Below are 57,671 nucleotides of genomic sequence, written 5' to 3'. Positions count from 1 at the left end.
TAAGTCATCGCGAAAGGAACCGAGGTAATGGGTTTTCATCCCGAATTCGGGCGGATGCTGTGGACGATCGGCACCGAACACTACTAATTCCAGCGATTCACTCCATCCTGCCTGTGCCAAACTCTGGAGAGCAGGCTGCAACAGATGAAAGCCTTTACGCCGATCACTCGTTGCTGCCATCGCCCCAAACAGCGCTAGATGCTTGTCTTGGGGCAGACCCAAGGCTTCACGGGCAAGGGTGCGACTGATCGGTCGGTACCGGGTGATATCTAAACCGTTGGGAATCACTTCAATCCGCGAGCTGCGAAACAGTGAACTCGATCGCGCACAGTCTGCCAGCCATTGGCTCAACGCCACGATTGTCAAGTCGATCGATTGCCAACTACGGGCTTTGCGCTGCCAGATTGAGCGCGATAAGTCCCGCGCTTTGGAACTCTGCAACTGTGGGCAACTGCCGCACGATTGCGTGTAGCGATCGCAGGACAAGCCCCCTGTTGAATCACTTACACCCGTATAGTGACAGCCGCCAGTGAACGCCCACATATCATGCAGCGACCAGACGATCGGACGATTGAATCGGGCGATCGATTCAATCTGAATAAATGCATCGTTAATCCAGTGCAAATTCACCAAATCTGGATTGATCCGATTCACACGAGCAGCGACGGTTTCTGGTAGCCATTGCACCGAAAAGGTCGTGGGCTGGCGCTGGCGATAGCGTTTTAAGGGCAGTGCATCAAAGGTCAACCTCGCTTTCGCAATGCCTTGTTCAAGCTGCGTTCGAGGCGCGACGATCGACTTGTCCCCGCTCGTCTTTGCCTGTACGAGCATCTGAGACGCTACCCCAATCTGGTGCAGCCCCTGATGCAGTCGATACGCCGCTCTTGCCGCACCGCCTTCGACATCATAACTACTTGCCAGTAAAATCTTCACGCTCCCTCCATGATTGTGGCGACTTCCTGAATCGCTCGTGCTGCTGCTTATCTCGGTTATTGCTGCTTGCCCAACGAAAATCTGAGCGGATTCGGGATAATTTTCAGCGTTTGATAAGTGCGAGTACTAAAAATGGCTCCCCGCATGATGATGCTAGTGGCAGTGGCGATCGCGGCCCCCTCTAGCCCAAAGTTTGGAATCAATAGCGCGTTCAGCACCACATTTAAACCCGCCGTTACCCCTGTGCCGATCGCGGTTTCTCGCTCTCGTCCTGTCATCAGTAGGAGCAATCCAGATAGCTCAAGCGGTGAACTGATTAAGTAACCGAGGCAAAGAATCGTCAGCGCGGCTTGCCCTTGAAGAAATTCTGAACCAAAAATTAGTAAGAACCAATGTCCAAGTACAATCAGCGAGGTTGAGATTGCACCGCAGGCAAGAAACAGCATTCGAGCACCGCTGTGTGCCACCTGTTCCACTTGTGATAGATTTCGCAGTGCATAAGCTTGCGCGATCGCAGGCCCGGTTGCAGCAGAAACGGCTGCCAAGCTGAACTGGATCAACTGCGCTCCTCGCCCAACCACCGTGTAAATTCCTGCCGCACTGGTTCCTTTCATCGCGCCTAGCATCAGCACATCGATTTGCTGATTGATCGTAAACATGGCAACGATTGCTAAAAACGGCAAGCTGCCCTGAAACCAAGCGTTAGTGTGATAGACCGGGGAAGCTTGCTTTGTCTCAACAGGCAATGCGGCATGAAGCTGCTGTGAGCCAATCCAATAGGCCACGCCAACCGTAAGAACATAGATGCCCATGACGGAATACACCGTGATGAACGGGCGGTGAAAGACAAACAGCAGTCCGAGCAAAACTAGGAATAGAATCGGCTTGATCAACAACTCCGGGAAGTCGCTTTTGACGACCTGATTGAGTCCCCGCATACTGCCTTGCCGGAGTGCTGTTAATGTTCCCAAGGGCAGAGAAAACAGACAAAGCCAGAACACCACCAGCGTTTCAAAACTGGCGCGGTTGAGCCACCAAGCAGTGACAGCACCGATCGCGCCAATTGTAATCGACAGCAGCAGCACCATCTCGTTCGCTCGTCGCAGCAATCCCTTGAGTGCTCCCCAGTCTGAGTTCGCGTGATAAACCGCAACCTCACGCACAAGATATTCGGGTAAGCCTAAACAGGCGGGCACTCCGAGAAAGCCGACCCAGGTAATTGCATAAATATAGTCTCCATAGCCAGAAGCCCCCAAAGCTCTCGCTAGACAGACATTCGTGATGAAGGCGATGCCGAGCGAAATGACTTTTACAGCGAACGATCCAGCCGCTCGTTTTGCGATTGAATTACGAAGCGCGATCGTTTTAACTTTTCTCAAGCCTTTGATCAGTGAGCTTTGATTCAGCACTCGTGCATCCCCATATCAGTGTCGTCAGTCAATCTGTTTTGTGTGCAACCCAGACGCTCAATCCAAGCTGCTTTAGAATTTCTTTCAATCAACGCCCCGCTCTTACCGGAGTCGCGGGTTGGCTTGCACGATTGGTTTGTTCAAGCATTGCCTGGCTCAGTTGGTGGAGCTGAGCTTTTCGATGCTGCATCTGCGGTGTTGGCGGTAAACCAACCGTTGCGAGGATCTTCTCCCAGCGATAAACCCAATCGTGCTTCTGCAAGGCGTGAGCCGCATTGTTGACGTGAATTTGATTGAGGCGATCGGGCTGAGCCTCAAGCTCCGCTAGGAACTGGGCGATATCTGGCGCATGAAACGGCATCGGAATCACTGCATCCGGCCAATCAAAAAGCTGCTGGAATTCCTTGCTCTGGGGCGCACAGCCGATCATAATTGTTCCTGCTGCCGCGCCTTCATAAAAGCGGTAGCCAATTTCCTGAGCAGATGAGGATTTATCTGGCTCATCGGCACAGGCATAGTTCGTAATGAAATAGCGACTTCGTTTCAGCAGATTGGCGTACATGCTGCGATGCTCCTGCGGCACCATGGTTCTTAGGTTCGAGCCAGTATCGTAGTAGTAAAAGAAGTTTGCGCTTTGGCTGAGTTCGAGCAGTGCTGCATGAGTAATCTCCGATCGCCGTCCTAATGAGGCGAGATCAATACTGCGCTTTGGTAGACCCAGGGACGGGGAGAATTTTAGGGTATCGAGTCCGAAGGGCATCCAAGTGCAAGGACGGCGAGTATAGTAGCTCATCGGCTCAACGCTGTTTGTCGATCCCATCAAGATGGCATCAAACTGCTTCAGGGGTTCTAATAGATGACGGCGCTTGTGCAGCCATTCATCGTTAGGCCAGGATTCGGTGATGAAGCAAATCGCAGTCTTACATCTGCTGCGCCAGTTTTTTAGAGACTTTAGCGCTTGCAGTTCAAAGATGTTTCTAAGTACGACAAAGAATAAATCGTAATCTTGCTCAAGGGTCTGAACTGCGTTGAATGCAGGCGTGATCCACTGCGATAACCGTCGCGATCGCGTAATTTTGTACGCTGCCGTGTACATCCGGCGAGAGCGATCGGGAGCACGATCATAAGTGAGTAAGTCTGCTTGATCAAAGTCGCTAATGAGATCTTCAATCTCATAAATCATGGCATCGGTGACGCGATCGCGCACATTCCGTGCGGACAACAAACAGACGCGAGACTGTTGTTCAGAGGCGGGGTGGGACAGTTTGTTTTCTACAACAAAGTTCACTGTATTTATCCTATGCTTTAAAGTTGACAGCATTTCTAGATTTGCCCACAGCCGTTGGTGACTGCTCACGCTCAGCTAATAGGCACCCGTCTTTTGCAGGACAACACTAATAGTTTGTAAGATGATTTTTAAATCCAGCCAAAGCGACCAATCTTTGATGTAAACCATGTCTAATTGCAGCACATCATCAAAATTATCGACATCCGATCGCCCTGAAACCTGCCACATTCCGGTAATTCCAGGTAAAACCGCATGGCGAATGAAGCAGTGTTCTGAAAACTTTTCTACATCCCGCACAGGCAGCGGTCGCGGCCCCACAAAGCTCATCTCGCCAAGCAACACGTTAAAGATCTGCGGGAGTTCGTCTAGGCTATAGCGGCGCAAAAACTTACCAATGTGGGTGACACGCGGATCGTCTTTGATTTTGAAGAGAACGCCATCGCGGGTTTCGTTCTGGCTCTCTAGCTGCTTCTGTAGCTCAGGTGCATTCACGACCATCGTGCGGAACTTCCAGACGCGGAAGGGACGGTTGTGCAAGCCGATGCGAGTCTGACGAAAGAAAATCGGGCCTGGGGAATCCAGCTTGATCAGCAGCGCAATCACCAGATAAACGGGGAAAGTCAGGGCGAGAAACACAACCGAGGCAAGAAAATCAAAGCAGCGCTTCACCTGAAACTCAACGCCAGCGATCGCAGGTGGCGCAAATGTCGAGCAATAAAAGTCAGGCAATTGCCAAACCCGTGAATCAGAGCAACTTTCATCCCGACCCAGTAGCACACAAACATGAAGCGTTATTCCCGCGTTCCGTAGATCCCAGTAGAGCAGCATCAGCTCTCGCGCAGGCAACTGTGAACATAAATAGACTTCAGATACTCCCATCCGCGCCAACCTACGAATGGTTGCTTCTCGCTGCTCATCGCTTAACTGCTGCGAATCATTCCAGCCTGCCACAGTGTAGTAGGATTTCTGCCCCAAAAGCGGCACAATCCGCTTTGCTTGCTCTGGCTGACAGAAGATGAACACCGTGTGCCGCCCCGCTCCGGCTTGGCGCACGCATTGGATTAAAACGCTGGTTAAGCATCGCCCTAAAACCAGGAACACTGTGCCCAAAAGCGCAAACCAAGCGAAGGGAAGCAGTAAACGGGCATCTACCGAATCGGTGAATAGGGTAGTTACTCCGATCGCGCCATCGACCAGCATTAGCGTTCTGCCTAGCTTGCCAAAGTCCCGCCAGCCGTTGCCTTCGCAATAAAGCCCCACAACTGCAAACACCCCGACCGTCAAAATGGCGGTGGGTGTAAACGAGATGATGCGCTCTTCAACTCGCAAGGAGACGCTGAGATCTGTGCCGCTGACTTGCGCGATTCGCCAAGCGACATACAAGAGCACAAAGTCAAGTGCCATCAAGACCGAAAAGCGAAGCCAATTCATTACGCTTCTTTGATGAATCTGAAGCGAGGCGGGAGAGCGCAAGTCCCTGACTCGTTGCTCAGGTAGAGGGGGCAGAGTGCGGAGGCGCGACTCTGGTGGACGAGAAACTTGAGAGGTCATAAGTGTCTGAATCGTGCAGGAATGAGGAGCAAGAACGGGGTTATAACGCCGGGGCTGTGCTGCTAAGCAGCGAAACAACCCTTCAACAACGATTGACAGCCTTCTCCGAAGCAGCCAGCCCAGCCAGACTAAATTCAGGCAGTCTCCTGCATCAAGCATCAACTCAACATTCAGTCTGTTCAAACATCCGTATTCCTATGTAACAGTGTTTAGGAGGTAGGTGCTTGAACGCTGGATTGATGCTTGTATCATTACTGAAGACTTTGTATCAGCTTTGCCTCTCGTTGCCTGGACTGCATCTTAGTACAGCGAAGACAAAGTAGCCAAGCACACGCTAGGGTGACTTCACTTAAACTTTACGCAGTCATCCGTGATATGAGGGAGTGATTAGATAAATTTACGGAAGTCGATACGGTATTCCGCTCAAAATTCAAATCGTTTTGAACATCCTTGAGGAGGTAGCCCCTGAATAGAGCTGGAGGTAGGGTACTGCTCCTTTAGCGCAGGATGAGCCAATCCGACTTGGCGTACTGAATGTCATAGCGCTTCAAACCCTCTCCAGATGAGCAATTACCGACTTTTTAATGGCTTAAACTGTCGAAACTGTAGAGGTAGACCGATCGTTAACTCAGGGTGTTACGGCTTCAAGCGATAAGAAACGCCATATTTTTTGAGCCAGTTCTTCTATAGATTGCACTATTTTACTAACTTTAAAGAAACGGTGAAATTGCGGATATTTGCTTGATTCAGGCTGAGAAAATCATCTAGATTGCGTCCATCTAGCAACGTTATCAGCAAAACGAGAATTGATTACATGAAAGTACTGGTTACTGGCTCTAGTGGCTTGATTGGTTCGGAAGCAGTGGAATATTACGATCGCGCTGGTCATCAGGTCATCGGCGTAGACAACAACATGAGAGCCAAGTTCTTCGGCGCTCAGGGTGACACCCTCTGGAACCTCAAGCGACTGCAAGGTAATACTGCTCAGTTTCAACATTACAGCATCGACATTCGCGATCGCGATCGCTTATTTGAATTGTTCCAAGAACATACATTTGACTTGATTATTCACTGTGCGGCTCAGCCCTCACACGATAAAGCTTGCCAGATCCCCCTCTTGGACTTTGAAGTGAATGCGCTTGGAACGGTCAATCTGCTCGAAGCCACTCGCCAGTTCTCCCCAGAAGCGGTGTTCATTCACATGAGTACCAACAAAGTGTATGGCGATTCCCCCAATGAGATTCCCCGCGCAGAGCTTGAAAAGCGGTACGACTACGCTAACGCAGAGGATTATCACGGTGTGGCTGAAACCTGCCGCATCGATCGTACCCTGCACTCCCTGTTTGGTGCATCGAAGACGGCAGCCGACGTGGTAGCACAGGAATACGGACAGTATTTTGGCATGAAGGTTGGCGTGTTCCGAGGCGGCTGCTTAACGGGTCCGTCGCACTCAGGAGTTGAACTGCATGGATTTCTGTCGTATTTGGTGAAAGTTGCACTGACGGGCGGCACCTACAAAGTCTTTGGCTATAAAGGTAAGCAAGTCCGCGATAATATTCACAGTTACGATGTTATCCAAGCCTTTGAAGCTTTTCGCAATGATCCGAAACCGGGCGAGGTTTATAACTTGGGCGGCGGACGCGACAATAGCGTTTCGATCCTCGAAGCCTTTGACTGGGTGGAGTCGATCAGCGGTCGGAAAGTGAACTGGGTCTATGTGGATCAAAATCGTATTGGCGATCACATTTGCTACATCTCTGACCTGCGGAAAATGAAGTCGCATTTCCCCAACTGGACAATCACGCGCAGCTTGCCGAGCATCTTCGAGGAGATGGTTGCCGCAGAGTCTGATCGCTTAGCAGCACTGGTGTAGCCTTACACCGAAAAATCGTAATGATAAACAATTGGATGCTCCAGCTTCCAGAATTTCATTGCTAGAAAGCGGCAGAGTCGCTACAGGCTGGATCTGAATATCACACACGAAAGCTTGTCTAACTACATTTAGGGTTGCATTGATTTAGTCTTAGTCAGCGTGTCAGTTGACGGGGAATTTATGACAAAAGATTTGCTCAGGACAGACCTCGCGATCGCTGCGTCGCCCCGAAACATCTATTTAACCCTTTTTCGAGTTTGAGCGATGCGTTGAATTTGCATTGCAGTGACTCATGCTTCTTGCTAGGCTTCGTTGATCAAATTAAAACGCTACGGAACTTGAGGCGCTTGGTTATGTTAGAAACACAGGCAATGTACCCCATTGCAAATCGAGGGCGAAACGGGGATCAGGAGCGGTTCCTGCTGTTTGAACTCGATACTCGCGGACATCACCCTGGCTATATTCAGCATCTCGTCAGGTACTGGTGTCAGCACAATCTGCCTGGACAGCTAGACGTGCTAGTTTCGCCAAAGTTTATCCAGCAGCATCACAACATTGTCAAGCTGGCTGAATCCTCCTCAACAGTCCGATTTATATCGATTACCGAGGCTGAAGAAGCGGCGCTATTCAACAGCTTTGATTTAGCACATTCCTTTCGCGGTCGGATTGTTCGAGCATTTCAGGAGTGGCGCTTGTTACGTCAGTATGCACTCTCGCTAGGGACGACGCATATCTTTGTGATGTATTTGGATACAGTTTTACTGCGCTTGGCGCTGAAGGTGACCTTGCCTTGTCCGGTGAGTGCGATCTACTTTCGACCGATTCTGCACTATGGGACGTTTCCAAACTACGTTCCTGAAGGCAAAGAGAGTGCTTGGCAGTGGCGCGATCGCGTCTGCCTAGCTCGGTTTTTACTTTACCCGAATCTGCAAACCCTATTCTGCCTCGATCCGTTTGCGGTGGAGTATATCAATCAGGTCTATGGCACCACTAAGGCTGTGTATCTGCCTGATCCAGTTCAGCGATATACCTATGCTGAGAGTGAGTATGAGCAACTAAAAACGCGCCTAGGCATTCAACCGAATCGAACGGTATTTTTGCTGTTCGGAGCGCTAAGCAGCCGCAAAGGGTTAAGTCAAGTGCTTGACGCGATCGCGCTATTACCCCCCGCCTTGTGTCAGCGAATGACCCTGTTGTTAGTGGGGCCAATGGAAGAACCCCAACAGCTTGAAGCGCGAATTGCTGAATTATCTACAACCAAGCCGATTCAGATCATCACCGAGCATCGATTTGTGCCAGATGAAGCCATTCATCCCTATTTTCAAATTTCTGATGTCGTCTTAGTGCCTTACCAACGACATGTTGGTATGAGCGCGATCGTTGTCCGAGCGGCAGCGGCACAAAAGCCCGTGCTTGCCTCAGATTTCGGCTTAGTGGGAGAGCTGACTCGACGCTATCAGCTAGGACTCACGGTTGACTCAACGCAGCCAGATGAAATTGCCAAGGGAATGACTCGCTATCTGCTGGAAATTCCTAGCGAGTTATGTGATCCGGTACAGCAAAAGCAGTTCGCCGATCGCAATACAGCGGAGCAGTTCGCCGGCCAAATCTTTCAATGTCTACAGCGCAGTTCTTCGCGTAGAGATCGCAGTTTTGCGAATCCAGCATCCGATTACTCGCAACTCAGCAACTCATAAATCTTATGAATTCTACAGTTTCACCCTACCAGCGCTTCGGGGAAGTCCGCCTCTTAAACACAAAATTTCACAAGCTTACGGTTAATGAGCTAATTGAGTATATTGTTGAAGCTGCTCAGTGGAATCAGAAAACAGTCGTTGCCCATACCAACGTGCGCGGCATGAACTTTGCATGTTCGCTGCCTTGGTATCGTCGCTTCATCAACCAGGCAAATTTGGTGTTTTGCGATGGTTTTGGAGTCATCCTCGGCGCAAAGCTCAATGGCTATGATCTTTGTTCGTGTCATCGCATGACTTGCCCAGATTACATTGAGTCGCTTGCCCAAGCTTGTGAGCGGCAAGGCGTGTCGCTATTTTTGCTGGCAGGCAAGCCAGGCGTAACCGATCAGGCGATCGCCAAGCTCAAGACGGTCGCACCGAATCTTAAAATTGGGGGACATCATGGCTACTTCAGCAAAGTCGGTGCGGAAAACGATGCGGTGATCGAGCAGATTAATCGCTTTCAGCCCGATGTTTTGTACATTGGGTTTGGGATGCCGCTACAGGAGCGCTGGATTGTTGATAACTACGATCGCGTCGATACCCGTGTGTTTCTGCCCCTGGGAGCCTGCCTTGATTTCTACACCGGCACAGTCTATCGCGGTCCGCGCTGGTTAACAGACATGGGATTTGAGTGGTTAACGCGACTGGTGACAAAACCAGGACAGCTTTGGCAGCGATATATTTTGGGGAATCCACTGTTTTTCTCACGGGTTTTGGCTGAAGCCTTGAAAAGACGGTTAGGCATGAAGAAGTGATAGCGATTTGCATCAGAATTAATTCCCTATTGCCAAGCGATTCTTAGGAGAGCGTGTATGACCCTTTCAAGACGGCGCACTCTACAACTGGGTTTAGGAGCAGTTGCAGCAGCAGGATGCTCTGGAATTGAGCGACAACCCGTTCGCGCATCGGACAATCCGAAACAAACTTTTTCTATGACCGGGGAGATGCAGCTAAAGCAACGGGCAGCCGCAAAAGGACTGATTTATGGTTCAGCCGCAAGCTATTCTTCATTGAAACAAGATCCGCAGTTCGCTAAGCTCTTTGCTGAGACTTGCGGCATTTTAGTTCCTGAGAACGAACTAAAGTGGGGAGCCTTGCGCCCTGCATCGGATCGCTATGACTTTACACAAGCAGATTGGATGGCAGACTATGCTCAGCAGAACAACATACTGTTTCGGGGACATAACTTAGCTTGGAAACATTTCAATCCAGACTGGCTAGAAGGTGTAACTAGCCGGAATGCTGAGCAAGTCCTTACCCGACACATCACAACGGTTATGAAACGGTATGCAGGACGGATGCACTCTTGGGATGTCGTGAACGAAGCGATCGCGGGTATTCCAAGTTGGCGGTCAGATGGGCTTCAAACTTCTCCGTGGTTGACGATGCTCGACAAGGACTACATTGATATTGCATTTCGAGCAGCAGCAGCAGCCGATCCGAAAGCGATGCTAGTTTATAACGACACGGCACTCGAATATGAGAAGCCCGAAGATGAGCGGACGCGATCGGCGGTACTGGCTCTGCTGCGGGATCTCAAGTCGCGTAAGATTCCAGTCCATGCCCTCGGCATTCAGGCACACTTAGATGCTGCGGAAACGCGATTTAACGCCAACAAGTTGAGGCGGTTTCTCAGTGATGTGGCAAGCCTGGGTCTAAAAATTCTGATTACAGAGATGGACGTAAAAGATCAGAATCTTCCCCCAGATAGGGAACTGCGCGATCGTAGCGTTGCGCGTACTTATGAAGAATACTTGTCAGTGGTACTTGATGAACCTGCTGTGGTTGCCGTGATGACTTGGGGACTTAGCGATCGCTACACTTGGCTGACTGAGACTAACCCCCGTAAGGATGGTTTAGCTATCCGTCCATTACCATACGATGAGAATTTAGGTCGGAAGCCAGCTTGGAATGCGATCGCTCGTGCCTTTGATGCCGCACCTAAACGGAGTTAGATCAAACCCCTTGTAGTGAATTCTGTCAAGGGCGAGAACACACGCTTGAGGTACCTAAAGTTTTAGGATGTGCTGGTTCCCGCCTAATTCATACTCCTATTTAGCAACGCCCGTTTTCTCAGTACCTCTAACAAAGTTGTAAAATAAGCGGGAACAGGCGCGATCGCTTCGACCCACTTCTCAGTTACAGGATGAATTAATCGCAGCCGCCAAGCATGAAGGGCTTGTCCGGGAAGATTGACCCCAATCGATCGACCAGAGCTATAAACCGGATCGCCCACGACTGGATGCCCGATAAAAGCACTATGCACTCGAATTTGATGTGTTCTTCCGGTCTCTAGCTCGAATTGCAGCAGCGTATAGTTTCCTAAGCGCTCTTTGATTTGCCAATGGGTGATTGCGCGTCTTCCGCCTTTTTCTTCGGGAACGATCGCTTGTTTCTGGCGATCAACTGGATGCCGCCCAATCGGTTGATCAACGGTTCCACTCTCTTGTTTTGGCGCACCGTAGACGATCGCGTAATAATCTCGTCGAGCCGTTTTAGTACGGAATTGTTCTTGCAGGTGATGAAAGGCTTGCTCGGTTTTCGCGACAACGATCGCGCCTGTGGTGTCTTTATCTAATCGATGCACAATTCCAGGACGCTGTACCCCATTGATTCCTGGTAGCATTTCACAATGCGCTAACAACGCATTCACTAAGGTTCCTGATTCATGTCCGGCGGATGGATGTACGACCATTCCCGCAGCTTTATTTACAATGATCAATGAATCATCTTCATACAAAATGTCTAACGGAATTGGTTCTGGTTTTAGTTCAAAGGGTTGTGCTTCGGGTAGTTCAATCTGAATCAAATCACCGTCTTCGACTTCTGCTTTTTTTGATTTGCAAAGTGCGCCGTTGACTTGAACGTGACCGAGTTCGATTAATTTTTGAATGCGCGATCGTGACAGATTGGGAAGCTGCTCCGCGAGATATCGGTCGATACGCTCACCGCTTTCTTCAACATAAAACTGAATCAATTTTGTCTCACTCGCCTAGACAGTCATAATCTATCTTACGCTCTCAATCCAGGCTTCAGCTTTCACGGTTGCGGTTCCAGAATCTGAAAAATGCTCTCGCGACTAATCTGTTCTGTTGTTTCACCTTCTGCGATCGCTCGTTCTCCTCCCGTTTTAGCAAGTCCTAGCTCTTATCTAATCATTTTCCTTGCCTTCGAGCGATTGTTTCTCATACTCTGAGATAATGCTCCGGATGTCTTCTGCGGCAATATCGGCTTGCTCGGATTCTGTGTAAATGGTCAGCAAAATAATGCCCGTTACTGTTCTGAGGTAATAAATTAAGCGATAGCCACCACTTTTCCCTTTCTGAGTATCACTGTTCCGGACTCTGAGTTTGAAGACTGGATAGCCACTCCCGGTATTTGATCTCCTGTTTGCTCTCCTTGCTGAAGTTTTTCGATATTTCTTGGTTAAGTCCCGCAGATTTCGTTTGAATGTAGATGAAGCTTGAACTTGAATCAAGGGTTGCTCAGTCATCCTCAAGCCCTTCCCAAAGCTGGCTGACTGGAATTGTTTGTCCGGTCATTGCTTCATGCCAAGCTTGCCGAAAATCAGCTAACAGTTCTGCTTTAGATTTATCCTCTATGTCTGTCTCTTCTGGAATGAGAACAATTACTTCTACACGGCTGTTCTTTTCTTGTAGAAGTGGTTGATCTAAGGATAATTGTCCTTGATATCGATCATTGCCATGACTTTTAGTGCCTTCATTGCGCCTCCAGCTAGGTCAAGTTGATATCTAATACTTCAATCTGCTGATTAATCCAGGCGATCGCGCTTTCTTCGTCGGTCTCGATCGCTCGTTCTACTCCTGTTTTAGCAAGTTCTAGCAGTTGTTTCGATTGAGATCGCTTTTGATGGGATTCTTCAACCTTGTTTCTAATCTTTTGCTGGATTGATTCTGGTGCATCCCAAATTAGGAATTGAGCAATATCATCAAGATAGACTCGAATAGTTCCTGATGACCCCTGTAGGTGCTTTTGAGTTTAATGCCTTGTGACAAAAAGCTTATAAATCCCCTCAATTACGCAGGATTACTTTTCACGGCTAGAATTTCACATCTAGAAATTGTGGGCGACACTGCGACAGAATTTCATGCAGATTGACAACATTCCCGATCACCGCGATCGCAGGCGCACCAAAATTTGCAGACTCCATCTGAGCGCAGATCGTTTCCAGCGTTCCAATCAATTCTTCTTGCTCTGGGCGAGTTCCCCAACGCACCATTGCGATCGGTGTTGCTAAACTCATCCCCGCTTGATGCAATTGTTCAATGATGTGCGGCAAATTGTGAACACCCATATAGATGACGATCGTTTCTGACCCCTGCGCAATCGCGCCCCAATTTACGGCAGGGCGATACTTTCCCGCTTCTTCGTGTCCGGTTACAAATGTCACCGATGAACTGTACGAGCGATGCGTCAGCGGAATGCCTGCATAAGCTGGAGCCGCAATCCCAGAGGTAATTCCGGGAACCATTTCCACAGAAACTCCTGCGGCAATGAGATCCGTCATCTCTTCGCCACCGCGCCCAAAGATAAACGGATCGCCTCCCTTCAACCGAACAACGATTGCCGCTTCTTGAGCTTTTTCGATTAATAACTGCGTAATCTCCTCTTGCGCCATCGAGTGCCGTCCGCGTCGTTTTCCTGCGTCAATGCGTTCGGCGATCGGATTAATCATTGCCAAGATTGGCTCACTCACCAAGGCATCATAAACGACCACATCAGCGCATTCTAGTAAAGCCTTTCCTTTTAGAGTCAGCAACCCCGGATCACCTGGCCCCGCACCGACGAGATAGACTTTACCGCTGCAATCTGTGTTTGTTGTAGTCATCGTTAGGAAGATTAAGAAAACGAGTGAAGACTGAGTACCTCACAGTAATCAGTCTAGCCGCTTAAATGTGCTACTTTCGATACATGACGTTTGGAAAATTTGTAAATTTCGCCACGCTTTATCTCAGAATAGGGACTGATTTTTCGGTTGCGCAATTCAATTCGGCTGAAGATTGCACCGTAATAAAATCCGTAATCAACCGCAGCAAATCTTCACAGAAATCAAATGGAGCTAACCATTGCAGCGTGAGGTCAGGATGTTCTTCGGAAAAAGCTTGAACTGATCGCTCGATCGCATCTGTAATCCCGCCTGAGAATAGAAAATACGGCAAGATCACAATTCTGTGACATCCTTGCTGGTTTAGCTCAAGCAAGCGTGTTTCTAATTTCGGCTCAACTGACCAGTAAGCAGAAACCGCATCGATCGCATTTGCAATTTCTTCAATGGGCGCATTCCCACCCGATCGACGACTGCCATGAGACATCAGAATTCGAGCATCAGCGGGAAACTCAGCCAGTCTTGAAGCAAGAACCTCTGCCATTCCAGAATGAGTTCCTAGATGCGGCAGAATTTGAAGTTTGGTATCAATCCGAGACTGAGCGATCGCAATTTGCGTGGGAATATCTTCCATTACATGAACCCCCGGCAGCAGAAACAGCGGCACAATCTGAATCTGCGAAACGCTTTCATGCTGGCGACTAAACTCCTCGATTTGCTCATGCAGCGCAGTTGGGGCGCATTCTAGGACAGCCGCTCCTACCGGAACAGATAACCGTTGTTCTAAGCGATCGCGCAGTTGATCGATCGCCACTTGGGGACGAATATCTCGACTTCCATGCGTAACGAGAAGATAGGCAGAACGCAAAATGCAAGCCTCAATCTACAAATGTAAAGTTAAGTAACATTCTAGCGGCTCTGCTGCATCCTCAACACAAGCAATCTTTAAACAGAGATAAAAAGTGAATTGATCAAGACGCTGCGTGCTACACTGACCGAAATTTTATCTTGTCGCTTGGGCATCTATGCGAGTTCAATTGAAACAAATCGGGATTAGAACTGCTGTACAGCTTAGCGTTGCCGTCGTGAGCCTATCAGTTGAATCTAGTTTTGCTCAAGCGCAGAGACTCCCCCCGCCGCCGAATGTCCCCCCCATTCCTACCACTCCTAGTGCGCCGCTTCCTTCAACTAGCCCAGACTTCCCACCGCGAGCCCCCATCAATGTTGCTCCCGATGAACGGATTTACACGGCTCCAGGCGTGAGTCCCGTCAATCCCGTTGCGCCTGTGAGCGGTCGATATCGCGTTTTCGTGGATAGCGATAGTTCATTTGTCTTGCAGCGGGTGCGAGTGATTCAGCCGGACGCTTTTCTTCAAAATGCTGGTGGACGCAGAGTGATTCAAGCAGGGATATTCAACAATGAGGTGAATGCTCGGCAGCAGGTTTCACGCTTATCTACTCAGGGAATTTATGCCCAAATTACAGGGGGACTTTCTCAGCCCGGAAACCCGCAACGGGGCTATTATGCGGTCGTCCCCGGCAATCAATTCGAGGTGCAGGAGCATCGCAATCGAGCCATTCGTCTAGGCATCTCTCAGTCTGCGGTCAGGATTCGCAATCGCCCGCTTGGATTGCATCTCGCAGTGGGTCCTTTCTCAGATGAGGGGGAAGCAGAACGAATGGTGCGGTATTTGCGCGATCGCGGCAGGATGGATGCTCGACTGTTTTATGCTCGCTAAGCAAACGTTGCGAACACCCAACCGAGCCCGAGTCCCAGCCACGCGACGACCACGAGAATGATTAGAGCTTGGTGCTGAGTATATTCAGCCGTTTGCAAGTCCAACCGCACCAAGGATTCCGCACTTAGCACCATAATGATCGGTACAAAAATCTTAAACCAGTTAAGCAGAATCGATGCAAACGCTGCGATCGCCAACAATGAAGCAAAGGCAACCGTGTCTGACTTAAACCACTTGGTCAGCATTTTTTCCGAGCTGGTAAGCGGGTGCATCAAGATCAGAGCCAGAACTACACCGAGACTTGCAGCAGAAGCAAGCGATGTCCAAAGGTAGGCGGTGGAGATGATTAATTTTCCGAATGTGGCATATGCCGCAAATAGCAGAGATGCAGACAACCAGGGAAATTTCTTCATACAGGCGCTAAACTATGCGGTTTTGGCGGATACACTCAGCGTACCAGTGATAGCTTGATTTCGGTATCCGTCGCTGGGTTTTGTAATCGACATAGGTAATGCCAAATCGCCGATCGTATCCCCATGCCCACTCAAAGTTATCCAGTAAGCTCCAGACAAAATAACCGCTGATCGGATAACCTTCGCTCGCAGCTCGATGAACGCCTTGAAGATGCTGACGCAGATAGAGAATACGATCGATGTCAAACACTTCGCCAGAATTGGTTAATTCATCTTGAGCAGCACAGCCGTTCTCGGTAATGAAAAGTTTGAGATCCGGACGATTTAAGGTTTCGCTAACGTGCCGAATCCCCCAATACAAACACTCTGGAACAAGATGTAACCAAGGCATATGTAATAGCGGATAGCCTTTGGGAAAATTGATCCATTCACAGCCTTGTGAATTGTCCGCAGCACGAATGTAAGCGCCGGTGTAAATATTTAGACCAAGAAAATCTAAAGGTTGATGAATGATTTCTAAATCACCGGATTGAATGTCTGGAGCATCATTGCTTAACTGTTTCAGAAAGCCTGGATGGTATTCACCTGTTAATGCGGGATAAATCATTCCACCATTGCGAAAGTGATAGGGAAAGGCTTTTTTTGCAGCTTCGATGTGTTCCGGTGCTTCGATGATGGGCACAGTGACTCCAAAGTTATCGACTAAGCCGATCGACGATCGCGCTGAATTTGCTCGAATTGCCTGGCACGCTAATCCATGTGCTAACAACGCATGATGCGAGGTTTGCCAGACTTCTTTCAGCGACTTTACCCGCGTTCCTGGAGCCATTTCCGGCTTCTTGTTCACCGCGTAGGCTAAGTGCGTAAAGCAAGTAATTTCATTCAGTGTCATCCAGTTCGTGATCCGATCGCTCAATCGAGCTACGATCGCGCCCACATATTCTGCAAAATCCTGCGCCATTTCGCGACTGCGCCAAGATCCGTATCGGTCTTCCAACGCTTGGGGGCTATCCCAGTGAAAGAGTGTTGCCCAAGGGGTAATCCCGTGATCCAACAGGCAATCGACTAATCGACGGTAGAAATCGACTCCAGCTTCATTGACTGCACCGCGTCCATCCGGGACAATCCGACACCAAGAAATGCTGAAGCGATAGTTCTTGATGCCCAACTCTGCCATCAATTTAATGTCTTCTTCGTAGCGATCGTAATGTTCGCAAGCGATCGCGCCTGTTTGCCCTCGAAAGGTGTTGCCCCGCTTGGCGCTAAAAGTATCCCATACGCTTGGTTTTCGTCCGTCTCGCTTAACCGCTCCTTCGATCTGATATGCCGAAGTTGCAGCACCCCATTCAAAGCCCGTTGGAAACCGATGGCTAACCATGATTGCGTGAGAACTTGAATAAAAGTACGGTTGCTAAAATCAATGCAGGAGATAACACAGCAAACAATACATTAAATAAGGTGGGTTCGATCGCTGCAAAAGGAGCTAGATACTTAATTGAGATCGACACCAGCAACGATATGCCCATCACTTTGAGAATCACATTGAGCGTGTCCATGTTACTTCTCGTACTGCTCATAAGCTTCTACAATTCGCTGCACCAGTGGATGTCTGACTACATCAGCTTTGGAGAGCGTACAGAATGCGATCGTATCGATCGATTGCAGAATCCGATTCGCCATTGCCAATCCTGATTCCTGATGCATTGGCAAATCTGTTTGCGTCAAATCTCCAGTGACAACCATTTTGGATTTAAACCCAAGCCGAGTCAGTAACATCTTCATTTGCGCTGGCGTTGTATTTTGCGCTTCGTCCACAATAATAAACGCATTGTTCAAAGTGCGTCCTCGCATATACGCGATCGGTGCCACTTCAATAATCCCACGCTCCATCAAGCCGCTAATTTTTTCTGGCTCAACAAACTCATACAGTGCATCGTACAGGGGACGCAGATAAGGATCGATCTTCTGCTGCAAGTCTCCGGGTAGGAACCCTAGTCTTTCTCCGGCTTCCACCGCTGGACGAGTCAAAATCAAGCGCTCATACTGATTCGATAACAGCGCTTGAATCGCCAAAACCGCAGCGAGATAGGTTTTTCCAGTTCCCGCAGGCCCGATACAGAAGGTTAAATCGCGCGATCGTACCGCTTGAATATACTGCCGTTGCTTAAACGTCTTCGCCCGAATGGCTTCACCGCGCCGCGTCTTCCCCAATACGTCCTGCTGAATCGTCTGAAGCTCGCCTTCTTGATGCGTATCCAAGGCATGACGCGCCGTGAGAATATCGACGCTTGAAATCGCCTGTCCCTTGCTCCAAGAAGACTCTAGCGAACCGACTAACCCCTTGACTAGCTCAATCTGATTCGGCGTTCCCGTAATCATCAACTCCTGCCCGCGCAGCACAACCGTAGCTCCAGTCTGACGGGCAAGAATCTTCAGATTGTCTTCTCGATCGCCAGAGAGTGCGATCGCGCTTTCAGGACTTGGCAGGGGCAGCGTAAATGTTTCCATGCAGTACCAAATAAGGATTCTGCTTCTAGTCTAGGACATTCACAATTGTCCCAGCAAAAAAGGCATCTACAGATGAGATGCCTTAATCGATTAATTTCTGGTCGGTCGTCGGGGTGCATCTCCTCGCGGCGAGGGGCGACCTTGGGGACGGGGCGGACGTTCTGAGTCGCCTTTCTCTCGAGGCTGACCGCTCCCGTGAATATCTAAATTCACCGTCTGTCCCGCAGCTTTGGCAACCCCCTCGATCGCGCTCCGAATTACCTGAACATTTCGCCCACCGCGCCCAAACACGCGCCCTTTGTCGGTTTCTTCAAACGCTAAACGCACCCAAATTCTCGAACCGTTGGCTAAGACTTCACAGTCGATTCGTAGAGCATTGGGCGTTTCTAGAAAAGGTTGAACAAGAAACCGGATGAGTCCGGCGTAGTCTGGAGTTACAGGTTTCACAAGTCTTAGACGGATTCAGATTTCAGTTGCTCAAGCACGTTGTTCTTGAAGAGGATGTCGCGAACGGTGTCGGTCGGCTGTGCGCCTTTCTTTAACCAATCGAGAATCACAGGCACATCCAGGCGGACTTCATCCGATCGGGGGTTATAAAATCCGACTTCTGCCAAAGGGCGACCATCGCGCCGGCTGGTGCTTTGAGCGACGACAATCCGATAGCTGGCTTCACGCTTTTTACCGAAGCGCTTTAATCTCAATTTGAGCATGACTAGAACCGAGGACTCCTTATGAATAGTTACAAAGTGATATGGCGTTTTGCCATACTTCCCGGAATAGACATTCTAACACGGTGAGGGTAGATAAGCGCGATCGCGGCGGATTTCAACGAATATTTCTTGAGAGGAACTGAAAAACGCTTGAGAAGAAAATGACGATCGCGCCGGTCATCAGTGCAAGAATCACTAGAGCAGCAATCGTACTAAACACAACCAATACGCCATCGGCTTCGATTAATCCGAGACTAATCGCGACGATCGCAATCGCAGGCAAGATATTCCCAAACGGAATCGGTAGCACAATCACAAAGGCAAGCAACAGGAACAGCAAGCCGAGCGATCGTTCTACGAACGGCGTTGTTGCAAAGTGCCAGCGCGGGCGAATCAACCGTTCAAACTTTTGAAGGTACCGCAAAATTTGCCGGACAATTTTCTCGAAATCTTTGCGCTTGAAACTACGATTTGCCAGCCAGCGCGGAAGTCGCGGACTGGAAAAACCACACAGTAACTGAATTGAGAAAATGACCAGCGGTAGACCGATAATGGCAGAAACACCTGCGATCGGTAATGGCAAGGCTTCCGGTAACGCGCAAATTAACAATGTTGGCCCAAACGCCCGACTTCCTAAGCTCTCAATCAGTTCACCCAAACGAATCGTTTCGCGATCGTGCTGCTGCAATAAATTCTGCAACATTTCCGAAGTATGTAACTGAGGCGGGGAGTTGTTTTGAAATTGGCTCATGTTGGATAGGGCGATCTCAGAACCTTTACTGTTGAGCTTGCATTAGCAGAACAGGATTGAAACAGCAATGCTCAGCAAATAACCCCCACTAAATTGATTCTTCAAGGAGCAAAACAATTCGATGTTCTCCAGGTGTAATGTCGCTAGGAAGTTGAATCGTAAGATTGCCATCCTCTGCAACGATTGCTCGAACCTCAACCGTTTTAATTTTGGCTTCTTTTACTCCGGCATCAAATTCAATTCTGACTGTTGGTGAAGTTAATCACTGATGATTACGTCGAGTTGCGCGGCTGAAATCATACTCAGCGCTTAATTCTCCGCCATCAGAATCCAAGGTTGGTTTAGAGCCCTTGGTCATACATTCTTTTTTCTGATGAGGTTGCGAGTCGAACGCTAAGAATGCGAATGAGATTTAGCTTTTTCCTCATCCCACTCGAACCCGACAGTCAGGGCTTCGCGTTAGCCTCTAACCTCACAAGTTACCGAAGCCTTTCTTCTTCTTATCTTTGCTGCCTTTCTTCTTCTTGCCGCCGCCTTGATAGCCTCTATATCCAGGCTGAGGGGGACGCATTCCACCGCCCATGCCGCCGAACGGATTACCGCCACCAAACGGATTCGGAAGTCCGCCCATCGGCATCCCGCCCATACCAGGAAAGCCCATTTGACCGGAACCCATTTGCTGCATCATCGATCGCATTCTCTGGAAATTCGTCACCAGTTCGCTGACTTCTTTATCCGAGTGACCTGAACCCCTAGCAATGCGCTTGCGGCGACTGGGGGAATTGGAGAGCAAATCGGGATTTTTGCGCTCTTCAATAGTCATCGAGCCGATCATCGCTTCGGCTTTTTTCAGTTGCTCTTCGCCTTTTTGAAGCTGTTCTTCATTCACCATCTTGCCCATGCCCGGAATCAGCTTCATGACACCACCGAGCGATCCCATGTTCTTGAGCAGGCGGGTTTGTTTCAGGAAGTCTGTGAAGTCAAATTGTGCAGAGAGAATCTTCTCCTGCATTTTTTCGGCTTCTGCCATGTCTACTTCTTCGCGGGCTTTTTCCACCAGCGTCAAGACATCACCCATACCAAGAATCCGCGATGCCATGCGATCGGGGTAGAACGGCTGCAACGCATCCACTTTTTCCCCGATCCCAATAAACTTGATTGGCTGACCTGAAATCCGACGCACCGAAAGTGCTGCACCCCCGCGAGTATCGCCGTCCATCTTGGTCAGAATCGCACCTGTGACACCGATTTGCTCGTGGAACGTCCGAGTCAAGTTTGCAGCTTCCTGACCCGTCATGGCATCCACAACCAGCAGCGTTTCGTGCGGTTTAATTGTGTCTTTGATGCGCTTAAGTTCGCCCATCATCGATTCGTCAATCTGCAAACGCCCAGCCGTATCCACGATCACGACATCAAAGCCGTCAGCTCTCGCTTTTTCCACCCCTTGACGCGCAATTTCAACTGGATCAGCATCTTTGCCCAACTCAAACACAGGCACATTGATCTGCTTGCCCAGCGCGACTAACTGGTCGATCGCTGCCGGTCGATAGACATCTGTGGCAACCAATAAAGCTTTACGATCTTCTTTCCGCAAGTGTAGCGCCAGCTTGGCAGTGGCAGTCGTTTTACCCGTTCCTTGCAGACCCGCCATGAGAACGATCGTTGGAGCCGTCTCCGCCTCAGCCAAGGGGACGTTGGCATCGCCCATGACTTTGACAAGCTCGTTGTAGACGATCTCGATAAACTGCTGATCGGGCCGCACTCCAGCAATGACTTCTGCCCCAAGCGCATTTTGTTCAACTTCTGCGACAAAATCTTTTACCACTTGCAGGTTGACATCGGCTTCGAGCAGAGCGCGACGAACTTCTCGCAAGGCATCTTTCACATTCGAGTCTGTGATTTTGTCTTGACCGCGAACTTTTTTCCAGGCTTGTTCTAAGCGATCGGCAAGAGCGTCAAACATAGGAGGAACTGATCAGGAGTTATCTTTTCCAGAGTAGCGTGTTTCTGGACGTGAGGGGCGCGATCACAGGGACGGAAATCCCTAATCACTAGGAATGTCCGCGCTATTTGCGAAAGGAATAGGGAGTAGGGGGGCTGAAAAGGGGAACAACGCACCACTCACCGCTTCGTTATTGCTTCACAAGCCTGTAATATCTATCTTCCTCGGTGAGTGGAAAAGGCTCGAGTTTGTAGCCTTGTTTTTGCACGTCTGATAACAGAGGCTCGTAAGCATCGTATAAGAATACTTCAGTGAAGTTATCGGGGATTTTCGGAGCCGTACCCGGTTTTGCTAACAGAAACTTGGTTTTTGGATCAAGGGCGTAGCTCAAGGCGATGATCAGGTTGGGAAAGGGTGTGTTACTTACCACTAAAGGCTCAGCAGTCCGTCCTATGATTGCGGCGGTTTGCTGGGGATTGATTGGAATGGCTTTGTTCCACCAATAAGGGGCTTGTGAACTCGCTGCACCAGAAAATACGCCAGCTAACAAAACGCAAATCAGTGCGGCTTGCCATACTGTCGATTGCCAGCGTGGTTTAGAAGCAGAAGCGATTTTTTTAGTAAATAGATAGGAGATCGCAAATTGAATGCCCAAATAGATCAAAAACAAATAGCGAGTCTCACCGGAAAAGCGATATCTTCTCAAAATTAAGTCCGGCAGCATCAACATCACAACTTGAATGCCGATCAAGCTCAAAAGCAGCAGCGAAGTTTTCTTTTCAGTATACGTCCACAAGTAATAAAGCGCGTAGCCAGAGAGCAGGAGAGCGGTCAGCGCAAAAGGAACGTGATAGGGAATATCAAACTTGGGGTACCCCAGCCCATAATCTAGAAAAACTCGCGTAATGTTGATTACCCAGCGGTTCACCAAATGCTGCAAGCTGACGCTGTTATTGAAGAAGCCTGCAATATGGCGTGGAGAAAAGTTGTTATGAATGGCGAATCCAATCCAACTCGCAAGCGCCAGTCCCCACATTAGCAGTGAGACTGCAAATCGGCGGACTGATTGATTCCACTGGAGCTTTTGTGTGAATAAAAAGTAGATTGAGTGCGCCACCAGCACTAAACCAAAATAGAGATACGAGTAAGCGCCGACGACTAGAGTGAGTCGATAAAGCCACCAGTGGCGATTCGAGGGGTATCGCAGGGCGCGGAGCAGTGCAGCACTAGACACTAAGGTCAGAAAGATCCACAAAGTGTAAGGGCGTGCCTCTTGTGCATAAACGAGATGGGCTGGTGAAAGCGTGATCAGGGCTGTCGTAATCAAGCTTGCGATCGACGAGCCAAACAATTCCCAGGTTAACCAGTAAGCCGCAGGCAGCACCAGCAGACCAAAGAAGACCGATAGCCCTCTGGCAACTGCGATCGAGTCCTGGAACCGCATTCCCCAGTGGGTTAACACAAAATAAAACGGCGGGAGTTGCGGCTCTTCTTTTGCCAAACTTGTGACTACATCAGTGGTCGTTCGGCTTAAATCCATCCGCTGATACTTCATCAGGTCTTCGCGACCGATTACTTGCTCATTCACAATGTCCTGAAACATCTGCGCTTCAGTGTGACCTGTGCTGCGTAGAAGGGTGTAAGACTCATCAAAGGAGATAGATTTGAGATCAAGATTGACAAATCTAAAGCAGATTCCCACGACAAGCAGCAGGATTACTAGAAAACGAAGCTGTTTTGGGAAAGTCATAAACTACACCATTCGTCTTGAGAAAATATCGAATGCGCGAAGAACCCGCGATCGACGAGCTTACTGAAATTCGGCGACAGTCATGAGCAACCGCACATGATCGCACTTTCTAACAAGGTTGTAAAGCGGTTCAGAACACCTGTCTAGGCGATCGGATAGGAACCTTATCCGTACTACACAGAAGGAGATTTTTTATGAAACTCCCGTAAAATTACTGATTCAGAAATCTTCTTCCGATATATTTACAGAAGTGATTCCACAGCGATCTTCGCTTCGCCTATGCCTACCATTTCTGAAAACTCCTCGTTTCTTCCCACACCTTCTGGTGCGCTCAGGATCGATGGCCTTGCATCACTCAGTTCAATCGGAGTTGATCGCAACTCGGCAGATACACTGACTGAACAGGTTCAGCTTTCGTTGATCGTTCCGACCTACAACGAAAGCGGCAACATTCACCGGATTATTCGGATTCTGTGTAATCTTCTCGATCAGGCTTTGCCGAATGATTACGAGTTGATTGTAGTGGATGATAACAGCCCCGATCGCACCTGGGAACTGGCGCAAGCGTTGATGCCAGACTATCCGCATCTGCGCGTGATGCGTCGTCAAACCGAGCGAGGACTTTCAACCGCAGTCATTCGGGGGTGGCAAGCGTCGAGAGGGCGAGTGTTGGGTGTGATTGATGGGGACTTGCAGCACCCGCCAGAAGTGTTGATGAAGCTATTTGCGGCGATCGCTCAGGGTGCAGATGTGGCGGTTGCGAGTCGTCATGTTGAAGGAGGCGGAGTCAGTGACTGGAGCGCGGTGCGACGGTTTCTGTCACGGGGTGCTCAGACGCTGGGCTTGGTGATTTTACCCAATGTGCTTAGCCGAGTTTCAGATCCGATGAGCGGCTATTTTATGGTGAGACGCAGCGCGATCGCAGGACAAGTTCTCAATCCATTGGGCTACAAAATCCTGATCGAAGTGCTAGGGCGTGGTGATATTGCACAGGTTGCGGAAGTTGGATATGTCTTCCAAGAGCGAGAAGAAGGTGAAAGTAAAGTTACCTGGAAGCAATACAAAGACTACATTCACCATCTACTGCGGCTGCGCTTTTCAACTGGTCGGCTGGGGCGAATTTCACACAAATTGGATTTTCCACTGGGGCGCTTTATCCGCTTTGCGTTAGTCGGATTTAGCGGGCTTGCAGTGGATATGACGGCGCTCTACTTGCTTTATGATGTCTTGGGACTTGGACTGACTCGCAGTGCGATTTTGGCGGCAGAACTGGCGATCGTCAATAACTTTTTGTGGAACGATCTTTGGACATTTAGAGATTTTTCTAAGCAGCAGCGAAAACGGCGACAGATTGTTAAACGGTTTGTGAAGTTCAACATCATCTGTCTGATGGGGCTGATCCTGAAAATCTTGCTGTTGAATCTCCTGTTCAACGGTCTGCATCTCAACGCCTACGTCGCAAACTTCCTGGCAATCATCGCTGTAACCATCTGGAATTTCTGGATCAACCTGAAGCTAAGTTGGCGTGTGACTGAAGTGAAGTAGACTGAAGTTAGTTTAGTTTTTCAACAACGGATAATATAACTGTCCGGTTGCATTAATTAGCCCTGCTTCGTTCCCTGCTTGGGTTCCGGTTCCGGTGAAAATATCCACTCGTCCTGCGCCAATAATCGCGCCGCCTGTATCTTGATCCAACATAAAGCGACTGACCGATCGCGGCTCATACTGCCGATCCGCCTTCAAAATCGGTAGCTGTGTTTGAATCAACGCTAATGCTCCGGGCGGCATGAGTGATTTGTCCGTTGCGATCGAGCGATCGGCAGTCACCGGAACTCCCAGACTTCCCAAGGCGGGCGCTCCGGAGGTATTTCTAAAAAACACAAACCGACGATTCCGAGGCAAATAGATATCTAGGTCTTTTGGATTCTGTTGAAAATACTTCAGCACGTTCGGGAGGTTTAGCTCCTTTAGCTTCAGCTTGCCGTCTTTGACTAATTCGCGCCCAATTCCGGTGTAGGGCTGATCGGTTAATCCTGCAACGCCGATCGTCATTGTGGTTCCGTCAGTCAGCGTTAGGCGGGCGGAGCCTTGAACTTGAATCAAAAAGGCTTCTAGTCGATCGCGCATCCACACTAATTCCGAGCCGCGCAGCTTACCTTTACCACTCTGTAATCCGTCTGTACCTTCTAGCTCTAATCGGGTTGGGTGTGGCTTTTTCCACTGTGAGAAGTCAGCGGGAAGTGAGTATAACGGGTAACGATAGGTAGCGGTTTGAGTGCGACTAGCGGTATGAACTGGCTCAAAATACCCCGTAAACGCAACCGTTCCTTGGTTGTCTTTGCCGATCGATTGATAAAACACAAATTCTCGTGTGATCGCTCTTGATAGCGCTCGGTTCGATTTCGCGGTTAACAGCAATTGTCGAAAGCGCTTCAAGCTGCGAATTACGCGATCGCGAGTAACGGTTTTGACCGGATATTTCTCATAGGCTTGAATTGCTTTCGGAGTTTCTAAGTATCGCAAGCTGTGATCAATCGCGCTTAGCATGGCTCGACGATCGCGCAAAATCTGATCATCAATTGCGACCAGAGATTTCACGAGCGGTTTGAGTGGTACTTGAACCGGAGCAGTAATCGGTTTGGGCTGTGCCAGCAGCGGAACAGTCGGCACGCCAAAAAGTAACAAACTGAGAATGAGCGATCGTTTCATGAATGATTCGGATAAGAACACGATCGGATTTGCCCCACCAGACGTTCATAAAACAATCAAAGTCCCCACTCGTGGGGGATTTAGGGGGCTTTCCGCAGACTTCAACGCAAGCCAAAGGCTTTTATCAAACTTATGTCAATGCCATTTGACTCAGAAAATTCGCGCAAGTTCCTAATCGTCTGCGCCACGATGCACTGTTTTCACCCACTTCAAGCGCTTCGAGCGAATTGACATTCTCAACGTTGCCGTAGACACGATCGCAAACCAGTGCAGCATATAAATCGCACCCCGCAAACCCTGAACCATCAGCGTTGCCCAATCGAGCAACGATTGATGTTTTGCACTCTTGAGCCGTCGAACACGGCGCAAGCCCCCGATCGCGCTGAATAAAAACAGCAACATCATCATCGCGGAAATCGGACTGGTCAGCATCATTCGGTGACGCAGCACTGCCATGAGAAAATCGGGAATTGCAGCAGTCGGCATCACATACTGAAGCGTCCAAAACATCGCCAGATCCAGCGTTTTGCGGGTTCCCATGCGGTTTTGCAAAATTAACCGCCAGTAGTCGAGATAGCGCTGATAGCCACCTTCCGCCCAGCGATTTCGTTGATGCCAAAGCGCGATCGCGCTCGTCACACCCTCTTCATACACCGCAGGCTCCGTCACCACTTCAATATCCCACTGATTCAGATGCAGCCGGAAAGTCAAGTCCAAATCATCGGTGATCGTTTCCTCGTTCCAGCCGCCGCAATCGATCAACGCTTCTCGGCGTACCAGTTGACCATTGCCGCGCAGTTCACCCAATCCACCGATCGTCGAACGCTGCTGATGAATAAACGCATCCAGCGCCATTTCTGCCATTTGTCCTCGAATCCAGAAGTTATTTGCATCTTTTGAATGAAACTCTGGCTCGGCTTGAATAATGGCTTTTCTAACCTGGATTGCACCGACATCACCGCGATCGAACACAGGCAATACGCGCCGGAGAAAATCGGGTTCTACTTGAGCATCCGCATCAAACACAACAATGAATTCGCCTTGTGTGAGCGGCAATACCTGATTCAGCGCGCCGGATTTACCACCGCCTGCATTGGCGGGACGATGAAATACGTTTAACTGCGGGTACTGCGTTGCTAACTGATCGAGAATTTCAGCCGTTTGATCACTACTGTCGTCGTTGATGATCCAAACTTCGTAGCGATCGTTTGGATAATCCAATCCGCACAGCATTTCGACTAAGCGCCCAACGACCGCTTCTTCGTTTTTGGCTGCCACCATCAGCGACACCCTTGGGAAAGCATCATCATCTTCGAGCGGTTTAGGCAAGCTGCAAGGACGCGCCAGAATCAATCGAGCCGCATGAAGGCTCATCAACGTGGTCACACCCAAAACCAACCAGTAGCCCCATGCCATTAGATGCAGCGCGATCGTACTGCCCCAAATCGCAGCAAACACGACCGCCGCTTTCTTCCTACGTCCTTGAAATCCGCGAAAGGTTTTCGGTTCTTCCGGATCGGGTAACTCCGTCATTAATGCGGTCAACGCCTCAAGCTCAAAAGAATCGTTTTCTTGCCAAGATTGCTCGGACATAGTTGCAGTGTCTAACGCCCAGTAAGTGTTTCGTGTCGCTAAAGTTTCGTGTCACTAAAGATTCAAATCGAATCGTAAAGTTTTCGCTACATTGACAGCTTACCGTGCGATCGCTCATTTGCGCGGATTTCTTCTAGCGCTCCTAATGGGCTTTTTCTTCCCACAAATCTGGCACAGACTTTCCACATTGCCGCAGTTCGGAGTCTAAAAACAGCCAGTAAAGAATTTCTTCTGCGCGATCGCGCTCTTCGCGAATTTCGTCTAACTGACGCTTGATCGCTTCATACTGGTTCTCATCAGCACATTCAAATGCCTGCTCAAACTGAACCCGATGTCGATCTTGAATTCTGAGAAATTGATAAGCATACTCATCGACACGCGGATCTTCAACCATCCAGCAGTGATCAATCACATACAAAATATCCGATCGCGACACAGATTGCAGGTTCACTCAGTATCCTTAAACACATGGGTATTCTATCAGGCAACGCGAAAAATGACGCAGCAGTCGTTGGATCGTAAACAAATTAAGTACCATTGAAGTGTCATCTAGATTACAGAAGATAAAATTCTTTAAGCTCAAAGAAAACAGTTTTTAATATAGAGAATTGCAAAACCTCTTAAGGTTTGAGGATAAAATCCGTTAATTTAAGAGCATTAAAGCTCCTTAACCTCTCATTCCGCATATGAGAATTCAATTAGATCGAAAGTTAACAATCCGCCCTAAAAAACTGCTCTGCACTATCCGCAACACTCCCTTCGAGATGGGTAAAATTCGGCTCTTGCTCTACACCGATCGCGGATTGCTCCTTGGCGATATTTCTCCGGAGTGCCTCAAACTTTCTTCTGCTGAAATTCGCTCTAGGCTGCGAGAAAGAGGTTGCGCCCTGCTGCAAGACGATGACATTACACCCAATGACAGCATCAGAGAACGCGCTCTTGAACTTTTACAAGCGGCGCAAGAAGACGTGAAATTTCCAACAACATTGGACTGGTGGTTTAAGAAATTTGAGATTTTTTCCGAAGAATCGCAAGAACTCGAAGCAACTCGCACCGGACTATCTGACTACTATTTAATGGAGCGATCGCGCTTACAAAAGATTCTTGACGACGATCGTGACTAACTCAAACACACAACCCAAACCCAGAGCGATTTGCGCTAGTGTTGAGGAGTGGTGATAGACAGTTGATCGTGATACCGCTTCAGAAATTAACGGCTTCTTTTGGGTTGGCAATGCTATGTGTGTTGCCCTTATCCAGTTGTTCTAACCTTCCCGGCGCAAATTCGCTGCGGGATTCACTTGCGGCTGACCCGCGACTCGATGGATCGCCGAGTCCGCAAGCTTCGAGTCAACCGCTCGTCCAATTGCCCCCGAAGTTTCCGGCAGAGATTCCCAAGTATCCAAATGCCACGCTGATTGATGCCCAATCAACGGGTGAACTCCCCACTGAGCAGAGCGCTGATTTGGTGGCTCGATGGAAAAGCTCGGACGCTCGCGATCGCGTCTTCAATTTCTACCGGGATGAACTGCAAAAGAACGGGTGGACGCTCGATCAGCAGAACGCTGATCAAGGGCAGTTGATTGCCTCGCGGCAGGGCTTGAAAGTCGCGATCAGCGCTCAGTCAGCGCAGAATGGAACGAATTTTACGATCGAAACGAAGTCCGAAGCGAATCAAACTCCCAATACTGCACTAAAACCGGGTGATCCTAACTTTGTTGGACCTGTGCTGCAGACTAATGCCGCTCCACCTGCGGATACTTCTAGCACTCAATTTTCCGACCTGGATAAAGCACCGCAGGAACTCCGTAGCTATCTCAAAGACTTAGCTCAGCTTGGCATCTTCGACACTCAAGCGAAGTCAAACAATAACCGCTTTGATCCGAATAAAAACATTACTCGCCGCGTTTATGCGCGGTGGCTTGTGACAGCAAACAATCGGATTTACAGCGATCGTCCCGCTCGTCAAATTCGATTAGCGGTGAATACGGGGCAAGCTGCATTCCGGGATGTCAACGCCAAAGATCCAGATTTTGGGGCGATTCAAGGATTGGCAGAAGCGGGGTTAATTCCGAGTCCGTTGTCTGGCAATAGTGGGGCTGCGTTATTTCGCCCGGATGCGCCCCTGAGTCGAGAAGACTTAATTTTGTGGAAGATTCCGGTGGATACGCGGCAAGCGTTACCGAATGCCACGATCGAATCTGTGAAGCAATCTTGGGGATTTCAGGATGCCAATCGGATTGATCCAAGAGCACTTAGAGCCGTGTATGCTGATTTTCAAAATGGGGATCAATCCAACATTCGGCGTGCTTTTGGGTATACGACACTCTTTCAGCCGAAACGATCGGTGACTCGTGCGGAAGCAGCAGCGGTACTTTGGTACTTTGGATTTCAAGGCGATGGGATTTCTGCTCAAGAGGCGTTGAAAGGTGGGGCAAAGCCCGGATAATGTTTCTGGACAGAAAGTGATCTTACGATTATGAAGTTTCGCTCTTTTCTCAATGCCGTGGCTGCGATCGCGGTCGTTCTCCTGCTAGTGGCAACGATCGGGTTTAGCTGGATTTTCGCTCAAAGTCCGTTCAGTTTACTCAAGGGCAGCCCAAAGAGTACGCCGACTGCGGCGATGTTTGTTTCCAGGCAAGCGCCTCTGATGGCTTCGTTGTTAGTCAATCCAGACCGATTAGAGAGTTTGCGTCAAGTGGCGGCAAAACCGAGCGATCGTGCTGCGACGCGCCAGGAATTTGAGCGGTTTGAGCAAGGCATTTTGGGGGCGGAGCTGGATTATCAACGAGATGTGAAGCCGTGGTTAGGCGATGAGATTACCGCAGCGATTACCAGTCTGGATGTCGATCGCGATGACGAAAACGGCAAAGAAGCAGGTTACTTGCTGGCGTTGGCGACTAAGGATACCGAGCGATCGCGGGAGTTTCTTCAGCTTTTCTGGCAAAAACGTGCGATTGCTGGAGCCAATTTAGCGTTTGAGGATTATAAAGGTACGAAGATTATCTACGGCAAAGTAGAGACGGAATCTGTACCAATGACGATCGCAACCGCCGTGGTGGGTCGTCAGTTTGTGCTGTTTGCGAATAGTCCGAAAGTGCTGCGGAATGCGATTAATAATGTTCAAGCCGTAGAACTTAATTTGGAGAATTCAAGCGAATATCAGCAGGCGATCGCAGCGCTCGATCATGGGCGAGTTGGCGTTGTGTTTGCAAATCTGCCGCAGTTGGCCGCGTTGAATGGCCAGGACATTAAAGAGGCTGGCTCTGCCGCGATCGCGCTCGGTTTGGATCGCAAAGGATTAGTTGCGGAGACTGCGCTGATTCGGAGCGGTACAAAGTCTCATTTATCGAAACAGGCGATCGATGCGCTGAAATACATTCCCGCGATCGCGCCCGTTTCAGCAGCCGGAGTGAATTTAGATCAGTTGTGGTCAGGATTATCAAGCGATCAGCTTGTCTCGAAATGGATTGATTCCCCGATCACGTCACTTGGAAAGCGATGGAATCTAAACTTACCGCAAGATATTTTTAGCTGGGTCAAAGGTGAATATGCGTTGGCATTGATTCCAAATGCGAAATCATCGGATTGGGTGTTTGTGGCAGAGAAAACCGCAGATGCGGACAGCGCGATCGCACATCTTGACGACTTGGGTAAAGCACAAGGGATTACGGCAGGAACGCTGCAAGTTGGAGATCAACCTGTATCGATTTGGACGCGATTGGATTCTACAAATGCCGCCAAGAAAATTGATGCTGAAGTGGTTGGAGTTCACACAACGATCGAAAACTACGAAGTTTTCGCAACTTCGATGAATGCGATGAATACGATTCTGAATGCGAAAAAGAACGTCTTAGCAAATAGCAAAATATTCGATCAAGCGATCGCAGCGTTACAAAAAGAGAATATCGGTTATCTATACGTTGATTGGGAAACGGCACAACCGATTTTAGAGCAGCAATTACCGATTCTTAAAGTTGCAGAACTCGCAGCCGCGCCAATTTTTGAACATCTACGATCGTTAACGATTAGTAACTACGGCAATCGCTCCGGGGTGCAGCGTGGTGGTGTGTTTATCCAACTGAGTTGAAGCGATCGAGTGAAACCTGATTTAGCAGTGAATCAGGTTCACCTTTTGCTTGACGTGCAAAACGACGCGCTAGAGGCGGCACGATCGCCAGCGGATTACCAAATCCTGAGAAAACATGAAGATTTTCGCGCCCTGGAATCTTGCCCACCAGGGGGAGACGATCGCCGCTAAATGCCACTAAACAATGCTGCCAATTGCCCGCTAACGCTCCAACTTTCGGCAACACCCGACTAATCTTCTTTCGCAAGTCTGCTTCACTTTGAGTTGCATCGATCGCTGCATTCGGATCAGTTAAGGTGCGGCTGACTTGTCCAATCAGCAGCCGTCCATCGAGAAATTGTACGGCTCCAGCATCGAGAATAGCAGGTGCAGGTTCTGCTCCCGGTTGATCCCAAATCACATCATCTCGACTGGCATTCGCTTCGAGTTGAAATCGTTCCGCTTCAGCAGGCATCACTAAGGTACTGAGGCGTAAATCCGTGGCTGGAATCTCGATGATTTCAGCATGGGTGAAATATTGGGCGATCGCAATTCCCGCTTTTTTCAAGAATTGCCGCGTCACTCCACCCAGACAAAACACCACATTTTCCCCAAAGAACTCGCCTTCTGTAGTGTTGACTCCACCTTCAATTAAGTTTGTCACCGTAGCAATCTTGTAAGTCCCGCTCGATGCTTGCACCGCGCTCCGCGTTCGCTGCATTGCTCCAATGTAAGCCTGTGCTGTTTTTCCCGCATCGATATGCCCATGTTTAACCGTGAGCGCTCCAGCAATTCCAGTTGGATCAAGTAAGGGTTCGAGGTCACAAGCGGCTTCAACGGTGAGGAATTGGGGTGGTGTCGCAAAATTGGCGTAGGCGGCGACCAGTTTTGCAGGATCGGATTCGGGGGCGATCGTCAGCAATAAATCAATTTCACGAAATTCTGTTTCGCCGTCCAATTCAGCCGAGAGTGTTGGGTAAATCGCTTTACTTTCAGCACAGAGTTGGCGGGTTAGATCGGTTGTGCCTGACCAGTAAGCAATGCCTCCGTAACTTAATCGAGTTGCAGATTGAGAATTCGGATCAGCCTCTAGGAGAAGCACCGAAAAGCCTTGCTGCGTCAGTTCATAGCTGAGCGATGCGCCAGTAATGCCAGCACCGATCACAATCCAATCGTAAGTCTGCATAAAAAGATGAGGAATGATAGGGCGAATTGATCTTCGGACTAACCCGCTTTTTGCAGTTCATCCAGTTTTGCAAGCACTTCGCGACTATGAATGATCGGGTTCACACCTGTAAAAGTGGCTCGAAGTGTTCCTTCTGGATCAATGATGAAGGTATGACGCGCTGATCGCGCTCCCATCCAAGATCCGTAAGCCTTGCTGACTTTTCCCTTGGCATCAGCAAGGAGCGGAAATCTCAAGCCTTCCGAATCGCAGAAATCTGCATGAGAGTTCACGTCATCTGCACTGATCCCCAGAATTTGAGCGTTGCGATCGAGATATTTCGGCATATCTTCCTGAAATTTCCGCGCTTCTAAGGTGCAACCCGGAGTAAAGTCAGCCGGATAAAAATAAGCAACGACCCATTTACCGTGATAGTCTGAAAGCGAAACCGCTCCGCTCCCTTCATTACTCGGTAGCGCGAATTCCGGTGCGGGCTGATCGATCGATGGCAGTGTTCCACCCATTGCAAACGCAGGAATCGTTAGATTCAAGCTCATGACGATCGCACAGACACTCACAACCAAACCCTTAATCAAATTTCGATGCAGCATAGAACTTATTGAAACAAAACTTAATTAGAGTCTACCGTGATTGATGACCGCTAGGATTTCGGGATAGGAGCGCAATCGTATCTATGTCTTACAGCAGAACTTTGTAAGACTGACCAATTCTGGGTATCTCGCAGGGTTTTGCATCTGTCATTGTAGAAGAAGCAATTACGAAAAAATGTAACGAAAGTAGATGGTTTTAGCTTCTAAAGTCAGTATCCGTAAGGAACTCAAAGCGTTTTTACAACTTGCAGTCCCACTCGCCAGCGCTCAAGTTGCCCAACTTGCAACTGGGTTTGTCGATACCGTGATGATGGGGCATTTGGGGCAAGAGACTCTAGCGGCGGGCGCATTAGCAACGATTACATTTTTTTCGTTTGTAGTCACTGCGAGTGGGATTGCAATGGGCGTAAGTCCACTGGTAGCAGAAGCATATGGCGCAGGAGACAAAGCGCGAATTGAGCAAGTCACGCGCCAAGGACTTTGGCTCTGTGCGGGGTTGACCATTCCGCTGATGATTGCGATCGCCCTATTCGATTCCGTGATGCAATCCTTGGGTCAAGAAGTGGCGATCGTCAAACTAGCAAATGTTTATCTCGATATTTTGCTGTGGAGTGTGTTTCCATTTTTGGGGTTTGCCATGCTGCGGGGTGTGGTTGCAGCAATTTCTGAAACCCGCCCGATTATGATCATTGTGATTGCTGGAACTTTGTTTAACATTGTTGGCAACTATGTGCTGGGGTTTGGTCAATTTGGGTTTCCGCGTTTAGAGTTAGCAGGACTCGCGATCGCAAGCGTGCTGAGCTTGTGGGGCATGTTTCTCGCGCTGGTCGGCTATGTCTTGAGCCATCCGAAGTTAAGGCAATATCGATTCTGCGATCGTATCTATCCGCCTCAACCGCAGGAGATTTACGAATTGCTCAAGATTGGCATTCCGATCGGTGTGTTCTCCGCGCTTGAGATTAGTGTTTACACCGCTTTGACCTATGCAATGGGACTTTGGGGTGCAACGGGTTTAGCAGCACATCAGATTGTGATGCAGACAATCAATCTGATCTTTATGGTTCCATTGGGAATGTCGTTTGCGACCACAGCGCGAATCGGACAATGGTTGGGACAGCGTAATCCTGTGGGCATTTGGCAGGCAGGAAAAGTAAGTCTCAGCGTCGGAGCGATTTGGACAGGATTGATTGCACTGTTGCTGGTACTCTTTCCGCGCCCGATCGTCGGACTATATCTTGATGTTCAGTCACAAGAAAATGCGGAAGTCATTGGATTAGCGGTCTCAATGTTGCGGATTGGAGCGATCGCGCACTTCTTTGATGGGGTGCAAAAGATTGCGTATGGTGCGCTGCAAGGTTTGAAAGATACTCGTGTTCCGATGATCGTGAGTTTGCTGTGCTATTGGTGCGTGGGATTGTTTACGGCTTATGTGCTGGCGTTTCCGTTGCAGCTAGGCGGAGTCGGATTGTGGCTGGGGATTTTGCTTTCGGTTGCGATCGCGGCTGTTGCGTTTGTATGGCGATTTCAACGATTGACCTCGAATCGAATTGCGAATGCGAGTTGATAGGTTAAAACAATGAGACATCCAGAATCTCCTCCAGATGTCTCATTGTTTTAGCGATAGTTCACACCTAAACTTTCTCAGCAATCTGATACGGATTGGTTAGTTTCTCAAGCTGTTGGATCAACAAGCTTAGGAACAATCCTACATCTGTCACCACGCCGATCGATTCGATCGAACCTCGATCGCTCAGCTTCGTCACTACGGCTGGATTAATATCCACACAGACCATCTTCACACCAGAAGGAGTCATGTTCCCAACTCCGATCGAGTGCAGCATCGAAGACAGCATCAAAATCATGTCTGCCCCTTCAATCAAACGAGCATAATCCTGCTGTGCTTCGATCAAATCCATTTTCGTATCGGGTAACGGGCCATCATCTCGGATTGATCCCGCTAACGAGAACGGGATGTTATTACGAACGCACTCATAGAGAATACCGTTCTTGAGAACACCTGCTTCAACCGTTTTGGCAATGCTACCGTAACGGCGCACCATGTTAATCACCTTCAAGTGATGGCGATGTCCACCCCGCACTGAAACGCCGCGCTTCATATCCACACCGAGCGACGTTCCTAGCAGCGATTGTTCCATGTCGTGAACCGCGATCGCATTTCCACCCAAAAGCGCCTGAACATAGCCTTCCCGAATCAGTTTCGCTAGATGTTCACCACCGCCTGTGTGAATCACAACAGGCCCTGCTGTTACAACTACACGACCGCCTTGATCTCGAATTTGCCGCAGTTCCCAAGCGATTTGCTCGACGACTAATTCAACCCGCCGTTCGCTCGATACACCTGCACCCATAAAGCTGAATTCCTGAGTGTTGCGTTGTTCACGCGAGGATGACTTACGGATTGTGCGAATGCCTTCGACTCCGACCACGACACGATCGCTCGTCGTCAAATCTCGCAGCAATTTACATTGTGCGGATTGACCATCCGGAGAAACCGCGATCGCGCCGTCCATGCGTTGACGATCGACTTTTACCCATTCACCGTTGACTCGAACTTCAGTTGGGTAAATCGTGGTCACATAGAAATCATCGGGCGCAACGCCATTTTGAATGACAGGTTCAAGCTCGGCATCACAGACTTCTTGAGGACGCGGCAATGCACCCAGATCAATCAACTGCGACATAATCGTTTCCATCACTTCATGCGATGGAGCCGTGACTTTCACTTCTGCCGATGAGGTACTTTGCCGCTGAGTCCCTAAGTTGAAGTTCAAGACTTGGAAGCTACCGCCTGCTTCGACAATGATATCGAGCGCGCGATTGATCACACCTGAATCGAGCAAGTGACCATCAAGTTGCACAACTCGGCTTTCGATCGTCGCACTCGCATGGAGTTCCACACGGACGGGTTCTGTCACGCGCAACGTTAAGCATTTCGCGGCACCCCCAGCTTTGAGAAATTCGGTTAGCGGGGTTTCTAGTACCTGAAATCCTGCATCTGCCAAGCGCTGTTTCAGGTCTGCGCTGGCTTTGTTCATAATCACAATGTGATCCACGTTTACCGCATTACAAGCAAAGTTGACGGCATCTGGCTCAGAGATTGCAATGCGCTTTTCAGCCGGAACCCGCATTTCGATCAACCGATTAGAATACGCATCAAAAGCAGGTGGATAGTACAGCAGATAGCCATTGTTCAACGGGCAGAAGCAAGTATCGAGATGATAAAACCGATCGTCCATTAATCGCAGCGATAGCACCTCGACATCGAGCCATTTTGCTAAATAAGGATGCGAATCGAGTTCTGACCGAAAGCCATATCCCGCCCAAAGCCAGCGACCTTCGCGATCGAACAGTGCATCGCCCGCGCCTTCAAACGGCAATTCTGGCGGCAGTTCGTGAACCGTAAAGCCATTCTCCTCAAACCAAGCTTTGAAATACGGTTCTTCGCCTTGGCGCTCTTTGTGGTAGAAGCGACTGAGAACAGCAGTTTCACCGAGAACTAAGCCTGCATTTGCGGTGAATACCATGTCTGGAACGCCCTTCTGAGGCGGCACCAAATCAACGATCGCGTGTTCCTTGATCAAGTGATGCAGTCCTTGCCATTGTTCCACCGCGCGATCGCGTGAAGACTTGTGAATGTTGCCTTCCATCCACGGATTAATCACATAATCCACATCGTAATGGTCAGGCGCACACATCAGAATCCGAATCGAGGAGGTCATAGAAAAATCTGGGTAATGGGATAATCTAGGCAATCTACAAGAGTGAACGTGAGTTTGATCCGCGAAGTTGTATCGGTCAATACGGAAGCTCTAGGACACGGTTCGTGTTAGAAAGCGTGAATCCAATCCATTCTATGAACAAAAGGGAGTGGTTCTCGACAAATTTTAGGGAATAGTTTGAAAGGCGTTATTCACAAATCAAACCACATCAAATTGGGATACAAAAAATTGGGATACAAAAAACCCAGTGGCGCGACACCACTGGGCTGGTAGCTGTGAAAGTTGATACTCTCTAATGAAATGACTTATGCGCTAATCATCGCAGCGCCGATGCAATTCCTCATCTGTAGAATCACCGAAATGTGGTTTGCAAAACGCTGGAAGCTTCGAGAATCATGTCAGAGAATCCGTATTCACACGGTGTGTTTTCGCGCTGCGTTTGAAGATGATTAGAAGTTTTTCGATCGTTCATTATGCAACGGCGTGCAACTCTGTCGCATTTTCAGTAACCTTACCCGTCTTTAACCAAGCTTCTAGTTCAGCAGGCGGTTGTACTCGACTTAACTCAGCCCGCAATGCTTCACCTTCAAGCACTTCTCGCTCCAGCAAGGATTGAGATAGTTCTTCCAGCAGCGATCGATTGTTCTTCAGAATCGCTAAGGCAATGTGATGCGCGTTATCGACGATCGCTTTGACTTCGCGATCGATTTCTTCAGTCACTTTCGCGCTGATCTGACGACGCGAAGGAGCGTATCCTTCGATGAACTGCTGCTGCATTTTCTCAAAGGCAACCGGGCCTAACTCCTCGCTCATGCCGTAGATAGTCACAGTGCGTTCCGCAAGATCCGTGGCTTTTTGAATGTCGTCACTGGCTCCGGTTGAAACCTTACCGAAAATGACTTCTTCTGCCGATCGACCGCCTAGCAAAGTGGCAATCCGTCCCCGAATTTCGTCTTCTGCCATGAGGAAGCGATCTTCTTCTGGTAATTGCAGCGTGTAGCCTAATGCACCTACGCCACGCGGGACGATCGAGATTTTCTCAACCTTACCCGCGCCGGGCATCAATACCCCAATCAGCGCGTGTCCCACTTCATGATGGGCGACAATCTTCTTCTCAGTTTCGTTCAAGATGCGCGATCGCTTCTCAAGTCCTGCGATCACACGCTCGATCGCCTCATTGAAGTCTGCCATCACCACAGAATCGCGATTGTTTCGAGCCGCAAGCAGCGCTGCTTCATTCACTAAGTTGGCTAAGTCTGCACCTGCAAATCCAGGAGTGCGAACCGCGATCGTTGAAAGATCAACATCGCTTGCTAATTTGACGTTGCGAGCGTGAACGTTGAGAATCGCTTCACGCCCAATCTTGTCAGGACGATCGACGACTACTTGACGATCGAACCGTCCAGGACGACGCAGCGCTGGATCTAACACTTCTGGGCGGTTGGTTGCTGCCAGCAGAATCACACCCGTATTCGCATCAAAGCCATCCATCTCAGTCAGTAACTGGTTTAGCGTTTGTTCGCGTTCATCGTTGCCACCGGCGAAGTTTCCAGAACCGCGAGACTTACCAAGCGCATCTAACTCATCGATAAACACGATACAAGGCGCTTGTTGTTTCGCTTGTTCAAACAAGTCACGAACGCGAGAAGCACCAACCCCAACAAACAGTTCAATAAACTCAGAACCCGAGATCGAGAAGAATGGAACCCCTGCTTCTCCAGCGATCGCTTTGGCTAACATCGTTTTTCCGGTTCCAGGAGGCCCAACCAGCAAGACTCCTTTCGGGATCTTTGCCCCTAAGCGTGAATATTTCTCCGCATTCTTGAGAAAATCAACAATCTCTTGCAGTTCGGCTTTAGCTTCGTCTACCCCTGCCACATCAGTAAACTTCACGCCCGTTGTGCCTTCTGAGTAGATGCGGGCTTTACTTTTTCCAACGGTGAGCGCTGCGGCTCCGCCTCCTTGACGGTTAATAAAGAAGCTGTAGATTCCAAAGAAAATCAGCGGCGGTAACACCCAGCTAAAAATTGTACCAATCCAGCCGTAAGGACTTGGCGTAGGCGCGCTAAATTCAACATTGTTATCGCGCAGAATCTTCGGCAAATCGAGGTCGATCGCCACCGGAGCTGTAGTATACACCGGAGCACGAGTCCCATCCTGAGCAGGTTGTGTTGACTTCAGTGTGAATTCAATTTTGTCGTTTCCAATAATTGCCCGATCGACATTGCCCGATCGCACTTGAGAGACGAAATCACTATAAGCAACTTGCTGAGATTGTGAACTAAAGCTTGGCACCACAAAATTCAGCAGTAATAGTAACGCAAATACAATCAGCAATCCGCCTCCGAACTGCCGAGGGCGCTGAGTGCGCTTATTGTTTGTTTCTACTGGCATTGCGGATTTATCCCGAATCGTTTTCTCCATTGTAGAAAATGCACTGCGATCGCTCCCGTCGGAACGCTCTGCCAAAAGGTAAGGATTTCCGTACTTTATCGGCTGTTTTATTTGCAGAATTAGGGAAAGTAGCTGTTCTCTGTATGATTGAAGTAAAAATCAAGAATGCAAATTTTATGCTTTTAGGACTAAAGCGAATTGAGGTTCCACCAGGGCAGCGAGTCTTGTTACAGGAAGTTTCCTGGGAAGAATTCGAGTGGATTTTAGAAGAATTGAGCGATCGACGTTCTGCCCGAATCGCCTATGACAATGGAACTGTAGAGATCATGACCCCACTGCCTGAACATGAAGCAAATAAAGAAGTAATTGGGGATTTAATCAAAGCGTTGTTAGAAGAACTGGAGATTGAATTTTTGACACTGGGTTCAACAACGTTTAAGAATCAGGAGATGCTTAAAGGCATTGAACCCGATCAGTGCTTCTATATTCAAAACGAGTCCAAAATTCGGGGCAAGAAGCGATTAGATTTGAGTGTTGATCCACCGCCTGATCTTGCGCTTGAAATTGATTTGACTTCTCGGACACATCCCAGTATTTACCAAGCATTAGGAGTCCCGGAGCTATGGCGGTTTGAGAAAGGAAACCTGCAGATTAATGTGTTGCGAAACGGTCAATATGAAGTCTCAGAGCGAGGAGATATTTTTGCCAATTTACCGATCGCACAAGTGATTCCACACTACCGAGAGCAAAGCGACATGATCGGCAGGAATGCAACTTTGAAAGCATTTCGACAGTGGATCAGGCAACAGATTGGTTGATTCGGGTGCTCGATAGAAGTTTTGCCAGCCAAATTCGTCAACCTGCGGCAAGATAAGATAAATAACGCACTTGTTGAAATTTCCGGGACTTCAATGGCTACTTCTCTTAGCGGCGCTCAAATTCGGCAGACGTTTCTTGATTTCTTTGCACAGCGCGGACATCAACCGCTACCCAGTGCGTCGCTGGTGCCTGAAGATCCAACGGTGTTATTGACGATCGCCGGAATGCTGCCATTTAAGCCGATTTTTCTCGGTCAGCGACAGCCTGAATTTCCCCGCGCGACGACTTCGCAAAAATGTATCCGCACGAACGATATTGAGAATGTGGGACGCACGGCTCGCCACCATACGTTTTTTGAGATGTTGGGAAATTTCAGTTTTGGTGATTATTTTAAGTCGCAAGCGATCGTTTGGGCTTGGGAGCTTTCAACCAAAACGTATGGCTTGCCTCCAGAGCGCATCATCGTCAGTGTGTTCGAGGAAGATGACGAAGCGTTCGCGATCTGGCGTGATGAGATTGGTATTCCTGCTCATCGAATTCAGCGTATGGGGGCAAAGGATAACTTCTGGAATTCAGGCCCGACTGGCCCCTGCGGCCCTTGCTCGGAGCTGTATTACGACTTTCATCCAGAACTGGGTGATGACCACATTGATCTCGAAGATGATACACGCTTCATTGAGTATTACAACCTGGTGTTTATGCAATACAACCAGGACATTGATGGCAATTTAACGCCGCTTCAGAACAAGAACATTGATACGGGAATGGGTCTGGAGCGGATGGCACAGATTCTCCAGCAAGTGCCGAACAACTATGAAACGGATTTAATTTTTCCGATCGTTCAAACCGCTGCAAAGATTGCTGGAATCGATTACGCGATCTCAGATGAATCGACCAAAGTATCGCTGAAAGTGATTGGCGATCATGTTCGCGCTGTTGTTCACATGATTGCAGATGGCATCATTGCCTCGAATGAAGGACGGGGCTATGTGCTGCGGCGATTAATTCGCCGGGTAGTGCGTCATGGACGTTTAATCGGAATCAATCAAGATTTCACGCCTGATGTTGCAGAAACTGCGATCGCACTGGCTGAATCGGCTTACCCGAATGTGCGAATGAAAGAAACCGTGATCAAGTCGGAACTGAAGATTGAAGAAGAACGGTTCCGCAAGACGCTCGATCGTGGCGAAAAGCTATTAGAAGACATCTTGAACCAAGAACAAAAGCAGATCTCTGGAAAAGATGCGTTTGAGCTATACGACACCTATGGCTTCCCGGTTGAACTTACCGAAGAAATTGCGGCTGAAAAAGGTTTAACTGTTGATATGTCGGGCTTTGAAGCTGAAATGGAAGCTCAACGCCAACGGGGACGCGATGCTCATAAAACGATCGATTTAACTGTTCAAGGAACATTAGATACGCTGGCAGAAACAATCCAGGAAACAGAATTCTTAGGCTACAAACAACCTTCTAGCCTAGCGGAAATTCAACTGTTGTTAGTAGATGGCGAAACGGTTGAGCAAGTCGAATCTGGAACCGAAGTGCAAATCGTTCTGAACCAAACGCCGTTTTATGCAGAATCTGGGGGTCAGATTGGCGATCGAGGTTATCTGTCTGGTGAAGATTCGGTGATTCGGATCGAGGATGTGAAGAAAGAGTCAGCGTTCTTTGTTCACTTTGGACGAGTCGAGCGCGGAACGATGCGAGTGAGCGATCGTGTCACCGCTCAGATTGATCTGTCCTGTCGTCGTCGCGCCCAAGCCAATCACTCTGCCACACACTTGCTACAAGCAGCACTGCGTAAGATTGTCGATGAAAGCATTTCGCAAGCGGGATCATTAGTTGACTTCGATCGCTTACGGTTTGACTTCAACTATTCCAAGCCCTTAACACTGGAACAACTGCAACAAGTTGAAGAACAAATTAACACCTGGATTGCAGAAGGACATCAAGCAGAAATTGCCATTATGCCGATCGCAGATGCGAAAGCAAAAGGTGCAGTCGCAATGTTTGGTGAAAAGTATGGGGATGAAGTTCGCGTGATTGATTTCCCTGGAGTTTCGATGGAGCTATGCGGCGGAACTCATGTGAGTAACACCGCAGAAATCGGATTGTTCAAGATTGTTTCTGAGATCGGAGTCGCGGCGGGAGTTCGACGGATTGAAGCAATCTCCGGAGCATCGGTGCTGGAATATCTCAATGTTCGTGAGGCTGTTGTTAAAGAGTTAAGCGATCGCTTCAAAGTCAAACCTGAAGAGATTTCTGATCGAATTACTTCACTCCAAACTGAGCTGAAGAACACTCAGAAGCAATTGGAAGCGGCGAAAGGACATCTAGCGATCGCCAAAGCCGATCAACTGTTAGCTGAAGCTGAAACCGTTGGAGACTTCAAAATTCTGGTGGCTCAACTCGAAGGCGTTGATCCGGCCGCGCTTCAGAAAGCCGCAGAACAACTGCTGCAAAAGTTGGGTGAAGGCGCGATCGTCCTGGGTTCAATTCCCGAAGCGGGTAAGGTGAGCTTTGTGGCGGCGTTTAGTCCAGCAGTCGTAAAGAAAGGACTGCAAGCGGGGAAAGTTGTCGGTGCGATCGCAAAAATCTGCGGCGGTGGCGGCGGGGGTCGTCCGAACTTGGCACAAGCAGGCGGGCGAGATACCAGCAAACTACCGGAAGCTTTAGCAGAGGCAAAACAGCAGTTACAAGCTGGACTGGTCTAATACTGAATCTCTAAATACTCGCTACAGATCTGGGTAAAGACGCGCTATAGCGCGTCTTTACGAGGGTATTGATAGCTCAAGTATTGATACTTTACTGCTTTGTGCGTTGGTTACGACGATATCGAGCTAAACAGGCTTCTAAATCTGTACAGGATTCAGCATCTAAGCTTGAATCACCCTCGCGATTACACATTTCGATGCAGTGTTGCAGCGATCGTGGTTGCGGTTGACGCATTTCTTTGAATAGTAAAAAACAGTCGCGAAACATCTCTTGTTAAAGGTGTAAACAACAAAAAATAGATCTCCAACAGCTTAAGAATGTTAGAGATCTTTAACCGTACCTAATTATTGCGATAGTTCGCATCCAGCCAGCAGCGGGGCAATGCCTCACCAGAAGGAAACACTAAAGCAGTTTTGGTATACTTTTCTGGGTCTTGCTCTTCTTGCCCTGCTTGATCGCGGGCAGGAACCATCTCTTCGTTTGGATCAATCAAAAGCTTCACATCCAGAACTTCGAGTAAGTTACCCGTTTCTTTTTCTTGCAGCAACATACAAAGCCTTCCTTGCGACACTGTGATTAGGATAAAGAACAATCAACGAATCGAAATTCCTCCTAAGACAGAGTTTCGTCAGGATTAATCGCATTCTTGAAGTCATCGGCGATCGGCTGTGCTGCTCCAATTACATCTTGCTTCATGCCATCCATCATCTGCGAAAGCTCTTCGCGAGTTTCAACTTTCAACAGGTAGCGGTTCACAAACCAAACCGTGTAACCGATTCCAACCAGTTCTAACAACCCGCTAATGATTGGAAGGCTCGTCACAAAGCCAATGACCCCGAAGATAAGATTCAGCGCAAACAAGGAGACTAGAATTGCACCAAGCACATAGACGATCGGCTTATACTCTTGCCAGAACGCCGAAATGTACTTCATTGGATCACTGAAAAAGTCTTCAATCTGAGCGCGATCGCGCTCCCATGCAGCAAGCCGACGCGCTTCGATCATCTCTTGCTCAGTCATTTGCTCAGCCGTTGTAGGCGTGGGCTCAATAGCAGAGCTAGATGGCATTTCAATTTGAGTAGTCATGTTAGTTTCCTCTAGGATTTACGACAGCGATCGAACCAGGCTTGATAGGTTTCTTTGTGTTTCGAGTCTTTGAGCGTGATTTCGATCCGAATTTCGGCACAGTTATGATCGGGAGTCCGGGCGATCGCGTCGAGCAGATCACTCACTGTTTTAGGTGAATCGAACTCACCCTGAATCGTGTTACCGTTCGCGATCGCGGTTCCGTTCGTGTGCTCTTTGCCATTAATTTGGCTCTGACCCAGATCGATTTCTGCAATCCGCTCGTAAGTCGGGTCAACCCGCTCAACAATCAATTTTTCTCGTCGAACAGGAACCTCAACAATTCGAGTCTCGATCTCTTTGCGGACAACAATTTCGCCAACTTTACGCTTATCAGAACGAACAACTAACCGTTCTTCTAACAGTTGAATGACTTCTTCAGGGGTAAGAACCTCAGAAGTCAGGGATTCATCAGCTTGGGGGATCATAGCGGCAGGATGAAGAATAAAGGATCGAAGGATGAAAGGTAACTTTCATCCTTCAGCAGTCGTTGAGATTAGAGTTTCTTCTCGACGATCGGAGCACCATCGACATTGAGATCAACCTCTTCGCGGCGGATTTGATCTTCTGCGGTGACAACATCGTGATCGACAACCTTCTTCACGCGCACTTCTTCACGTACAAAGGCTTCTTTCTGGATGTCGGCTACTTCTTCATAAACTTCGACTCGTGCCACTTCACCTTCATGAAAATCAGCTTCACCCACAGTCACAGGCATTCCTCCCGTCACCGGAGTCCGTTCAATGACGACGCGCTCTTTCTCGATTGGCACAGAAACACGAGCGGTTTCAGTCTCGATATGTTTACCGACGGTCACTTCACCCGTTTTTTGGCGAGTCTTGCTGGCGATCAAGCGCTCTTGGTAGAGACGTAAGGTTTGATCATTGTCCAATCCATAGAGATCCGGATCGCGATCGTATCCATAGCTTGAGCGATCGTAGGTCATGTCTGCACTCATTGCAGCGGTTGTCGGGCGATACACTCCCCGAACTTGTTCTTCATGGTCATAATCAATCAATCGCTCTGGATCGTAGGTCGGTAAACTTTCCACTTGAGCCTTGGTCAAATTGTTTGCATAAACCCGATGATCGGGATATGCAATGCGCCCTTGCGCGATCGGCATCAAGACTTTTTTGCCCAAGATCCACAATCCCGTGTTGATCACGAGATAGCGAAACGATCCATCATCATCAACTAGAACATCATCGACTGACCCGACCTTTTCGTTACCAGAATACACATCAAATCCAATGACATCATTGTTATCGAAGTGTGTGCGGTAGTCAGGATCAAAATCTTTAATCTTATGAAGAGCCATAGCAGTATTTCATGGTTAATTGTGAATTATTTCTACAATAGAAACCAAAGCGATTGGCGACATCATTCTTTTGGAGCGTCAAATCAAGCCAAAAGCAGTAGTTTTTGAACGGCTTCGACAGAAATCTGTGTGAGAATCAAGAAAACGATCGCAACCGTTTATTTTATGGCTCAAGTTTTATCAAAAGACCTTGATCAACAATTGGTGATTCAGGGAACCTGGGAGCATTTCAAGCACATCCAAAAAGGATTTGCAGAAACGCCAGGAGTAAAGCTGTCTTATTACAAGGGAACGATCGAGATCCTTATGCCCAGACTAGACCACGAACGTTTTTCCCGCATTATCAATTACCTAGTCTCAACATTCCTGCTGAAGCAAGGAGTTTGGTTTCAGATGACTGGCTCAGTGACACAAGAGCGGAAACGAGAAGTTTCTGCTCAAGCAGACGAATTTTTTTGTCTGGGCAGATTGAAGCCGATTCCTGACTTATCTATTGCAGTTGTCTTCACCAGTGGCGGCGTGAATAAATTGGCGAAGTATCGGGCGTTGGGTGTGCCTGAAGTGTGGTTCTGCGAGGATGGCGTTCTAAAGCTTTATCACCTGCGCGAAGAAGGCTATCAGCAAATCGATCGTAGCGAACTACCAAGACTCGATCGCTTGGATATCAATCTATTGCAGCGCTGTATTTTAATCGCTGAAACCGACTTTGCAGAAGCAGTACAAACCTTTCAACAATCGATCTAAAAGTTCCATTCTCGAAGTGCGATCGCAATTCCTTGTCCTAGCCTGGACTCTTCTGGCTCAACTTTGGCAAGTCGCTTCAATTGTTGATGAGCTAACTCTGCGTTCAGTGTTTTCAATGCCGAAATTGCATGAAACCGTACACTATCCTCTGCATCTGCTAAGAGTGCTATCAGAGGACTTAAAGCTTCCACATTGCCTAACTGTCCTAAAGAAAGCGCGATCGCTTGTCGAGTCACAGCGGAACGCAAAAGCGGCAAAACATTTAACAGAATTCCGGTTGCTTGAAACTTTAGGGTGTCTGAGTCAATCCGCCCCATCGATTGAATAATTTCGAGTTGAATCGCCTCCGGCAGCGCCAACTGTAACAACGCATCTTCTAAGTAATTCAAAGATTCAGGCAGTTTCATCCAGCTTAATGCACGCACTAGCTCGATCGCTAAATTTTTTGGAGTATGCGGCGATCTCAAAGTCTCGTACAGTGCCCTTGCTGCTTCAGAAGTTCCCCGTCTGCCAAGCGAGATCGCAGCTTGCCGACACACCTCAAGATTCAAGTCCAGCAGCATCGGACGAAGATAGGTCACTAAATTTGGGTAATCTTGACAAAACCCTAATCCAGCGACCGCAGCTAATCTAACCTGTGCGACTGGATCTTGCAGTGCATCAATGAGAACAGTCACAACCTCAGGTGCATGAAAACTACTGAGTGCTTCGATCGCAATGGCGCGAACCTGAGCGTTTGAATCATGAACCACCTGCATCAACAATGGAACCGTTTCCGATCGCCGAATCTGTCCCAACGCTTGAACGGCAAACAGTCGCGTAGAAACTTCTACCAGCAATGGCTCTAACATTGGAACAGCAGATTTTCCCATGCTGGCTAACACTGAAACTGCCATCGAATTTAATTCCTGACTCTGGGAATTTTTTAGCAGTTCAATCAAAGCCTCAAGCACTTGTGGATGTTTAAAGCTGCCTAAAATACGAACCGCAAACCATTGTGCTTCTAACTCCGCTTCTTCATCGTTTAACAGTTCAATTAAGGGTGCGATCGCATCCGTCCCAAAGCTTGGAAAGAGCTTACCCATCTCCCAGCGCTCCTGAAAACTGCCGCCTTCTAGCACCTGCATTGCTAAGTCGAGCAGCACAGTCGTAGTGTTTGGATTGCAGAACAACGATCGTTCAGTCTCACCCAGTTCATCGTTTAAGAGAATCTGCTGCAATCTGTAGCTCAACTGTCCCCAGTCCTGCTGATTTGCTGCGGACTGAGCCTGCTCTAAAATCTCGGAATATCTTAAGTTCTGCACAATTTTTGCCTGCCATTCTGATCACACATCAGCATTCATCGTCTGATGTTACTGTGCCACAGAAGTCGGCGATCGTCTTGGCAGTCATTGACAAAAACGCATCAATTGATTGCAATGTTTGCATAAGTGCGGCAGAGCATCAATCCCCACCGCACTCATTGTTTTAGATTCTGTTTTACATTTTACCGTTTTGCATCACTTGTTGAAGATGATGACGGATTTCTTGAGCCGTTTGCATGTCTGCATCTCTCAGCTTGCGGAATAGTTCAGCACAGGGCTGAGACTGCATTTGTTCTGCGTCTTTGATGTACGTTTCGTATGCTTTTACCGCTTCTGCCTTATTTTGCAACGCTGTGAGCAAGTCATACTCAAGGTTACTAATGGCTTCATTCCGAATTGCAGCCTGAGTCATAAGCCAAACCTCCAATGATTTAGGTCTGATTTAACGATGGATCAATGCCGATCGACCTTCCTCTATCCAAAAGCGCATTAACCTAATTTCACTTGAACATTCTGTCCATCTATCTGAACCGGATAAGTCTCTAACGGTTTCGCGGCTGGTTCTTTTTGCACTGTACCGTCCGCAGCAAATGCCGCGCCATGACAGGGACAGACGAACGATTTACGCTCTTTACTCCAACCGACCAAGCAGCCCTGATGGGTGCAAGTCGAATTGACTGCAATCAGCGTTTTTGGATCAGATGGACTGCGAATCACCACGATCGGAGCCGGGGACTCGGTTTGTAGGAAACCTTTGGCATCGAGTTCTGCGATCGTTCCCACCGTCTCAAGTCTCTTAGCGTTTGCTTGCTCATTGCCGCGCCCCGTGCAAGCCGCAAGAAATGCAGTCAATCCGGCTGGAACTCGACTCATCAGCCAACCCACTCCAGCCCACGATAAAAATGTTCGACGACGCATCGCGTTCTCCTTTTCCTCTTTGTTCTAAGGTACGGTGGCGAACCTCTTTCTAGGGGCAGATGACGAAAACGAATAGCCATTATGCAAAAACGTCATATTACGACATACTTTGTAACAACAGCTACGAATTTTCTCTCTTATCCCGCTTACCTTTACTGCATGGTCAACGTCGCATCCAAAGACATCGAATTGGGGAGACGAAACGATCAGACTTGTGTTCGCTCTGGAACACCTTTATCTATAGGCTCAATCCATGACAGACACCCTTGCATCTGCGCCCACTCAGAATAAGTTTGAAAAACTCAAAGCAGAGAAAGACGGTCTTGCGGTGAAAGCAGAGCTAGAGCAGTTCGCTCATCTCGGCTGGGAAGCAATGGATGAAACCGATCGCGATTATCGCTTGAAATGGCTGGGCGTATTTTTCCGCCCCGTTACCCCTGGCAAATTCATGTTACGGATGCGAATTCCGAATGGAATTTTGACCAGTGGGCAAACGCGAGTGTTAGGAGAAATCCTACAGCGTTATGGCGATGACGGCAATGCGGACATCACCACGCGCCAGAATATTCAACTGCGCGGCATTCGGATCGAAGATTTACCGGAAATCTTCCGCAAGTTCGATCAGGCTGGATTAACGAGCGTTCAGTCCGGGATGGATAACGTTCGCAACATCACCGGATCGCCCGTCGCTGGGATTGATGCGGATGAGTTGATCGACACCCGCGGACTGGTGCGGAAAGTGCAGGATATGATCACGAACAATGGTCGTGGCAATCCGAGCTTTAGCAATCTGCCGCGTAAGTTCAACATTGCGATCGCAGGCTGTCGCGATAATTCGGTTCATGCAGAAATCAATGACATCGCGTTTGTGCCTGCTTACAAAGAGGGGACGCTCGGCTTTAATGTCTTAGTCGGTGGATTCTTCTCAGCAAAGCGCTGCGATGCAGCGATTCCCTTAAATGCCTGGGTTGATCCGCGTGATGTCGTCGCCGTTTGTGAAGCGATTTTGACCGTGTATCGCGATTTGGGCTTGCGATCAAATCGCCAGAAAGCCCGCTTAATGTGGCTGATTGATGATTTGGGTCTCGATGCCTTTCGCGAAGCCGTGGAAAACCGCTTAGGCTACAAATTCACGCCTGCTGCTCTGAAAGATGAGATTCTTTGGAACAAACGCGATCACATCGGCATTCATGCTCAAAAACAGCCGGGACTTAACTATGTCGGATTGCACGTTCCCGTGGGACGGTTATTCGCTCAAGACTTGTTTGATCTGGCTCGAATTGCAGAGGTTTACGGCAGTGGCGAAGTTCGCTTTACCGTGGAACAGAATGTAATCATTCCCAATGTTCCAGACTCTCGCGTTTCAGCATTGCTGAGAGAGCCGATCGTCAAACGGTTTTCGATCGAGCCGCAAAATCTCTCCCGCGCTTTAGTTTCTTGCACAGGCGCACAGTTTTGTAACTTTGCCCTGATTGAAACCAAAAATCGTGCAGTCGCTTTGATGCAAGAGCTCGAACAAGAATTGCACTGTCCGCGTCCGGTGCGAATTCACTGGACAGGCTGTCCGAACTCTTGTGGACAACCGCAGGTGGCGGACATCGGACTGATGGGTACAAAAGTTCGCAAAGACGGTCGCACCGTGGAAGGAGTGGATCTCTACATGGGTGGCAAAGTTGGCAAACACGCTGAGCTTGGAACCTGTGTGAGAAAAAGCATTCCCTGTGAAGACCTTAAGCCGATTTTGCAAGAGATCTTAATTGAGCAGTTCGGCGCACGTCCTTGGTCAGAGTTGCCCGAATCCGCCCGACTTGCTCAAGCAGCATGGATTACCCTCGATCGACCCGCAACCGAAACGCCCAACGGTCAATCGACAACCGAAGACTTTGAGTATGTTCTCAGTTCTCCAAGGGTTGTGCCAACGCCAGTGGTAACACCCGCTACCGTAAGTTTCGTTCGGTCAGGTAAAGATGTAACCTGTACTCAAAATGACTTCATTCTTGATGTTGCCGATCAGGCAGAGGTTGCGATCGATAGCTCTTGCCGCTCTGGAACCTGCGGTAGCTGCAAATGCACCCTACTCGAAGGTGAAGTTAGCTACGACGGTGAACCGGATGCACTAGACGAGCGCGATCGAGCCGCCGGAAAGATCCTAACTTGCATTGCTCGTCCCGTCGATCGCATCGTTCTCGATGCCTAAGTTTGTTCGCCCCTACACATCAGCACTCGCTGTGCTTTCCCTTTTATTCCCAGTACACTTTCTCTAACCATCATCCATGTCTAATCTTTCAAGACGTAAGTTTCTCTTGACCGCAAGTGCTTCCGCAGCAGGTACGCTGATTATCAATGGTTGCAGCACAGGCTTGAATAAAAGTGCTTCGAGCAGTTCTTCTACGACGAATGCGTCTCCTGCTGTAAACGTGAGTGCAGCAGATGCACCAGAAACGACCACCGCTAAACTTGGCTTTATCGCGCTGACCGATGCGGCTCCCTTGATTGTTGCGTTGGAAAAAGGCTTCTTCGCCAAGTACGGCATGAAAGATGTGTCTGTAGGCAAGCAGACTTCTTGGGCAGTGGTGCGTGATAACTTAGAGCTTGGTTCTGAGAAAGGTGGCATTGATGGCGCTCACATTCTCACTCCAATTCCGTACTTCTTGTCCACCGGAAAGATTACGAAAGGCAACACCCCAGTACCCATGTACATCTTGGGTCGCCTGAACACTGACGGTCAAGGCATTTCAGTCTCGAATGACTATGCTGATCTCAAACTTGCGGTTGATAGTTCTCCGTTAAAAGACAAGATCGCAGCAGCAGCAGCAGCAGGTAGGAAATTTAAAGCGGCGATCACTTTCCCTGGTGGAACACACGATTTGTGGATGCGGTACTGGTTGGCAGCAGGTGGAATTAACCCGGATACGGATGTGGATCTCGTAGTTGTACCGCCCCCTCAAATGGTCGCCAACATGGAAACCAAGACGATGGATGCGTTCTGCGTGGGTGAGCCGTGGAACGATCGCTTAGTGTCCAAGAAGCTCGGCTACACAGCAGTCACCACAGGTGAGCTTTGGAAAAACCATCCTGAAAAGTCTTTCAGCATGAGAGCAGACTGGGTAGACAAGAACCCGAAAGCAGCTAAGGCGATTATGATGGCAGTCCTCGAAGCGCAAATGTGGTGCGACAAAGACGAAAACAAACAGGAGATGTGCCAGATTCTCTCAGCAGACAAGTATGTCAAGGCTCCGGTTGCTGACATTATCGATCGATCAAAAGGCAACTTTGATATGGGCAATGGTCGCACCCTGCAAAACAGTGATTTGCTGATGAAGTTCTGGCGTGAAAATGCGGCTTATCCCTTCAAGAGCCATGATGCTTGGTTCATCACCGAGAATATGCGCTGGGGCAAGTTGGATGGCAGTACCGATGTGAAGGCATTGGTTGACAAAGTGAACCGCTCTGATTTGTGGGATGCTGCGGCAAAAGCGATCGGACAAGAAGCCGCAATTCCGAAAGATACCGCATCTCGTGGAGTTGAAACCTTCTTTGACAAAGTGGCCTTTGATCCGGCAAATCCGAAAGCTTATCTAGATAGCTTGAAAATCAAGAAAGCATAAGGCAGTAGGGAGTGCAATTGTAAAGTTAGTTCTTGTTACCATCTCACTCCCTACTTTCATTCCTCATCCTTCACCAAAATCTTCCCATGACTATCAACCCGTCTCTTCGCCCCGCTCGATCGTCTAAGTTCTCAGGAACGTTCAAAAAATACAGCCGCTCCATTGTTCCGATTATCATCTGCGTGGGTATTGCCTTAATGGTATGGCAAGCGCTCTGTATGAGTCCAGAATCGAAGATGCCTGGGCCGATTAAAGTGATTGAACAAACCTGGAGATTGATCCTCGACCCGTTCTATGACAATGGCGGTACAGATAAAGGGCTAGGTTTGCAAATTCTGATTAGCCTGGAACGGGTGGCGATAGGGTATTCGATCGCGGCTGTTGTCGGAATCGCGCTGGGCGTTCTGCTGGGTGTGAGTAAATTTATGCAGAACGGTTTAGACCCGATTGTTCAAGTCCTCAGAACGGTTCCGCCACTGGCATGGTTGCCGATTTCATTAGGAGTTTTTCAAGACAACAACCCGGCTGCCATCTTCGTAATCTTTGTAACTGCGATTTGGCCTATTGTGATTAACACGGCTGTTGGTGTGCAACAAATCCCGCAGGACTACAACAACGTTGCAAAAGTTCTGAAGCTATCCGGCAAAGAGTATTTCTTTAGCATTCTAGTTCCGTCCACAGTTCCTTATGTGTTCGGGGGGCTGAGAATTGGAATTGGGTTAGCGTGGTTGGCGATCGTGGCTGCGGAAATGCTCAAAGCAGAAGGCGGCATTGGTTTTAAGATTTGGGATGCCTACAACGCAGGCAATGAAGACAGCATGAGCCAAATCATTATCTGTGTGTTGTTAGTCGGGTTGGTTGGGCTAGCGCTCGATCGTCTGGTTGGCTGGCTTGGCTCACGCATTACTTCGGATCACTAAACCCTTCACCCCATTGCTGCATATGTCTGTTTTTCTAGAAGTTGACCACGTTGATAAGGTTTTCCCGCTCAAGGATGGTGGTGAATACATTGCGCTCAAAAACATCGAACTCAAGATCAAACAAGGCGAGTTCATTTCATTCATCGGACACTCTGGCTGTGGTAAGTCCACGCTGCTGAATATCATTGCGGGACTCGATCAAGCATCCACAGGCGGTGTAATTCTCGAAGGGCGGCAAGTCACAGAGCCAGGACCCGATCGCATGATGGTGTTCCAGAACTATTCGCTCTTACCCTGGAAGACAGTCCGCGAGAACATTGCATTAGCAGTCGATAAGGTGATGAAAGATGCACCAAAATCGGAGCGGCAAAGTGTAGTTGAACATCACATTAATATGGTAGGACTGCGCCATGCAGCCGACAAAAAGCCGAAAGAACTATCCGGAGGGATGAAACAGAGAGTTGCGATCGCTCGGGCTCTGGCAATTCGTCCGAAGCTGCTCTTACTCGATGAACCCTTTGGAGCATTAGACGCATTAACGAGAGGCAATCTACAACAGCAGTTAATGTCGATCGCACAGGAGAACAATGTCACCTGCATTATGGTGACCCATGATGTCGATGAAGCTTTGCTGCTCTCCGATCGCATCGTGATGTTAACGAACGGCCCGGAGGCTCACATCGGACAAATTCTATCGGTGCCGATTCCCCGTCCGCGTAATCGTTTAGAAGTAGTGAATCATCCCAGCTATTACGCGTTACGCAATGAGATGATCTACTTCCTCAATCAGCAGAAACGGGCGAAAAAACGCCAAGTCAAAGAACGAGTGTCGATCGCCCGCAATGGCTTAGAGAAGGTCAATCTCGAAATCGGTTTTGTTCCCCTCACAGATTGTGCACCGCTCGTGGTTGCACAAGAAAAAGGCTTCTTCAAGAAGCACGGGCTAGAACAAGTCACACTCAGCCGCGAACCAAGCTGGAAAGCGATTTCGGAAGGCATTCGCACCGGACGACTCGATGCAGCGCAAATGGTAGCAGCGATGCCGTTAGCCATGACGTTGGGCTATGGAGGTCATGCCCCTCAGCCGGTCGTGACTGCACTGGTGACATCGCGCAATGGAAATTCGATTACGCTAAAAAAATCTTTCTTGGAGCAAGGAGTCCGCTCGCTCTCCGACTTCAAACGCTTCCTCGAAGAGACGCAAGAGCGCGCTCATACTTTGGGTGTGGTTTATCCGACTTCAATGCACAATCTGATGCTGCGCTATTGGTTAGCATCCGGGGGCATTGATCCGGATCAAGATCTAGCCATCACCATTGTTCCACCGCCGCAAATGGTTTCTAATTTAGTGGCAGGCAACATTGATGGTTACTGTGTAGGCGAACCCTGGAACTCTCGTGCTGTCAAAGAAGGATCAGGCTATGTGATTGCAACCGATTTAGATATCTGGCAAGGACATCCTGAGAAAGTGCTAGGCGTGCGCGAAGATTGGACACATCAACACCCAGAGACGCACAATGCTCTAGTCAAAGCTCTGCTCGAAGCGTGTGAATACTGTGACGATCGTAGAAACCGCGAAGAAATTCTCAGTCTGCTAGCGCGCCCTCAATACGTGGGTGCAGCCGCAGAATACGCCCGCCCTGGATTCATTGATGCTTACGACAAAGGCACAGGCGAAACTCCAGCCAATCTCCTCCGCTTTAATCAGTTCCATGTGGACAATGCGAACTGTCCCGGTCGCGTTGAAGGACTCTGGATTCTAACTCAGCTTGCCAGATGGGGCATTACTCCCTTCCCGCGTAACTGGATCGAAGTCACCGATCGCGTCCGTCGCGTCGATCTCTATGGTCGCGCTGCCCGGGAAGTTGGCTTCCCGGACAATGAAGGTGATCGTAGTTCCTTCTCCCTTTTCGATGGCAAAGTGTTTAATCCTGATGATCCGATCGGCTACCTTAACAGCCTAGAAATTCATCACGAGATTCGCATCGAAGAAGTCACCCTTGATGCAGTCGAATCTCCGATCGCAGCCTAAACTTCAAGGATCAGAAACCTTCTGATCCTCTATTCTTCTCACTCCTCTACTCCCCACCTTATGCAAATTCTCTCCGCTCAAACCTCTCAAACCGAAGCTCTCGCCGTCGCTCCTTTTGTCGAGATTGACGGAGTTTCCAAGGTCTACCCGAAAAAAGATGGTGGCGAGGCTGTCATTCTTCAAGATGTGAATCTGACTGTTGCTGAAGGTGAGTTCGTCTGTGTCATTGGTCACTCCGGCTGCGGTAAGTCTACCCTGCTGGACATGGTTTCAGGGTTTGGTCAGCCTACTACGGGCGAAGTGCGCGTTGAGGGTAAACGAGTGCTGCAACCGGGGCCTGATCGCATGGTCGTGTTCCAAAACTACTCGCTTTTGCCTTGGAAAACTGCATTCGAGAACATTTATCTCGCGGTAAATGCAGTCTATCCAGAGAAGTCTAAAGCAGATAAAACCGAGATTGTGCATCAGCACTTAGCAATGGTTGGACTCGAAGAAGCAGCCAACAAAAAGCCAGGACAGCTATCGGGAGGCATGAAGCAAAGAGTCTCGATCGCTCGCGCTCTTGCGATCTATCCACAAGTGCTGATTCTGGATGAACCGTTTGGTGCGCTCGATGCCATCACTAAAGAAGAACTGCAAGAAGAACTGCTGCAAATCTGGTCACAGCACAAAGTTACAGTGCTGATGATTACGCATGATATTGATGAAGCCTTGTTTCTTGCCGATCGCGTAGTGATGATGACTAACGGGCCTGCGGCAAACATCGGCGAAATCATGACTGTTCCATTTGCTCGTCCCCGCGATCGAGCAGCACTAATGGAAGACCCACAGTATTACACCCTGCGGAACCAGGCACTTGACTTTCTATTTGGTCGCTATGCTCACGATGATGAGTAAACGTTGACAAAGCGGATCGTACCGAACACATCCTCAGCTTTGTTCGGTACGATCGCAATCAGATGCGCTTGTAGCGGTCGGATTTAATCTTGAAGAAGTGTCAGCTCGTAACTGATAACACAGTTCAACTCGAAGCACCCCAATCAGAATGAACTGAGACTTGAAGGCTCTATCTCTCACTGTTGGCTTTGTGGGATTCATGGTTCGGATTTGTTTTCTTTCAGGGCTGGCTCCCCCCTTGATTTCATGGCTCCAATCTTGTGCTACTACATCAACTCAACTAGACAGCTTCAGCAAATCTGGTTACAAAACAATCCTGATTTATCCCTCGATCGCATTGTATTTCCTGGTGAAAAATTCATCTTTGAAGCTTTACCTGAAGGACTGCTAGAAATTTATACGTTTACTGCAACCGGATTGCAATTGCTGCAAACGATCGCTTGTCCGCACCTTCAAGTCCTTCAGCGTCTGCCAGCAGAACTTGAGACATAACAGGGAGAGAACCATTTATGGCTGAACCAACTAAAACGCTCTGCCCCTACTGTGGGGTTGGCTGCGGCTTAGAGGTGCTGCCGCCTGCCTTGCCGGGTAAAGCCATCAACCGCGCCTCAGATGGAACACCGATTTGGAATGTGCGCGGCGATCGCGCTCATGCTTCCAGTCAAGGATTAGTTTGTGTCAAAGGAGCAACGATCGCAGAATCCCTCCACAAAGATCGCCTGCGCTATCCGATGCTGCGGGATTCACTGGATGAACCGTTTCGACGGGTGACTTGGGAAGAGGCGCTTTCTAAGATTGTCGATCACATTCGTTTAGTGAAGTTTACGCAGGGCGTAGATGCGATCGCGATGTATGGATCGGGACAGTTCCAGACCGAGGATTACTATATCGCGCAGAAGCTAATGAAAGGCTGTCTCGGTACCAATAACTTTGATGCGAATTCCCGATTGTGCATGTCTTCGGCAGTTGCGGGATATCTTCAAAGCTTTGGCTCAGATGGCCCGCCCTGCTGTTATGAAGACTTAGAGCAGACCGATTGTGCGTTTCTAATTGGAACGAATACGGCAGAATGCCATCCGATCGTCTTTAACCGCTTTCGTCGCTATCACAAGAAAAATCGCGATGTGAAGCTTGTAGTTGTAGATCCTCGTCGGACTGAAACTGCTGAAGTGGCTGATCTGCATCTGGCAATCAATCCCGGTACGGACATCGACTTGATGTATGGCTTAGCTCACTTATTGCTGCGCTGGGGAGATATCGATCCGGCATTTATTGATGCCCACACGAACGGGTTTGAAGACTTCAAAGAAGTGATTCGCCACTATCCGCCCGATGTCGTATCTGTTCGGTGTGGCATTGCTGAAGTGGATTTGCTCACGGCTGCACATTATTGGAGCCAATCGAAGCGGGTGCTGTCCATGTGGTCGATGGGGATCAATCAATCTTCAGAAGGCACAGCAAAGGTGCGATCGATTATTAATCTTCACTTGCTCACCGGGCAGATTGGTAAACCAGGAGCAGGCCCCTTCTCACTCACC

General features: G+C 48.9%; 52 protein-coding genes and 1 pseudogene (2 of these 53 cut by a window edge). 20 read left to right on the top strand and 33 right to left on the bottom strand.

What is annotated here, in order from left to right; genetic code table 11:
- From NC980_RS05440 to NC980_RS05425, 4 genes are all read right to left on the bottom strand, one after another.
- Positions 1 to 933 carry the 5' portion of a glycosyltransferase gene (locus tag NC980_RS05440; protein WP_190377763.1) on the bottom strand. Its footprint begins 357 nt before the window's first position, so only the first 933 of its 1,290 coding nucleotides appear in the window; it begins with the start codon at positions 931 to 933; its stop codon lies off the left edge, out of view.
- Positions 934 to 989: 56 nt separating this feature from the next.
- Positions 990 to 2,342: a flippase gene (locus tag NC980_RS05435; protein WP_190377762.1), complete on the bottom strand. Its 1,353-nt coding sequence runs from the start codon at positions 2,340 to 2,342 to the stop codon at positions 990 to 992.
- An 88-nt stretch (positions 2,343 to 2,430) separates the two neighbouring features.
- Entirely contained in the window at positions 2,431 to 3,630 is a 1,200-nt protein-coding gene (locus NC980_RS05430) for a glycosyltransferase (RefSeq protein ID WP_190377761.1), read from the bottom strand.
- Between the two features lie 75 nt (positions 3,631 to 3,705).
- Positions 3,706 to 5,181, bottom strand: a complete 1,476-nt coding sequence (locus NC980_RS05425; RefSeq protein WP_190377760.1) for a sugar transferase — start codon at positions 5,179 to 5,181, stop codon at positions 3,706 to 3,708.
- 814 nt (positions 5,182 to 5,995) lie between these two features.
- Here NC980_RS05425 and NC980_RS05420 point away from each other — a divergent pair.
- The 4 genes from NC980_RS05420 (at position 5,996) to NC980_RS05405 (ending at position 10,748) form a co-directional block, all read left to right on the top strand.
- Complete coding sequence (locus NC980_RS05420; RefSeq protein WP_190377759.1) at positions 5,996 to 7,054, top strand: NAD-dependent epimerase/dehydratase family protein; 1,059 nt, start codon at positions 5,996 to 5,998, stop codon at positions 7,052 to 7,054.
- 353 nt (positions 7,055 to 7,407) lie between these two features.
- Positions 7,408 to 8,751 (top strand): glycosyltransferase family 4 protein, encoded by a 1,344-nt coding sequence (locus NC980_RS05415; RefSeq protein WP_199298599.1) that lies wholly within the window; start codon positions 7,408 to 7,410, stop codon positions 8,749 to 8,751.
- Positions 8,752 to 8,756: 5 nt separating this feature from the next.
- Complete coding sequence (locus NC980_RS05410) at positions 8,757 to 9,548, top strand: WecB/TagA/CpsF family glycosyltransferase (RefSeq protein WP_190377758.1); 792 nt, start codon at positions 8,757 to 8,759, stop codon at positions 9,546 to 9,548.
- 57 nt (positions 9,549 to 9,605) lie between these two features.
- On the top strand, positions 9,606 to 10,748 hold the full coding sequence (locus NC980_RS05405) for an endo-1,4-beta-xylanase (RefSeq protein WP_190377757.1): 1,143 nt from the start codon (positions 9,606 to 9,608) through the stop codon (positions 10,746 to 10,748).
- A gap of 83 nt (positions 10,749 to 10,831) precedes the next feature.
- On the opposite strand, the gene NC980_RS05400 is transcribed toward NC980_RS05405, so the two are convergent.
- The 5 genes and pseudogenes from NC980_RS05400 to NC980_RS05380 form a co-directional block, all read right to left on the bottom strand.
- Complete coding sequence (locus tag NC980_RS05400; protein WP_190377756.1) at positions 10,832 to 11,770, bottom strand: RluA family pseudouridine synthase; 939 nt, start codon at positions 11,768 to 11,770, stop codon at positions 10,832 to 10,834.
- Between the two features lie 174 nt (positions 11,771 to 11,944).
- A complete protein-coding gene (locus NC980_RS05395; protein WP_190377755.1) occupies positions 11,945 to 12,286 on the bottom strand; it encodes a type II toxin-antitoxin system RelE/ParE family toxin in 342 nt (113 codons plus the stop codon).
- Positions 12,279 to 12,517 (bottom strand): annotated as a pseudogene (locus NC980_RS05390) (hypothetical protein). The gene NC980_RS05395 and the pseudogene NC980_RS05390 overlap by 8 nt, the downstream one beginning before the upstream one ends.
- 336 nt (positions 12,518 to 12,853) lie before the next feature.
- Positions 12,854 to 13,642 (bottom strand): uroporphyrinogen-III C-methyltransferase, encoded by a 789-nt coding sequence (cobA, locus tag NC980_RS05385; RefSeq protein ID WP_190377754.1) that lies wholly within the window; start codon positions 13,640 to 13,642, stop codon positions 12,854 to 12,856.
- Positions 13,643 to 13,760: 118 nt separating this feature from the next.
- Entirely contained in the window at positions 13,761 to 14,507 is a 747-nt protein-coding gene (locus NC980_RS05380; protein WP_190377753.1) for a sirohydrochlorin chelatase, read from the bottom strand.
- A gap of 157 nt (positions 14,508 to 14,664) precedes the next feature.
- Here NC980_RS05380 and NC980_RS05375 point away from each other — a divergent pair, with 157 nt between their 5' ends.
- Positions 14,665 to 15,378, top strand: coding sequence for a hypothetical protein (locus NC980_RS05375; RefSeq protein ID WP_190377752.1), 714 nt, complete (start codon positions 14,665 to 14,667; stop codon positions 15,376 to 15,378).
- Here the strand turns inward: NC980_RS05375 and NC980_RS05370 are convergent.
- The 9 genes from NC980_RS05370 to NC980_RS05330 all read right to left on the bottom strand — a co-directional run bounded on the left by NC980_RS05370 (position 15,375) and on the right by NC980_RS05330 (position 23,452).
- The gene (locus NC980_RS05370; RefSeq protein WP_190377751.1) at positions 15,375 to 15,791 is read right to left on the bottom strand and encodes a hypothetical protein; all 417 of its coding nucleotides are present in this window, start codon (positions 15,789 to 15,791) and stop codon (positions 15,375 to 15,377) included. The genes NC980_RS05375 and NC980_RS05370 overlap by 4 nt on opposite strands.
- Before the next feature lie 7 nt (positions 15,792 to 15,798).
- The gene (locus NC980_RS05365) at positions 15,799 to 17,169 is read right to left on the bottom strand and encodes a GH1 family beta-glucosidase (protein ID WP_190377750.1); all 1,371 of its coding nucleotides are present in this window, start codon (positions 17,167 to 17,169) and stop codon (positions 15,799 to 15,801) included.
- A complete protein-coding gene (locus tag NC980_RS05360) occupies positions 17,162 to 17,347 on the bottom strand; it encodes a hypothetical protein (protein ID WP_242027051.1) in 186 nt (61 codons plus the stop codon). Before NC980_RS05360 ends, NC980_RS05365 begins: the two co-directional genes overlap by 8 nt.
- A gap of 1 nt (position 17,348) precedes the next feature.
- Complete coding sequence (locus NC980_RS05355) at positions 17,349 to 18,299, bottom strand: PhoH family protein (RefSeq protein ID WP_190377748.1); 951 nt, start codon at positions 18,297 to 18,299, stop codon at positions 17,349 to 17,351.
- A 90-nt stretch (positions 18,300 to 18,389) separates the two neighbouring features.
- Entirely contained in the window at positions 18,390 to 18,746 is a 357-nt protein-coding gene (locus tag NC980_RS05350) for a KH domain-containing protein (RefSeq protein ID WP_190377747.1), read from the bottom strand.
- 5 nt (positions 18,747 to 18,751) lie between these two features.
- Positions 18,752 to 19,009, bottom strand: coding sequence for a 30S ribosomal protein S16 (gene rpsP / locus NC980_RS05345; protein ID WP_190377746.1), 258 nt, complete (start codon positions 19,007 to 19,009; stop codon positions 18,752 to 18,754).
- A gap of 115 nt (positions 19,010 to 19,124) precedes the next feature.
- Positions 19,125 to 19,760, bottom strand: a complete 636-nt coding sequence (locus tag NC980_RS05340; protein ID WP_190377745.1) for an exopolysaccharide biosynthesis protein — start codon at positions 19,758 to 19,760, stop codon at positions 19,125 to 19,127.
- 472 nt (positions 19,761 to 20,232) lie between these two features.
- A complete protein-coding gene (gene ffh / locus NC980_RS05335) occupies positions 20,233 to 21,723 on the bottom strand; it encodes a signal recognition particle protein (RefSeq protein WP_190377744.1) in 1,491 nt (496 codons plus the stop codon).
- Between the two features lie 169 nt (positions 21,724 to 21,892).
- A complete protein-coding gene (locus NC980_RS05330) occupies positions 21,893 to 23,452 on the bottom strand; it encodes a glycosyltransferase family 39 protein (RefSeq protein ID WP_190377743.1) in 1,560 nt (519 codons plus the stop codon).
- A 279-nt stretch (positions 23,453 to 23,731) separates the two neighbouring features.
- Between NC980_RS05330 and NC980_RS05325 the strand changes: the two genes are divergently transcribed.
- Positions 23,732 to 24,997 carry a glycosyltransferase gene (locus NC980_RS05325; RefSeq protein WP_190377742.1) on the top strand — a complete coding sequence of 422 codons (1,266 nt, stop codon included), beginning with the start codon at positions 23,732 to 23,734 and terminating at the stop codon, positions 24,995 to 24,997.
- A gap of 12 nt (positions 24,998 to 25,009) precedes the next feature.
- On the opposite strand, the gene NC980_RS05320 is transcribed toward NC980_RS05325, so the two are convergent.
- From NC980_RS05320 to NC980_RS05310, 3 genes are all read right to left on the bottom strand, one after another.
- Positions 25,010 to 26,161, bottom strand: coding sequence for an MltA domain-containing protein (locus NC980_RS05320; protein ID WP_190377741.1), 1,152 nt, complete (start codon positions 26,159 to 26,161; stop codon positions 25,010 to 25,012).
- 171 nt (positions 26,162 to 26,332) lie between these two features.
- Complete coding sequence (locus tag NC980_RS05315) at positions 26,333 to 27,754, bottom strand: glycosyltransferase family 2 protein (RefSeq protein ID WP_190377740.1); 1,422 nt, start codon at positions 27,752 to 27,754, stop codon at positions 26,333 to 26,335.
- A gap of 142 nt (positions 27,755 to 27,896) precedes the next feature.
- Positions 27,897 to 28,205, bottom strand: a complete 309-nt coding sequence (locus NC980_RS05310) for a hypothetical protein (protein ID WP_190377739.1) — start codon at positions 28,203 to 28,205, stop codon at positions 27,897 to 27,899.
- A gap of 235 nt (positions 28,206 to 28,440) precedes the next feature.
- Here NC980_RS05310 and NC980_RS05305 point away from each other — a divergent pair, with 235 nt between their 5' ends.
- The 3 genes from NC980_RS05305 to NC980_RS05295 all read left to right on the top strand — a co-directional run bounded on the left by NC980_RS05305 (position 28,441) and on the right by NC980_RS05295 (position 31,844).
- On the top strand, positions 28,441 to 28,878 hold the full coding sequence (locus NC980_RS05305; RefSeq protein ID WP_190377738.1) for a hypothetical protein: 438 nt from the start codon (positions 28,441 to 28,443) through the stop codon (positions 28,876 to 28,878).
- Positions 28,879 to 28,946: 68 nt separating this feature from the next.
- Positions 28,947 to 30,203 (top strand): S-layer homology domain-containing protein, encoded by a 1,257-nt coding sequence (locus tag NC980_RS05300; protein WP_347272644.1) that lies wholly within the window; start codon positions 28,947 to 28,949, stop codon positions 30,201 to 30,203.
- A 30-nt stretch (positions 30,204 to 30,233) separates the two neighbouring features.
- Positions 30,234 to 31,844, top strand: a complete 1,611-nt coding sequence (locus NC980_RS05295; RefSeq protein ID WP_190377737.1) for a DUF3352 domain-containing protein — start codon at positions 30,234 to 30,236, stop codon at positions 31,842 to 31,844.
- On the opposite strand, the gene NC980_RS05290 is transcribed toward NC980_RS05295, so the two are convergent.
- Together NC980_RS05290 and NC980_RS05285 are read right to left on the bottom strand one after the other, a co-directional pair.
- On the bottom strand, positions 31,828 to 33,009 hold the full coding sequence (locus NC980_RS05290; RefSeq protein WP_190377736.1) for an FAD-binding oxidoreductase: 1,182 nt from the start codon (positions 33,007 to 33,009) through the stop codon (positions 31,828 to 31,830). The two genes, NC980_RS05295 and NC980_RS05290, sit on opposite strands and share 17 nt — an antisense overlap.
- Positions 33,010 to 33,047: 38 nt before the next feature.
- On the bottom strand, positions 33,048 to 33,599 hold the full coding sequence (locus tag NC980_RS05285) for a peroxiredoxin (RefSeq protein WP_190377735.1): 552 nt from the start codon (positions 33,597 to 33,599) through the stop codon (positions 33,048 to 33,050).
- Between the two features lie 190 nt (positions 33,600 to 33,789).
- Here NC980_RS05285 and NC980_RS05280 point away from each other — a divergent pair, with 190 nt between their 5' ends.
- Entirely contained in the window at positions 33,790 to 35,163 is a 1,374-nt protein-coding gene (locus tag NC980_RS05280; protein WP_190377734.1) for an MATE family efflux transporter, read from the top strand.
- Positions 35,164 to 35,230: 67 nt separating this feature from the next.
- On the opposite strand, the gene NC980_RS05275 is transcribed toward NC980_RS05280, so the two are convergent.
- Both NC980_RS05275 and ftsH read right to left on the bottom strand, forming a co-directional pair.
- Positions 35,231 to 37,339 (bottom strand): TIGR00300 family protein, encoded by a 2,109-nt coding sequence (locus NC980_RS05275; RefSeq protein ID WP_190377733.1) that lies wholly within the window; start codon positions 37,337 to 37,339, stop codon positions 35,231 to 35,233.
- 471 nt (positions 37,340 to 37,810) lie between these two features.
- A complete protein-coding gene (gene ftsH, locus NC980_RS05270; RefSeq protein WP_190378017.1) occupies positions 37,811 to 39,733 on the bottom strand; it encodes an ATP-dependent zinc metalloprotease FtsH in 1,923 nt (640 codons plus the stop codon).
- Between the two features lie 176 nt (positions 39,734 to 39,909).
- Here ftsH and NC980_RS05265 point away from each other — a divergent pair, with 176 nt between their 5' ends.
- Together NC980_RS05265 and alaS are read left to right on the top strand one after the other, a co-directional pair.
- Complete coding sequence (locus tag NC980_RS05265) at positions 39,910 to 40,551, top strand: Uma2 family endonuclease (RefSeq protein WP_190378016.1); 642 nt, start codon at positions 39,910 to 39,912, stop codon at positions 40,549 to 40,551.
- A 93-nt stretch (positions 40,552 to 40,644) separates the two neighbouring features.
- Positions 40,645 to 43,266: an alanine--tRNA ligase gene (alaS, locus tag NC980_RS05260; protein WP_190377732.1), complete on the top strand. Its 2,622-nt coding sequence runs from the start codon at positions 40,645 to 40,647 to the stop codon at positions 43,264 to 43,266.
- A 91-nt stretch (positions 43,267 to 43,357) separates the two neighbouring features.
- Here the strand turns inward: alaS and NC980_RS05255 are convergent, their stop codons facing one another.
- From NC980_RS05255 to NC980_RS05235, 5 genes are all read right to left on the bottom strand, one after another.
- On the bottom strand, positions 43,358 to 43,501 hold the full coding sequence (locus NC980_RS05255; RefSeq protein WP_190377731.1) for a hypothetical protein: 144 nt from the start codon (positions 43,499 to 43,501) through the stop codon (positions 43,358 to 43,360).
- A gap of 106 nt (positions 43,502 to 43,607) precedes the next feature.
- The gene (locus tag NC980_RS05250; protein ID WP_190377730.1) at positions 43,608 to 43,817 is read right to left on the bottom strand and encodes an acetyltransferase; all 210 of its coding nucleotides are present in this window, start codon (positions 43,815 to 43,817) and stop codon (positions 43,608 to 43,610) included.
- A gap of 62 nt (positions 43,818 to 43,879) precedes the next feature.
- Complete coding sequence (locus NC980_RS05245) at positions 43,880 to 44,353, bottom strand: CAAD domain-containing protein (RefSeq protein WP_190377729.1); 474 nt, start codon at positions 44,351 to 44,353, stop codon at positions 43,880 to 43,882.
- Positions 44,354 to 44,364: 11 nt separating this feature from the next.
- The gene (locus tag NC980_RS05240; protein ID WP_190377728.1) at positions 44,365 to 44,820 is read right to left on the bottom strand and encodes a DUF2382 domain-containing protein; all 456 of its coding nucleotides are present in this window, start codon (positions 44,818 to 44,820) and stop codon (positions 44,365 to 44,367) included.
- 68 nt (positions 44,821 to 44,888) lie between these two features.
- Positions 44,889 to 45,710 (bottom strand): YsnF/AvaK domain-containing protein, encoded by an 822-nt coding sequence (locus NC980_RS05235; protein ID WP_190377727.1) that lies wholly within the window; start codon positions 45,708 to 45,710, stop codon positions 44,889 to 44,891.
- A 129-nt stretch (positions 45,711 to 45,839) separates the two neighbouring features.
- On the opposite strand from NC980_RS05235, the gene NC980_RS05230 reads away from it, so the two are divergent.
- The gene (locus tag NC980_RS05230; protein WP_347272623.1) at positions 45,840 to 46,454 is read left to right on the top strand and encodes a Uma2 family endonuclease; all 615 of its coding nucleotides are present in this window, start codon (positions 45,840 to 45,842) and stop codon (positions 46,452 to 46,454) included.
- Here NC980_RS05230 and NC980_RS05225 read toward each other — a convergent pair.
- The 3 genes from NC980_RS05225 to NC980_RS05215 form a co-directional block, all read right to left on the bottom strand.
- A complete protein-coding gene (locus tag NC980_RS05225) occupies positions 46,451 to 47,758 on the bottom strand; it encodes a HEAT repeat domain-containing protein (protein ID WP_190377726.1) in 1,308 nt (435 codons plus the stop codon). The genes NC980_RS05230 and NC980_RS05225 overlap by 4 nt on opposite strands.
- Positions 47,759 to 47,933: 175 nt before the next feature.
- Positions 47,934 to 48,170, bottom strand: a complete 237-nt coding sequence (locus tag NC980_RS05220) for a hypothetical protein (RefSeq protein ID WP_190377725.1) — start codon at positions 48,168 to 48,170, stop codon at positions 47,934 to 47,936.
- Between the two features lie 77 nt (positions 48,171 to 48,247).
- Positions 48,248 to 48,676 (bottom strand): ubiquinol-cytochrome c reductase iron-sulfur subunit, encoded by a 429-nt coding sequence (locus NC980_RS05215; RefSeq protein ID WP_190377724.1) that lies wholly within the window; start codon positions 48,674 to 48,676, stop codon positions 48,248 to 48,250.
- 253 nt (positions 48,677 to 48,929) lie between these two features.
- Here NC980_RS05215 and NC980_RS05210 point away from each other — a divergent pair, with 253 nt between their 5' ends.
- The 7 genes from NC980_RS05210 to NC980_RS05180 all read left to right on the top strand — a co-directional run.
- On the top strand, positions 48,930 to 50,873 hold the full coding sequence (locus NC980_RS05210) for a ferredoxin--nitrite reductase (RefSeq protein WP_190377723.1): 1,944 nt from the start codon (positions 48,930 to 48,932) through the stop codon (positions 50,871 to 50,873).
- 76 nt (positions 50,874 to 50,949) lie between these two features.
- A complete protein-coding gene (locus NC980_RS05205) occupies positions 50,950 to 52,284 on the top strand; it encodes a CmpA/NrtA family ABC transporter substrate-binding protein (RefSeq protein WP_190377722.1) in 1,335 nt (444 codons plus the stop codon).
- 86 nt (positions 52,285 to 52,370) lie between these two features.
- Positions 52,371 to 53,204: a nitrate ABC transporter permease gene (gene ntrB / locus NC980_RS05200; protein ID WP_190377721.1), complete on the top strand. Its 834-nt coding sequence runs from the start codon at positions 52,371 to 52,373 to the stop codon at positions 53,202 to 53,204.
- Between the two features lie 22 nt (positions 53,205 to 53,226).
- Positions 53,227 to 55,236 carry a nitrate ABC transporter ATP-binding protein gene (locus tag NC980_RS05195; RefSeq protein ID WP_190377720.1) on the top strand — a complete coding sequence of 670 codons (2,010 nt, stop codon included), beginning with the start codon at positions 53,227 to 53,229 and terminating at the stop codon, positions 55,234 to 55,236.
- Positions 55,237 to 55,296: 60 nt separating this feature from the next.
- Entirely contained in the window at positions 55,297 to 56,133 is an 837-nt protein-coding gene (locus NC980_RS05190; protein WP_190377719.1) for a nitrate ABC transporter ATP-binding protein, read from the top strand.
- Between the two features lie 246 nt (positions 56,134 to 56,379).
- The gene (locus NC980_RS05185; RefSeq protein WP_190377718.1) at positions 56,380 to 56,625 is read left to right on the top strand and encodes a DUF1830 domain-containing protein; all 246 of its coding nucleotides are present in this window, start codon (positions 56,380 to 56,382) and stop codon (positions 56,623 to 56,625) included.
- A 17-nt stretch (positions 56,626 to 56,642) separates the two neighbouring features.
- Positions 56,643 to 57,671, top strand: partial view of a nitrate reductase gene (locus tag NC980_RS05180; protein WP_190377717.1) — the start only. Its footprint extends 1,197 nt past the window's final position; 1,029 of the gene's 2,226 nt are visible here — the first part of the coding sequence; the start codon lies at positions 56,643 to 56,645; the stop codon falls past the right edge of the window.

The sequence above is a fragment of the Leptolyngbya sp. AS-A5 genome, assembly GCF_039962495.1.
Classification (GTDB): domain Bacteria; phylum Cyanobacteriota; class Cyanobacteriia; order Leptolyngbyales; family Leptolyngbyaceae; genus Leptolyngbya.
Note: the sequence above shows the minus strand (reverse complement) of the source record. Positions and strands in the feature narration are given on the sequence as shown.

Coding starts and splice junctions, on each gene's coding strand:
- NC980_RS05415 (WP_199298599.1), top strand. CDS start 7,408: ATGTTAGAAACACAGGCAATGTACCCCATTGCAAATCGAGGGCGAAAC.
- NC980_RS05405 (WP_190377757.1), top strand. CDS start 9,606: ATGACCCTTTCAAGACGGCGCACTCTACAACTGGGTTTAGGAGCAGTT.
- NC980_RS05280 (WP_190377734.1), top strand. CDS start 33,790: ATGGTTTTAGCTTCTAAAGTCAGTATCCGTAAGGAACTCAAAGCGTTT.
- NC980_RS05420 (WP_190377759.1), top strand. CDS start 5,996: ATGAAAGTACTGGTTACTGGCTCTAGTGGCTTGATTGGTTCGGAAGCA.
- ntrB (WP_190377721.1), top strand. CDS start 52,371: ATGACTATCAACCCGTCTCTTCGCCCCGCTCGATCGTCTAAGTTCTCA.
- alaS (WP_190377732.1), top strand. CDS start 40,645: ATGGCTACTTCTCTTAGCGGCGCTCAAATTCGGCAGACGTTTCTTGAT.
- ftsH (WP_190378017.1), bottom strand. CDS start 39,733: ATGCCAGTAGAAACAAACAATAAGCGCACTCAGCGCCCTCGGCAGTTC.
- NC980_RS05220 (WP_190377725.1), bottom strand. CDS start 48,170: ATGACTCAGGCTGCAATTCGGAATGAAGCCATTAGTAACCTTGAGTAT.
- NC980_RS05215 (WP_190377724.1), bottom strand. CDS start 48,676: ATGCGTCGTCGAACATTTTTATCGTGGGCTGGAGTGGGTTGGCTGATG.
- NC980_RS05425 (WP_190377760.1), bottom strand. CDS start 5,181: ATGACCTCTCAAGTTTCTCGTCCACCAGAGTCGCGCCTCCGCACTCTG.
- rpsP (WP_190377746.1), bottom strand. CDS start 19,009: ATGCTCAAATTGAGATTAAAGCGCTTCGGTAAAAAGCGTGAAGCCAGC.
- NC980_RS05250 (WP_190377730.1), bottom strand. CDS start 43,817: ATGTTGCTGCAAGAAAAAGAAACGGGTAACTTACTCGAAGTTCTGGAT.
- cobA (WP_190377754.1), bottom strand. CDS start 13,642: ATGACTACAACAAACACAGATTGCAGCGGTAAAGTCTATCTCGTCGGT.
- NC980_RS05255 (WP_190377731.1), bottom strand. CDS start 43,501: ATGCGTCAACCGCAACCACGATCGCTGCAACACTGCATCGAAATGTGT.
- NC980_RS05315 (WP_190377740.1), bottom strand. CDS start 27,754: ATGTCCGAGCAATCTTGGCAAGAAAACGATTCTTTTGAGCTTGAGGCG.
- NC980_RS05285 (WP_190377735.1), bottom strand. CDS start 33,599: ATGCTGCATCGAAATTTGATTAAGGGTTTGGTTGTGAGTGTCTGTGCG.
- NC980_RS05340 (WP_190377745.1), bottom strand. CDS start 19,760: ATGAGCCAATTTCAAAACAACTCCCCGCCTCAGTTACATACTTCGGAA.
- NC980_RS05305 (WP_190377738.1), top strand. CDS start 28,441: ATGAGAATTCAATTAGATCGAAAGTTAACAATCCGCCCTAAAAAACTG.
- NC980_RS05190 (WP_190377719.1), top strand. CDS start 55,297: ATGCAAATTCTCTCCGCTCAAACCTCTCAAACCGAAGCTCTCGCCGTC.
- NC980_RS05210 (WP_190377723.1), top strand. CDS start 48,930: ATGACAGACACCCTTGCATCTGCGCCCACTCAGAATAAGTTTGAAAAA.
- NC980_RS05295 (WP_190377737.1), top strand. CDS start 30,234: ATGAAGTTTCGCTCTTTTCTCAATGCCGTGGCTGCGATCGCGGTCGTT.
- NC980_RS05205 (WP_190377722.1), top strand. CDS start 50,950: ATGTCTAATCTTTCAAGACGTAAGTTTCTCTTGACCGCAAGTGCTTCC.
- ffh (WP_190377744.1), bottom strand. CDS start 21,723: ATGTTTGACGCTCTTGCCGATCGCTTAGAACAAGCCTGGAAAAAAGTT.
- NC980_RS05365 (WP_190377750.1), bottom strand. CDS start 17,169: ATGGTTAGCCATCGGTTTCCAACGGGCTTTGAATGGGGTGCTGCAACT.
- NC980_RS05245 (WP_190377729.1), bottom strand. CDS start 44,353: ATGACTACTCAAATTGAAATGCCATCTAGCTCTGCTATTGAGCCCACG.
- NC980_RS05240 (WP_190377728.1), bottom strand. CDS start 44,820: ATGATCCCCCAAGCTGATGAATCCCTGACTTCTGAGGTTCTTACCCCT.
- NC980_RS05275 (WP_190377733.1), bottom strand. CDS start 37,339: ATGACCTCCTCGATTCGGATTCTGATGTGTGCGCCTGACCATTACGAT.
- NC980_RS05195 (WP_190377720.1), top strand. CDS start 53,227: ATGTCTGTTTTTCTAGAAGTTGACCACGTTGATAAGGTTTTCCCGCTC.
- NC980_RS05410 (WP_190377758.1), top strand. CDS start 8,757: ATGAATTCTACAGTTTCACCCTACCAGCGCTTCGGGGAAGTCCGCCTC.
- NC980_RS05330 (WP_190377743.1), bottom strand. CDS start 23,452: ATGACTTTCCCAAAACAGCTTCGTTTTCTAGTAATCCTGCTGCTTGTC.
- NC980_RS05375 (WP_190377752.1), top strand. CDS start 14,665: ATGCGAGTTCAATTGAAACAAATCGGGATTAGAACTGCTGTACAGCTT.
- NC980_RS05185 (WP_190377718.1), top strand. CDS start 56,380: ATGGCTCCAATCTTGTGCTACTACATCAACTCAACTAGACAGCTTCAG.
- NC980_RS05235 (WP_190377727.1), bottom strand. CDS start 45,710: ATGGCTCTTCATAAGATTAAAGATTTTGATCCTGACTACCGCACACAC.
- NC980_RS05325 (WP_190377742.1), top strand. CDS start 23,732: ATGCCTACCATTTCTGAAAACTCCTCGTTTCTTCCCACACCTTCTGGT.
- NC980_RS05265 (WP_190378016.1), top strand. CDS start 39,910: ATGCTTTTAGGACTAAAGCGAATTGAGGTTCCACCAGGGCAGCGAGTC.
- NC980_RS05370 (WP_190377751.1), bottom strand. CDS start 15,791: ATGAAGAAATTTCCCTGGTTGTCTGCATCTCTGCTATTTGCGGCATAT.
- NC980_RS05355 (WP_190377748.1), bottom strand. CDS start 18,299: ATGGAAACATTTACGCTGCCCCTGCCAAGTCCTGAAAGCGCGATCGCA.
- NC980_RS05320 (WP_190377741.1), bottom strand. CDS start 26,161: ATGAAACGATCGCTCATTCTCAGTTTGTTACTTTTTGGCGTGCCGACT.
- NC980_RS05360 (WP_242027051.1), bottom strand. CDS start 17,347: ATGGACACGCTCAATGTGATTCTCAAAGTGATGGGCATATCGTTGCTG.
- NC980_RS05290 (WP_190377736.1), bottom strand. CDS start 33,009: ATGCAGACTTACGATTGGATTGTGATCGGTGCTGGCATTACTGGCGCA.
- NC980_RS05395 (WP_190377755.1), bottom strand. CDS start 12,286: ATGACTGAGCAACCCTTGATTCAAGTTCAAGCTTCATCTACATTCAAA.